The sequence below is a fragment of the Sinorhizobium sp. NG07B genome (assembly GCF_002532005.1).
GTDB classification, from domain to species: domain Bacteria; phylum Pseudomonadota; class Alphaproteobacteria; order Rhizobiales; family Rhizobiaceae; genus Sinorhizobium; species Sinorhizobium fredii_C.
Genome location: NZ_NWTD01000008.1, coordinates 113,669 through 171,339, shown reverse-complemented (window position 1 = coordinate 171,339; position 57,671 = coordinate 113,669). Strand labels below are relative to the sequence as shown.

General features: G+C 60.2%; 48 protein-coding genes and 4 pseudogenes (1 of these 52 cut by a window edge). 27 read left to right on the top strand and 25 right to left on the bottom strand.

The genetic code is table 11. The annotated features are described in order from the left end of the window. Positions 1-302: 302 nt before the first annotated feature. On the top strand, positions 303-743 hold the full coding sequence (locus CO664_RS23060; RefSeq protein WP_097540015.1) for a GreA/GreB family elongation factor: 441 nt from the start codon (positions 303-305) through the stop codon (positions 741-743). A gap of 2,034 nt (positions 744-2,777) precedes the next feature. Continuing rightward, positions 2,778-4,058 carry an MFS transporter gene (locus CO664_RS23045; protein WP_234820313.1) on the top strand — a complete coding sequence of 427 codons (1,281 nt, stop codon included), beginning with the start codon at positions 2,778-2,780 and terminating at the stop codon, positions 4,056-4,058. A gap of 171 nt (positions 4,059-4,229) precedes the next feature. On the opposite strand, the gene hisN is transcribed toward CO664_RS23045, so the two are convergent. The 4 genes from hisN to CO664_RS23025 all read right to left on the bottom strand — a co-directional run bounded on the left by hisN (position 4,230) and on the right by CO664_RS23025 (position 7,473). Beyond that, complete coding sequence (gene hisN, locus CO664_RS23040; protein WP_097540012.1) at positions 4,230-5,012, bottom strand: histidinol-phosphatase; 783 nt, start codon at positions 5,010-5,012, stop codon at positions 4,230-4,232. A gap of 147 nt (positions 5,013-5,159) precedes the next feature. Then, the gene (locus tag CO664_RS23035; RefSeq protein ID WP_234820312.1) at positions 5,160-5,339 is read right to left on the bottom strand and encodes a hypothetical protein; all 180 of its coding nucleotides are present in this window, start codon (positions 5,337-5,339) and stop codon (positions 5,160-5,162) included. A gap of 144 nt (positions 5,340-5,483) precedes the next feature. After that, positions 5,484-6,365 carry a sugar phosphate isomerase/epimerase family protein gene (locus CO664_RS23030; protein ID WP_097540010.1) on the bottom strand — a complete coding sequence of 294 codons (882 nt, stop codon included), beginning with the start codon at positions 6,363-6,365 and terminating at the stop codon, positions 5,484-5,486. Positions 6,366-6,456: 91 nt separating this feature from the next. Continuing rightward, positions 6,457-7,473, bottom strand: a complete 1,017-nt coding sequence (locus CO664_RS23025) for a Gfo/Idh/MocA family oxidoreductase (RefSeq protein ID WP_097540009.1) — start codon at positions 7,471-7,473, stop codon at positions 6,457-6,459. Positions 7,474-7,570: 97 nt separating this feature from the next. Between CO664_RS23025 and CO664_RS23020 the strand changes: the two genes are divergently transcribed. After that, positions 7,571-8,431 (top strand): helix-turn-helix transcriptional regulator, encoded by an 861-nt coding sequence (locus CO664_RS23020; RefSeq protein WP_234820311.1) that lies wholly within the window; start codon positions 7,571-7,573, stop codon positions 8,429-8,431. A 138-nt stretch (positions 8,432-8,569) separates the two neighbouring features. On the opposite strand, the gene CO664_RS23015 is transcribed toward CO664_RS23020, so the two are convergent. Further along, complete coding sequence (locus CO664_RS23015; RefSeq protein WP_037385863.1) at positions 8,570-9,259, bottom strand: hypothetical protein; 690 nt, start codon at positions 9,257-9,259, stop codon at positions 8,570-8,572. 372 nt (positions 9,260-9,631) lie between these two features. On the opposite strand from CO664_RS23015, the gene CO664_RS23010 reads away from it, so the two are divergent. From CO664_RS23010 to CO664_RS22970, 9 genes are all read left to right on the top strand, one after another. Continuing rightward, the gene (locus tag CO664_RS23010; RefSeq protein WP_097540008.1) at positions 9,632-11,434 is read left to right on the top strand and encodes a thiamine pyrophosphate-binding protein; all 1,803 of its coding nucleotides are present in this window, start codon (positions 9,632-9,634) and stop codon (positions 11,432-11,434) included. A 101-nt stretch (positions 11,435-11,535) separates the two neighbouring features. Then, on the top strand, positions 11,536-12,849 hold the full coding sequence (gene hisD / locus CO664_RS23005) for a histidinol dehydrogenase (protein ID WP_097540007.1): 1,314 nt from the start codon (positions 11,536-11,538) through the stop codon (positions 12,847-12,849). 63 nt (positions 12,850-12,912) lie between these two features. Then, the gene (locus CO664_RS23000) at positions 12,913-14,160 is read left to right on the top strand and encodes an ABC transporter substrate-binding protein (RefSeq protein WP_097540006.1); all 1,248 of its coding nucleotides are present in this window, start codon (positions 12,913-12,915) and stop codon (positions 14,158-14,160) included. Between the two features lie 63 nt (positions 14,161-14,223). Beyond that, positions 14,224-15,117 (top strand): sugar ABC transporter permease, encoded by an 894-nt coding sequence (locus CO664_RS22995; protein ID WP_097540005.1) that lies wholly within the window; start codon positions 14,224-14,226, stop codon positions 15,115-15,117. Next, a complete protein-coding gene (locus tag CO664_RS22990; RefSeq protein WP_097527366.1) occupies positions 15,110-16,015 on the top strand; it encodes a carbohydrate ABC transporter permease in 906 nt (301 codons plus the stop codon). The genes CO664_RS22995 and CO664_RS22990 overlap by 8 nt, the downstream gene beginning before the upstream one ends. A gap of 4 nt (positions 16,016-16,019) precedes the next feature. After that, positions 16,020-17,120 (top strand): sn-glycerol-3-phosphate ABC transporter ATP-binding protein UgpC, encoded by a 1,101-nt coding sequence (gene ugpC / locus CO664_RS22985; RefSeq protein WP_097527365.1) that lies wholly within the window; start codon positions 16,020-16,022, stop codon positions 17,118-17,120. A gap of 11 nt (positions 17,121-17,131) precedes the next feature. Continuing rightward, on the top strand, positions 17,132-18,631 hold the full coding sequence (locus CO664_RS22980; protein WP_097540004.1) for a GMC family oxidoreductase: 1,500 nt from the start codon (positions 17,132-17,134) through the stop codon (positions 18,629-18,631). Then, positions 18,631-20,313, top strand: coding sequence for a GMC family oxidoreductase N-terminal domain-containing protein (locus CO664_RS22975; protein ID WP_234820310.1), 1,683 nt, complete (start codon positions 18,631-18,633; stop codon positions 20,311-20,313). Before CO664_RS22980 ends, CO664_RS22975 begins: the two co-directional genes overlap by 1 nt. Continuing rightward, a complete protein-coding gene (locus CO664_RS22970; RefSeq protein ID WP_097540003.1) occupies positions 20,310-21,314 on the top strand; it encodes a glycoside hydrolase family 3 N-terminal domain-containing protein in 1,005 nt (334 codons plus the stop codon). Before CO664_RS22975 ends, CO664_RS22970 begins: the two co-directional genes overlap by 4 nt. A 579-nt stretch (positions 21,315-21,893) precedes the next feature. Here CO664_RS22970 and CO664_RS22965 read toward each other — a convergent pair. The 3 genes and pseudogenes from CO664_RS22965 to CO664_RS22955 form a co-directional block, all read right to left on the bottom strand. Beyond that, a complete protein-coding gene (locus CO664_RS22965; RefSeq protein WP_097540002.1) occupies positions 21,894-22,283 on the bottom strand; it encodes a DUF1330 domain-containing protein in 390 nt (129 codons plus the stop codon). Positions 22,284-22,382: 99 nt separating this feature from the next. After that, positions 22,383-23,082: pseudogene (locus CO664_RS22960) on the bottom strand (SDR family NAD(P)-dependent oxidoreductase); the annotation flags it as partial. Between the two features lie 45 nt (positions 23,083-23,127). Further along, positions 23,128-24,012, bottom strand: coding sequence for a LysR substrate-binding domain-containing protein (locus tag CO664_RS22955; protein ID WP_097540001.1), 885 nt, complete (start codon positions 24,010-24,012; stop codon positions 23,128-23,130). Between the two features lie 142 nt (positions 24,013-24,154). Between CO664_RS22955 and CO664_RS22950 the strand changes: the two genes are divergently transcribed. From CO664_RS22950 to CO664_RS22905, 10 genes are all read left to right on the top strand, one after another. After that, entirely contained in the window at positions 24,155-24,916 is a 762-nt protein-coding gene (locus CO664_RS22950) for an SDR family NAD(P)-dependent oxidoreductase (protein ID WP_097527361.1), read from the top strand. Positions 24,917-24,958: 42 nt separating this feature from the next. Then, positions 24,959-25,798: a transketolase gene (locus CO664_RS22945; protein ID WP_097540000.1), complete on the top strand. Its 840-nt coding sequence runs from the start codon at positions 24,959-24,961 to the stop codon at positions 25,796-25,798. Beyond that, complete coding sequence (locus tag CO664_RS22940) at positions 25,795-26,832, top strand: transketolase family protein (protein WP_097539999.1); 1,038 nt, start codon at positions 25,795-25,797, stop codon at positions 26,830-26,832. Before CO664_RS22945 ends, CO664_RS22940 begins: the two co-directional genes overlap by 4 nt. 61 nt (positions 26,833-26,893) lie before the next feature. After that, on the top strand, positions 26,894-27,898 hold the full coding sequence (locus CO664_RS22935; protein ID WP_097539998.1) for a TRAP transporter substrate-binding protein: 1,005 nt from the start codon (positions 26,894-26,896) through the stop codon (positions 27,896-27,898). Between the two features lie 27 nt (positions 27,899-27,925). Next, positions 27,926-28,453, top strand: a complete 528-nt coding sequence (locus tag CO664_RS22930; protein ID WP_097527357.1) for a TRAP transporter small permease subunit — start codon at positions 27,926-27,928, stop codon at positions 28,451-28,453. Continuing rightward, positions 28,450-29,709 (top strand): TRAP transporter large permease subunit, encoded by a 1,260-nt coding sequence (locus CO664_RS22925; RefSeq protein ID WP_097527356.1) that lies wholly within the window; start codon positions 28,450-28,452, stop codon positions 29,707-29,709. Before CO664_RS22930 ends, CO664_RS22925 begins: the two co-directional genes overlap by 4 nt. A 13-nt stretch (positions 29,710-29,722) precedes the next feature. After that, complete coding sequence (locus CO664_RS22920) at positions 29,723-31,213, top strand: sugar ABC transporter ATP-binding protein (RefSeq protein ID WP_097539997.1); 1,491 nt, start codon at positions 29,723-29,725, stop codon at positions 31,211-31,213. Next, positions 31,210-32,223, top strand: coding sequence for an ABC transporter permease (locus CO664_RS22915; RefSeq protein WP_097539996.1), 1,014 nt, complete (start codon positions 31,210-31,212; stop codon positions 32,221-32,223). Before CO664_RS22920 ends, CO664_RS22915 begins: the two co-directional genes overlap by 4 nt. A gap of 45 nt (positions 32,224-32,268) precedes the next feature. Further along, on the top strand, positions 32,269-33,246 hold the full coding sequence (locus CO664_RS22910; protein WP_064253085.1) for a substrate-binding domain-containing protein: 978 nt from the start codon (positions 32,269-32,271) through the stop codon (positions 33,244-33,246). Between the two features lie 61 nt (positions 33,247-33,307). Then, positions 33,308-34,201: an amidohydrolase gene (locus tag CO664_RS22905; protein WP_097527353.1), complete on the top strand. Its 894-nt coding sequence runs from the start codon at positions 33,308-33,310 to the stop codon at positions 34,199-34,201. A gap of 211 nt (positions 34,202-34,412) precedes the next feature. On the opposite strand, the gene CO664_RS22900 is transcribed toward CO664_RS22905, so the two are convergent. Next, positions 34,413-35,087, bottom strand: coding sequence for a LysR substrate-binding domain-containing protein (locus CO664_RS22900; protein ID WP_337441827.1), 675 nt, complete (start codon positions 35,085-35,087; stop codon positions 34,413-34,415). A gap of 36 nt (positions 35,088-35,123) precedes the next feature. Between CO664_RS22900 and CO664_RS31740 the strand changes: the two are divergent. The 3 genes and pseudogenes from CO664_RS31740 to CO664_RS22890 all read left to right on the top strand — a co-directional run. Continuing rightward, a pseudogene (locus CO664_RS31740) lies at positions 35,124-35,357 on the top strand (EamA family transporter); the annotation flags it as partial. A gap of 107 nt (positions 35,358-35,464) precedes the next feature. Then, entirely contained in the window at positions 35,465-35,902 is a 438-nt protein-coding gene (locus CO664_RS31735) for an EamA family transporter (RefSeq protein ID WP_337441826.1), read from the top strand. Positions 35,903-36,077: 175 nt separating this feature from the next. Beyond that, positions 36,078-36,254: a Beta-galactosidase C-terminal domain gene (locus CO664_RS22890; protein ID WP_337441764.1), complete on the top strand. Its 177-nt coding sequence runs from the start codon at positions 36,078-36,080 to the stop codon at positions 36,252-36,254. A 69-nt stretch (positions 36,255-36,323) separates the two neighbouring features. Here CO664_RS22890 and CO664_RS22885 read toward each other — a convergent pair whose 3' ends face one another. The 7 genes from CO664_RS22885 to CO664_RS22855 form a co-directional block, all read right to left on the bottom strand. Further along, complete coding sequence (locus tag CO664_RS22885) at positions 36,324-37,922, bottom strand: MFS transporter (protein WP_097539995.1); 1,599 nt, start codon at positions 37,920-37,922, stop codon at positions 36,324-36,326. Further along, on the bottom strand, positions 37,919-38,362 hold the full coding sequence (locus tag CO664_RS22880) for a DoxX family protein (RefSeq protein ID WP_097539994.1): 444 nt from the start codon (positions 38,360-38,362) through the stop codon (positions 37,919-37,921). The genes CO664_RS22885 and CO664_RS22880 overlap by 4 nt, the downstream gene beginning before the upstream one ends. Before the next feature lie 174 nt (positions 38,363-38,536). Further along, positions 38,537-40,519, bottom strand: a complete 1,983-nt coding sequence (locus CO664_RS22875; RefSeq protein ID WP_097539993.1) for an amidohydrolase — start codon at positions 40,517-40,519, stop codon at positions 38,537-38,539. Beyond that, entirely contained in the window at positions 40,519-40,806 is a 288-nt protein-coding gene (locus tag CO664_RS22870; protein WP_097527348.1) for a XapX domain-containing protein, read from the bottom strand. The genes CO664_RS22875 and CO664_RS22870 overlap by 1 nt, the downstream gene beginning before the upstream one ends. Before the next feature lie 66 nt (positions 40,807-40,872). Next, a complete protein-coding gene (locus tag CO664_RS22865) occupies positions 40,873-41,562 on the bottom strand; it encodes a hydrolase (RefSeq protein ID WP_097539992.1) in 690 nt (229 codons plus the stop codon). Positions 41,563-42,234: 672 nt separating this feature from the next. Further along, positions 42,235-43,155 (bottom strand): LysR family transcriptional regulator, encoded by a 921-nt coding sequence (locus CO664_RS22860; RefSeq protein WP_097527346.1) that lies wholly within the window; start codon positions 43,153-43,155, stop codon positions 42,235-42,237. 166 nt (positions 43,156-43,321) lie between these two features. Further along, the gene (locus CO664_RS22855; RefSeq protein WP_097539991.1) at positions 43,322-44,254 is read right to left on the bottom strand and encodes a VOC family protein; all 933 of its coding nucleotides are present in this window, start codon (positions 44,252-44,254) and stop codon (positions 43,322-43,324) included. A 118-nt stretch (positions 44,255-44,372) separates the two neighbouring features. Between CO664_RS22855 and CO664_RS22850 the strand changes: the two genes are divergently transcribed. After that, on the top strand, positions 44,373-45,272 hold the full coding sequence (locus CO664_RS22850; RefSeq protein ID WP_097527344.1) for a LysR family transcriptional regulator: 900 nt from the start codon (positions 44,373-44,375) through the stop codon (positions 45,270-45,272). 40 nt (positions 45,273-45,312) lie between these two features. Here the strand turns inward: CO664_RS22850 and CO664_RS22845 are convergent, their stop codons facing one another. The 8 genes and pseudogenes from CO664_RS22845 to CO664_RS22800 all read right to left on the bottom strand — a co-directional run bounded on the left by CO664_RS22845 (position 45,313) and on the right by CO664_RS22800 (position 56,814). Beyond that, positions 45,313-46,041, bottom strand: coding sequence for a gamma-glutamylcyclotransferase (locus tag CO664_RS22845; RefSeq protein WP_097539990.1), 729 nt, complete (start codon positions 46,039-46,041; stop codon positions 45,313-45,315). A gap of 75 nt (positions 46,042-46,116) precedes the next feature. After that, positions 46,117-46,577, bottom strand: a pseudogene (locus CO664_RS22840) (Rid family hydrolase). A gap of 97 nt (positions 46,578-46,674) precedes the next feature. After that, positions 46,675-46,995 carry an alpha/beta hydrolase gene (locus CO664_RS22835; protein ID WP_097539989.1) on the bottom strand — a complete coding sequence of 107 codons (321 nt, stop codon included), beginning with the start codon at positions 46,993-46,995 and terminating at the stop codon, positions 46,675-46,677. 466 nt (positions 46,996-47,461) lie between these two features. After that, a complete protein-coding gene (locus CO664_RS22830) occupies positions 47,462-47,956 on the bottom strand; it encodes a hypothetical protein (protein ID WP_097539988.1) in 495 nt (164 codons plus the stop codon). A 1,369-nt stretch (positions 47,957-49,325) separates the two neighbouring features. Beyond that, entirely contained in the window at positions 49,326-52,703 is a 3,378-nt protein-coding gene (locus CO664_RS22820; protein ID WP_097539986.1) for an adenylate/guanylate cyclase domain-containing protein, read from the bottom strand. A gap of 795 nt (positions 52,704-53,498) precedes the next feature. After that, a complete protein-coding gene (locus CO664_RS22815; RefSeq protein ID WP_097540030.1) occupies positions 53,499-54,320 on the bottom strand; it encodes an alpha/beta hydrolase in 822 nt (273 codons plus the stop codon). Between the two features lie 653 nt (positions 54,321-54,973). Next, positions 54,974-55,471 (bottom strand): hypothetical protein, encoded by a 498-nt coding sequence (locus CO664_RS22805; protein WP_234820307.1) that lies wholly within the window; start codon positions 55,469-55,471, stop codon positions 54,974-54,976. Between the two features lie 470 nt (positions 55,472-55,941). Further along, a pseudogene (locus tag CO664_RS22800) lies at positions 55,942-56,814 on the bottom strand (LysR family transcriptional regulator). A 96-nt stretch (positions 56,815-56,910) separates the two neighbouring features. Here CO664_RS22800 and CO664_RS22795 point away from each other — a divergent pair. Then, on the top strand, positions 56,911-57,537 hold the full coding sequence (locus tag CO664_RS22795; RefSeq protein ID WP_234820306.1) for an SDR family NAD(P)-dependent oxidoreductase: 627 nt from the start codon (positions 56,911-56,913) through the stop codon (positions 57,535-57,537). A gap of 96 nt (positions 57,538-57,633) precedes the next feature. Here CO664_RS22795 and CO664_RS22790 read toward each other — a convergent pair whose 3' ends face one another. Further along, positions 57,634-57,671, bottom strand: partial view of an Rrf2 family transcriptional regulator gene (locus tag CO664_RS22790; protein ID WP_097527336.1) — the final stretch only. It continues 418 nt past the right edge of the window; 38 of the gene's 456 nt are visible here — the last part of the coding sequence; the start codon falls outside the window, past its right edge; it ends in the stop codon at positions 57,634-57,636.

Below are 57,671 nucleotides of genomic sequence, written 5' to 3'. Positions count from 1 at the left end.
AAGCGAGTTGTAGGGAAGTATCCTGGCCTGAGTGGACACGCCACGTTCAGAAGGCCTGCGTTGAGTGTGACTAGCCTTCGTCTAGGGAATCGACGCAGCACTGACCGTGCATCGGCTGTCTATCGTCTGCTAACCGCAGACGACCCGGATTTCATCTGCTTCAACGACTCCGTCGTTTTCGGACTGAAGTCGGTAGCTCCATCTCAGGACTTGGGCCCTGGCGCCATGAGACCAGCGGCCAGGGAGATCGAACTGAGATCAGTTAGTTTTGCCGGAGCAGATCTGCTCCAAGGAGTTCTGACATGAGCAATCGGCTTCAGTGTTATCTAACGTCAAACGACCATGCGGTGCTCAGAGAAATTCTTGATCAGACCACGAGCGACAATGCCTACCGCCGATTGCTCAGAAGAAAGCTGGTGCAGGCTGAAATTTGCTCCCCGCGAAATGTCCCCGATGATGTCGTGACGATAAACAGTCGCGTGACCTTCTGCGTCGATGCAGGTGTACCGAGAACTGCCAATGTAGTCCGCAATGAGAGCCAGAACTTTCCTAAGTATACTGTCTCGGTAGAGTCGCCTTTGGGATTGGGGTTGCTCGGATTGAGAGCGGGTCGGGTAATTGCTGTCGAAACAGAAAAGGATGGCTTACAGAAGATCAACGTGATCCGGATTGATTTTCAAGCTCTTGCGCTTCCAGGCACCCCAATGGTGATCACCTCGACGTTATCGCCAAGGATCCGTTAGATCCCAGTCAGGATGTCGCCCAAGGATAATATCCGGAAATGCAGTACCCGCAGCGGGCCGGCTGAATCCAGGCCACATCATCCTCGCGACCGATTTCAGCGCAAGATGCGATCCAACACAGGAGCACGCAATCCAGCTAGCGATCTAGTGGAACGCCAGCCTGACGGCCGTTCACGCGCTTAACGATAAGGGCCTCAGATATCACCCGTCGCAGGTGAAACGTACCGCACAGCCGCGATGCGCGAAGCGGATCTCCTGCGCCAGGAACTCGCCTCTATCGAAGGGCTCCGCTCCTCAGTGGTAGTGGAGGAGGGGCCGGTGGAGGCCGCGATCCTAGCTGCTGTGGCCAAGGAGCGGGCCGAATTTGATCGTGGCTCGCGTAGAGGGACTGGGCCCCTGGCGCAAGTGCTGATCGGAAGCACCGTCACCGCGCTGTGGAACCGGCGGTGACGAGCCGCCTCCGCCTGCGTCAGAGAGCGACGGCTAGCGCCCATCAAGCAACTCCTGGGCGCAAGCGCCCTGTCGGCTGGAGCTGCGGATTCGCGCGATTTTACAATCGATTAGCCAGCGTCCAAAGGCCGCATCTCGACCGATTGAAGCCTTTGCCTCAAGTGACCATATCGGAGGTATGACTAGTTCACGTCGACACAAGAAATACCTGGTCCTCTCAGCGTCCCTGCTGACGCGACCGTAACCCCGAGCGGCTCGAACGCACGCGTTCGCCGCCTCGGGGATACCCTCTCACATAGACAGTCTGGCACGCGGCTACGCGCGCGCGGCGCTCAAGCGGGCGCCGCCGCGTCTGCAGGCCGCTGATGCCTCCCGAACGCCCGTTCGCCGCGTCGCTTCTGCGGACCACGCGACCGGGCCGATCAATACTGCGAATGGAGGGCAACAATGTCCGCACACGAACACTCACCAACCCAAGTCCGCCAGGATCCGATGCTGCGCAGTCCCAGGGTGACTGTCGCGGGATTTTTTCTACGTGCGCTGCAACGCCGGCAGCGGAGGCGGGCGGCCGCCGCGCTTCACAACCTCGACGACAGGCTGCTCGAGGACATCGGCATAACGAGAAACGACATCCCGCGGATTGTCGAAAGGCTTTTCCGACCGTAGGGGACAGGTATAGGTGGAATCACCGGCAACTGTGTCGCAGCCCAAAGGCAGCCGTGCATCATAGGTGAACAGCGGCTCTCAGGCCAGCGACGACCGCGCGGTCCGCTGGCCCGCTGGAGGTAACGATGGATAGGACATCGAAAACGATCATCGCGGTGGGCATCTTTGGATTGATGATCGTCGCTTTCGCGATGCTCTGATAAGGCTTGCTCGGAAGTTGAAGAAGGGACGGTTGCGGGCGTAGGGCTGCCATTCATGACCCGGCGGGTCAAGGTCGGCTGAGGGTCGAGAGTTCACCTTCACCAGCGTCGTGGGTGGGTGGAAAACAGGCATTCAGCGCGGTTCATCCGAGCGGCTTCACAGGGGTCAACACGGGACATTGGACTCAGGCATGTGCCGTTTCAGCGTAGGTCCGCAGTCTGCGAAAGAAACCACTCAAGGAGAATGTCGAGGTTCTCCTGTTAGGCTCTTCGTCCGTTGGCGACCAGGAAAAATGCTCCTCCCGTCCGCACTGAAACGGCCAGCGGTTTCACGAGAAGCGCCGAAAAGTTCCAGCCCAACTTTCTCGTTCTGGCGACGTCCCCCAGGGCCAGTTTTCGTGCGGTCGTAGCTTGCGACATCGGCGTAGAAGCTGCGGCAAGGGCGCGGACACTGTGAGCGCCATTGGCCCGCTTACATGTCACCGGCGACGTAGCCGCTTCTCCTTGATGGCAAGCAGACTGAATTCACCGCCGAAACCCCGACAATTTCCCACCGGGAGACATGATTGACGCTCACTGATGCAGGCTAGGGAGCCCCGTGATGGCCGTACAGCGGAGTGCGTCAGCTTGCGTCAGGAAAGTGGACAGTGCGAGCTTGCGTCCCTGGAGACACAAACTAGAACTGTCATGACGAGGCTTCCTCGCCGCGCGGCAGACATTGCTGAAGCCTCTGCAATTCCCTCAACATCAAGACTGGGCATTCTTTATGAATAGGCTTCCGTTTTCGGCCGAAACCCTCCGCAGTTCGAAGCGCGTGCGGTGCAGCCTCTTCTTTCTCGCGGGCGGCGTGGGAATTGGGGCATGGGCTTCGAGTCTGCCGTTGCTTGCAGCGAAGCTGGGCTTGGACAAAGGGCAACTTGGGACTTTGCTGTTGTGTTTCGCCCTTGGAGCGATCGTTCTAATGGTGAATGTCGGGCGCATTAGTGATCGCTTTAGCGGGAGCTATGTCTTGAGTCTTGGGGGTAGCCTGGTGTTCGGCCTGGCAATTCTCATGATTCCATTCGTTGACGGCCTGGTCGTGGTCGGAGCGCTGGTGTTGCTGGCGGGCGCCGCCTTTGGAACGCTCGACGTATCGATGAATATCGAGGCATCGGATATCGAACGAGCAACGGAAAGGCACTTAATGTCGTCCTTTCATGCCCTGTTTAGCATCGGGAACATCGTTGGGGCTTCCTTGGTCGGATTCCTTGCTTCCTACGGCGGCGGGCTGCGAGCATGTCTGGGAGGCGCCGGAATTCTCGTGCTTCTTTCAGCGTTGTCGACACGATTTGTTGCTCGTAACGACGCTAAACAACAATCACGCACCACCGATACTGTGGCTACTGATAGCCGAGCTACGCTGAACAGGTCGCAGACACTGCTGGTCCTCCTGTTCGGCGTTGTTGCCTTTCTGGCTTTCCTGGCCGAGGGCGGGATCATGGATTGGTCGGCTGTTTACATGGTCGACACACTCGGTTCTTCGGAAAGTGTGGGGGCTTACGCTTTCGCCATCTTCGCCGCAGCCATGGCAATCGGCCGTCTGCTTGGCGACGGCGTGACGAAACGAATTGGGCATGTGAACGTGCTGAGATTCGGAGGACTCATTTGCGCACTGTCCCTTTCAACGATGTTGATTGGAAACAGCGTTGAAATCAGTATGGCGGTTCTTGCGTTGTGCGGTTTTGGCGTCGCGAACATGATACCTGCGGTCTTCGCGTCGGCGGGAAGAATTGGTTCTCGTGCAGCCGGAAAAGCGATGTCGATTGTGACCACGATGGGATATAGCGGACTGCTACTTGGACCAGCGCTGCTGGGTTTCGTCGCACAGGTTTCGAGCCTCACAATCAGCTTGGGACTGGTGACGCTTGCGTTTGCGTTGATTTCACTCGGCACCCTTTACTTGAAACGCCGCTTATCGCAGTTCCACAAGCAAACTCAAACCAGTGAAAGCTTCGCGTGATTTCGGAAACCAGGAGGCTTTCGGAAAGATGTGAGCCAGAGCCCGGCGAGGCGTGCGCTGTATAAGGGCGCGGAGTGGGTCGCCATCGGAGATTGCGAAAGCCGACCAAACTGTCACGTGTACGAGCCATCGCCTCAATGGCCGACGGAGTTCTCGCATCCCTCTGAAATCTTAAGCGGTCAGCGTTCTAAGCGCACGCTCGTGCAGCACTTCATTGGCAGACGCCAGAACGTGCCCGCCCGCTTCGGGGCGCTCGCCTGTTAATCCCGTCACAACACCGCCCGCCCGCTCGATGATCGGGATCAAGGCGACGATGTCGTATGGCTGCAGGGACAATTCCAGACAAAGATCGATCTGTCCGGCTGCGAGCATGGCGAATGCATAGCATTCGCCCCCATAGCGCGTCATCTGAACGCTGTCTCGCAAACGTTCGAAACGGACTTCCGGGAATTCCCCATATCGTTCGGGAGAGTTCGTATGCAGGATTGCGTGCGTCAAATCTGTCGTCGATCTGGTCCTCATGCGGTGGGTGCCCGACACGTTTTTCGCCCAAGCCGCTTCCTGATCAGCCCAGAAGCGCTCCTGCGTGAAGGGTTGGCTCATCATCCCCATTACACTGCGACCTTCCAGTGTCAGACCGATCAACGTACCCCATACAGGAATGCCGCATATGAAAGGCCTCGTGCCGTCGACCGGGTCGATGACCCACTTCCATGGTCCAGTCCCGGTCTCGCCGAACTCTTCACCGAGGATTGCGTGCTCGGGATACTCAGACGAAATCAGTTCACGCAGGACTCTTTCTGCTTCCTTGTCCGCCAAGGTCACGGGATCAAAACGATAGCCAGGCTTGAACTTCTCTTCGACTTCGAGAGTGGTGCGGAATCGAGGCAACGTCTCCATGGAAGCCGCGTCCGCCAGGCGATGGAGAAATGAAACGGGAGGGAACGTGTCCATGGCCTTATCCAATCTGGTCCATTTATGTGTAAGACCGCGCCTGGCTGCTTCTAAAACACAGGCCGGAAAGAGTGGCGGCGATGGGGAGAACCACCGCCGCCTGCCACCTTTTGCGATGTTGGTAACGTACAGCAGGTGGCGAGCGCGTTAGTTGCCCTGGAATATGGTGATCACCGCATCCCTCTTCAGGGTGGCCTGGAGCTCGTAGAGGGAAGCAATCTGGGCAGAAGAGTTGCCGATGAGAGGGCCGAGCCACCAGAGGCAGAGCGCAGTCAGGATTGCGACAGCAATCGGGGTGCCCGGAACGCCTATTCTGTAAAACCTCAAGATTGCCTCCCGTTGCCAAGTATGCAAGCAGGATAAGTCACAGCGGCCCGCGGGTGGATTTCTCATACCTAAAATACCTGAAGCAAAGTGACGCAAATGCCTGCGTCTGTAGCGAATGGTCACTGCAACCATTGCAAATGGAGATCAGCCAGCGACCAGCGTCGACATCAGCGCGTGCAGACCGCGGGCGACATCGTAGCTGTTCTGCTGTTGTTGTTTCCTGCAGAACAGCTCGCAACTCCACCACCCCTCGTAGCCAGTCGCCTTGAGCGCATCGGCCCACAGCTTCAGGTCGATCACACCTGCGCCCGTTGGCACGTCTCTCAAGACCACTTCATTGGGAACTCCGCTGGAAAATGCCAACGAGTCGCACACATGGACGCCATAAATGAGTTCCTTGTCGAGCCGCGCGATATCGTCGGGGGTGTCTCCGGACGTATAGCAATGCCAGAAATCGATCACCATCCGGACGTTATCGCGCCCGGCGCGATCGATTATCATCAGTTGTTTTTCAATCGTGTTCAGGGGCGTCCAGGAAAGTGCTTCGAGGTATATGAGAAGCCCATGGCTGGCAGCGAGGTCGGCGATCTCCGAAAGGTTCGTTGCGGTAAGGGCGATTTGCTCCTCAATGGCTCGACCGAGCAATCCGCTGTAAAGGTTCGCTGGGAGTCCTTCCTGATGGCGCAGTACCGCCTCCACGTTGACCGGGCCGGTCAGCACCTGAACCCCTTTGGCCCCAGCCACGGAAGCGAGACGAAACAGCTCTTCCGCTTCACGCATGAGCTGTTTCCTCGCCTCGCCCTGGCGCTCGATATCGACCAGGAAGCCCATTCCTGGTACGTTCACATCCCGCAGCAGCGCCGCCAGCTCGGCTTCGGAAAAGCCTGACTCCAGAAATGCTGTCAGCTTGGCTGCGGATGCTTCTATGCCGTCGAACCCGACATCTTCGGCGATGTCGAGATCGATCGCGAGCGTAGAATGTTTGGCGACGAGTGAGTGCAGCAGGAGCTGGTGCTTTTTGGTCAAGAGTTCACCTTTTTTATCTCACGTTACTGCTCGTCGACAGCCTCGTGAGTGCGGCTGAAGACGAGCATCCAATTGGCGGCGCTGCGTGTGTTCAGGCGCTCTCGTCAAATGGCCGGATTCCCGTCGCCCGGCCTCTTTTTGCCGCTGAAGCCACCGCCTCCGTAGCGACCAGCGCCGCAAAACTGTCCCTGCCAGTCGCTAGTGGGGACGCTTGATGTCTCGCTGCTGCCACGAATTCCTCCAGGGTGGCGGTATGCAGATCGCGGTCACGCACTGGAACGAGTTCGTTACGGCCCGCGAGCCTGCGCACCAGGACGCCGGAACCGCGCGAGCTCAAGGTCCCGCTGGCAAGCAGCACGCCATCAGTGCCGGCTGCCACCACCATGCTTTCCATGTCAGCTGTGCCAAAACTCTCATGCGCTTGGAGAAAGCTGCCATCGTCCATGCGGATCGTATATGCCAGATGGTGAGGCGAGCCGTTCGATTCCTTGGCAAAGGCAATCGCCTCAAGGGGCTCGCCACCGGTGAGAAAGCGCGCGAGATCGATGTCCTCGGCGCAGATGTGAAGGAATACGCTGCCACGATCACAGGATATCTCCCCCCTTCGATTTGGAGGAGGTTGAAAGGGGCCTCCGCGCAAGATCGAAACCGACTGGATGGTACCAATTTCCCCATCAAGAATGAGGCGGTGCATAGTTTGGTGAATCGCGGAGGCACGAAGGGGCTGGTTGACCGCGAGCACGACTCCATTGTCTGAGCAGTGCTTGATCAGTCGCCTGGCGGTTTTGCTATCTTCCGACAGCGGTCCATCGCAGAGAATGTGTTTTCCTGCATCCGCCGCTGCGAGGACATAATGCTGTCGGCGCTTGAGAGTGGCGCTGATGTAGACGAACTTGACCGCCGGGTCGGACCAGATCCGCTCCATATCCGTAGTGGCCTGCGGAATGTCCAGGTCATTTGCGAAATGCAGAGCATCGGTCTTGCTTTTGCTCACCACCCAAAGCGGCGAATGCCCGATCGCACGGATAGCCGTAACCATCTGCTCGGTCGCGATTGTCCCGGTGCCCATAACGGCCCAACCTTCGACGGCGCTCTGTCGCAATTCCATGGGTGCCTCGCGGATCGGCTTTCGAGCACAGTGCGGTAGGACCTCGCGTGGAGCAACTTCGCACCCAGTTGATGTCGTTCGCGAAAAGAAGTAGTATATGCTTCTCATTGCTTCAGTTCGAAAGGCTGCAAGATTGGATTATTTCGGGGGAAATGCCGCTGCTCTGGCGGCCAATCTTAGAACCCTGTGCGAGGGCCACGGTTCGATTGCGGCGGTCTGTCGAAAGATCAATGTCAACCGGCAGCAGTTCAACAAGTATCTTTCGGGCGCTCACGTGCCATCTGCATCCAATTTAAGGATGATCGCAAACTATTTCGGACTCAGCGTTCCAATCCTGTTTTCGGATCCAGACGAGTTTCGCACACTTGTCGACGGAAATTTCTTCCACGCCATGTCTACCGCTCGCCAGCTACCGGAGTTCTCGCGCTTCGTGTCAAACATGATCGTAGAGAACAATTCTCTGGATGACGATATCCTCGGTGTCTATGACAGGTATCAATTCTCCTCCATCTACAAAGGTTTCGTGCTGCGTTCCGCCTTTTGCATCTACCGCAACAAGGAGTTCCTTCAGCACTATTATGTCGAACGGTTCCCGAGCTTCGATGACCCAAAGAAAACTGAATATGTTTTCAAGTACTACGGCTTCTGTTTTCCCGTGGCTGACCGCATCTTCACGGCCGACTTTGAGGGAATCCAACGCAACGAATTGACCTTTGGAGTTTATGCTCAGGTAAAGCGTAATGCCAAAAAGTTTATGTTCGGCATAGCCAGCGGTATCGCCGCAAACATGTTCAGACAGCCATACTCCACCAAAGTGGCTCTCCACTACCGCGGACCAGGCCTTTTGAAACGCGAGCACCTCAACAACCTGACCGTGATGGACCGGAACGATCCGTCGATACCCCGCGAAGCCTTGCAATATTTGGGTGACGGGTCTGACATGATCCAGATGGGGTGAAGCCCGACCGCAATGGCCGGGCCTGCTGCATGTTTCTATCCTTAAATCGGAGCCGATTTAAGGATAGAAACATGCAGCACTTCAAAGTGCTACAGCGACTTTGTGCGTCTGAAAAGACGCACGGCACTGTAGTATTCGTCAGGGATGCAATTCCACCGCCAACCAGACGGAGTCGGTGTCCGCATAGTACCGGTGCCAAGGATAGGTCCACTGGTTCTTGCCGGTCACCCTGCAGAATGGATCATGCGAATAGCCGACGGGCATCACCACGTCCTCGTATAAGGTGGATGGGTCGCGTTCCCTGAACTTCTGCATCCTGCCAGAGCCGTGGATCTGCGTGTGCGTCTCCAAAAACGGGTGCTCATGGTGAATGAAGCAGTCCGTGTCGCCGGGTGCCCACCAGAGATTTAGCTTCAGCGTGAAGGCCTGCGGCGCCTCGTGTTCCGAGCGCTCGTTCGTGAAAACGCGGGGGTCAGTCGTAACCGTGCCGACCTCGTCCTGCTTCGAGATAAAGAGGGGCGTGTCCCTCGGGAAACTGCGTATCCGGTTGCCGAGCCAATCCCAGCCCCGGAACATGGCTCCTCCAAGATTGGTCGCACGCTGCACCTTCACCAGCGCGACCCGTTCGGCGCTCTTGATGCGCCCGCCGCGCAGCCAGGTGGATTTCCAGGCGGGAACGATCGCCGGATGCTCTTCCCCGGTTACAAGCGGCCGCGGGCTCAGGTTGACGACGATTGCATCCTCGACGTCGTGGTCAACCACGTTATCGACGAGCTTTGCGTAAATGAACTCGTCGGCAAACGCGAGATCTCTAATTTTGTTCTCCACGGCGAACTCCTCCTGCAAGACTATTTTCTTCACAGGAAGCCACGGCAAGAGCGAAATGCCTATTGCGCGGGATTCTGATTTACCGCGCAAGTATACGCGCCGTGTGCGTCTAGTTGCGAATCCTCTTGAGGCGGCCACCAAGCGGCATGCAGATCGTCTGGGAACAGAGCCGCGCGAAGAGCCCAGCCTCGCGAGCGGAAGGTCCCAAAGGGGCGATGCAAAGCTCAGCAGGTCTTGCGTCAGTCTGCGTCAGCTAATCGTGCCCTGCGAACTTGTAAGGTTTGCACGAAACGCGGACTGTTTATCCCATGATCGAAAGAGCCGGCATCCGAAGGCTCGCTGGCAAGAACACTACGGAGGAGGGTTGATCAGATGAAGCTCACGGGCGGTCAAGTCGTCGCGAAAGCACTAAAGGAATACGGAGTGGAGTATGTCGCCGGTGTTCCGGGCCACGGCATCTGGTCGCTCTTCGACGCATTTCTTGAAGAAGGTTCGCAGCTTCCTTTTATCCAGGTCATGCACGAGCAAAGCGCCGTGCATATGGCCGATGGCTATTTCCGGGCGTCGGGACGCCCGATGGCCTGTTCGACCTCGGTGGGCCCGGGTGCGGCGAACACGATCATCGGTCTGGCAACGGCCTATTGTGACTCCACTTCGCTTTTCTATGTTTCCGGCTCGCCCCAGACCTACATGCATGGTCATGGCACCATGCAGGAACTGGAGCGTCAGCAGGACAATGCGTTCCCGCGCATTACCGAGCAGGTGACGAAGCGCGCCTGGCAAGCGAACTCGGTTCAGGTCCTACCGAGCATCATGCATCGTGCCTTCAGCGCGATGATGACGGGCCGTCCCGGTCCCGTCCATGTCGAAGTGCCGATGGATGTGCAGGTCGAGGCGGCGGACGTCGCAATTCACCCGCTGGAAAAGCGTCTGCCGATCGGCGTGGCCTATCCGGACCCGAAGGCGGTTGAGGCGGCAATCAAGGTTCTGCTGAACGCCGAGCGTCCGGTCATCGTCGCAGGCGGCGGGGCGATCACCGCCAATGCTTCGGCCGAACTGACGCGCCTTGCCGAAAAGCTGGGCGCAGCCGTATCGATCACCTGGAACGGCAAAGGCGCAATCTCGGAAGATCACGCACTGTTCATCGGAGCCGTCGGGCAGACCGGCACGACTTGCGGCAACACCATCACCGCTTCCGCTGACGTCGTCGTCTCGGTCGGTTGCCGTTTCACCGACTGGTCCGCCTCATCCTACGCCAAGGGCGTGTCCTTCTCGATACCGTCGGCCAAGCTGATCCACATCGACCTTGATCCGCGCGAAATCGGCAAGAACTATGAGACCGAAGTCGGTATCGTTTCCGATGCCAAAGTCGCATTGGAAGCGATGCTGGCCATGATCTCCGACGCCGAGTCGACGAAGATGCTGTCGCGTCGCGAGAAGTTTCTGGCCGACGTGCAGAAGGCCAAGGCCGACTGGCGCGCTCAAGTGGAGCCGCGCGAGAACAGCCGCGAAACCCCCTTCACTTCGCAGCGGCCCCTTATGGCTCTGCGCAAGGTTCTGGACCGCAACGGCATCGTTGTCGTCGGATCGGGCAACACACAAGGCTCTGTCAAACAGAGCTTCCCGGTCTATGAGCCGCGCACGCATCTCACCTCGGGTTCCTATTCTCCAATGGGCTGGGCGGTTCCGGCCGCGCTGGGCGCCAAGCTTGCCTGCCCTGATCGCCAGGTCGTGGCGATCGTCGGCGACGGTGACTTCATGATGTCCCTGCCGGAGATGGGTACGGCAGCGATGAACGGCATCAACGTCGTGTTCCTCGTGCTGAACAATTCCGGTTACATGTCGATCCGCGGCGGTCAGCGCAAGTTCATGGGGCGTCACATTGCATCGGAGTTCAACCGTCACGCCGGAAATGGCGAACCCTATTCGGCAGACATCGCGGCCTCGGCGCGTGCCTTCGGTCTGGAGGCCTGGAGGGTCGAAAAGAACGAAGACCTGGAAAGCAGCCTGAAGGCGGCTTTGGAATGCGGTGGTCCGGCCCTGGTTGAAGTCATCGTATCCCGCGACGCGGCAGGTCCGTTCGCCACCGGCTGGTGGGACTTCCCGTCGCCGGCCTACTACGAGAAGGAACAGGCTGCTTACTCTGAGATGCGTGCACGCGAACAGCATCTCTAAGCAGATCTCGCGAGGGTGGCGGTGGGCCGCCCTCGTCACTCACCATCCATCACGTTTGAGAGTGCGGCGCTTGCGGCGACCGTAAACGAAGAGTCTTTGTCATGATACGGCACATCAAATCAGCGCAGGTCTCTATAGAAGAAGGCGGTACCGACAGCGAGGTGACCAAAGCAGTCGACGCGCTTCTCGCAAAGATCAAGAACGGTGGTGACAAGGCAGTTCGCGAACTGTCGATCCAGTTCGACAAGCTCGATCGGGAATCCTATCGTCTTTCGAAGGAAGAAATCGACCGATCCATCAATTCCCTCACGAGGCGCGAGCGCGAAGATCTCGACTTCGCGCAGGACCAAGTCCGAAAGTTTGCCGAAGCTCAGAAGGCAACCCTGACCGACCTCGAGGTGGAGACTCTGCCGGGAGTGATCCTCGGTCATCGCAACGTCCCGATCCAGAATGTCGGCTGCTATGTGCCGGGCGGCAAGTATCCGCTGTTGGCCTCGGCGCATATGACCGTCCTGACCGCCCGCGTTGCCGGCTGCGAGCGTGTCATCACCTGCGCACCGCCTTTCCAGGGCAGGATTTCCGAGAAGATCGTCGCTGCCCAGGCACTTGCAGGCGCGGACGAGATCTATTGCCTGGGTGGCGTTCAGGCGATCGCAGCGATGGCCTACGGGACGGAAACGATTGCACCGGTCGACATGCTGGCGGGCCCCGGCAACGCCTATGTTGCCGAGGCGAAGCGCTTGCTCTTCGGGAAAGTCGGCATCGATCTCTTCGCCGGCCCGACCGAAACACTTGTCATCGCTGACGACAGCGCCGATGGCGAACTGGTGGCGACGGATCTGCTGGGGCAGGCCGAACACGGCGTAAATTCGCCTGCGGTTCTGATCACGAATTCCGAAAAGCTCGTCCGTGATACTCTGACCGAGATCGATCGTCTCCTGAAGATCCTGCCCACCGCCGCGATTGCGGCAAAAGCATGGGAGGACTTCGGGGAAATCATTCTCTGTGACACGGTCGACGAGATGGTCGCCGAAGGTGACCGGCTTGCTTCCGAGCACGTCCAGATCCTGACGCGCGATCCCGACTACTTCCTTAACAACATGAGGAACTACGGCGCGCTGTTCCTGGGCGCCCGCACGAACGTCTCCTTCGGCGACAAGGTCATCGGCACCAATCATACGCTGCCGACGAACAGGGCTGCCCGCTACACAGGCGGTCTCTGGGTCGGCAAGTTCCTCAAGACCTGCACCTATCAGCGCATCGAGACGGACGAGGCATCCGCTCTGATCGGCCAATACGGCTCGCGACTTTGCCTCATGGAAGGATTTGCCGGCCACGCAGAGCAGTCGAACATCCGCGTTCGTCGCTACGGCCGCAAGAACGTCGGCTATGCCATGCCGGCGGACCCCAGCTAACAACTTCGCGCCAAGAGCCCGCCAAGGGCCTGCGATCAACCGCAACCAGAGAGGAATACATAGATGTCAAAGTTTATTGCCAGTCTTGTCGCTGCCACGATGCTGGTGCCGGCGGCCGCGCGTGCGGAAGGCACGATCGAGGTTCTCCACCACTGGGTTTCCCAAAGCGAAGTCGACGCCTTGAACGTCATCCGCAAGGACCTGGAAACAAAGGGCTTCCAGTGGAAGGACTCCGCCGTCGGCGGCATGAGCGGCGCGAACGCGCAGCAGGCCTTGAGGTCACGTCTGACTTCGGGCGACCCTCCGGGCGCAATGCAATTCTTGGGTTGGGAAGGTCCCCAGTGGGCCGAACAGGGTGTCGTTCGCGATCTGAACGACCTTGCCAAGGAAGGCGGGTGGCGTGAGGCGCTTCCCCCGCAACTGCTTACTTTCGTCACCTCCGGCGACGCGTTCATTGCGGCACCGATCAACATGCACCGTCAGAACTGGGTGTGGGCCAACAAGAAGATCTTCGACGAGGCCGGCATCGCGCCTCCCAAGACATGGGAGGAACTTATCGCTGCCGGTAAGAAGCTCAAGGAGAAAGGCGTCACGCCGGTCGCGATGGGCGACGAGGCCTGGCAGATCGGGATCATCTTCGATGCACTGCTGTCGGACTTGAACGGCCCCGAATTCTACAAGAAGGTCGCAATCGACCTCGATCCGGCGGCGCTGAACAGTCCGGAAATGACCAAGGTCTTCGACACGCTGCGCGAGGTCCGTGGCCTCGTCGACGACAATTTCGTCGGCCGAGACTGGGCCGTGGCGACCGGCATGGTCATCAACGGCGAAGCCGCGATGCAGTTCATGGGAGACTGGGCAAAAGGCGAGTTCCTCGCCAAGGGCCTGAAGCCGAACGCAGACTTCTACTGCTTCGCCACGCCAGCCAAGGTTTCCTCGTTCCAGTACGTCATCGACAGCTTCGGCATGTTCACGGTGAAGGACGAGACTGTCCAGAAAGCCCAGGTGGCTCTCGCCGAAACGATCATGGACCCCAAGGTTCAGAAGGGCTTCAACCTGATCAAGGGTTCCATCCCGGCTCGAACCGACGTTTCCGTGGACGATTTCGACGAGTGCGCAAAGCGCGGCTTTAACGAACGTGCCGAAGCCATAAAGGCGGGCAGCATGCTGGGCGCGATGACGCACGGCTTTGCCGCCAAGCCGGAATTCGCATCTGTCTTTGGCGATGTGGCTGCCCAATTCTTTGTCGGCAACATGTCTTCGGAGGACGCAGTGAAGATGCTTGTCGAAGGAATCGACAACGCCCGCTGACGCAGCCGGCCGGGTGCCCAGCACCCGGCCCACCTCGAAGGATTCGGTCATCGGAGCTAGCTCATGAACGCCGCCAAGAGTTTTTCATCACGATTGGCAGGCTGGCTTCCACGCATTGTCGTCGCTCCCAGCCTGCTGATCGTCATCGTCACGGTCTACCTGTTCATCCTTTGGACAGGAGTGATCTCGTTCACCTCCTCGAAGTTCGTACCGGTCTACGACTTCGCGGGTTTCGAGCAATTCGTTCGGTTGTGGGCGACGCCGCGCTGGCACACCGCCGTCGCGAACCTCTTTATCTTCTCCGCGCTGTTCCTGATGCTCTCGACGGGCATTGGCCTGCTCATGGCAATTCTGCTCGACCAGAACATTCGAGCGGAAGGATTCTTTAGGGCGGTCTACCTTTATCCGATGGCGCTATCGTTCATCGTCACCGGGACGGCATGGAAGTGGATCATGAATCCCGGTCTCGGCATCCAGAAGGTCGTCAACGAACTCGGCTGGACGAGCTTCACGTTCGACTGGATCACTGATCCCAACATGGCGATCTACACGGTCGTGATTGCTGGCGTCTGGCAATCCTCGGGTTTCGCCATGGCGATTTTCCTGGCCGGTCTCAGAGGGATCGACAACTCGGTCATTAAGGCCGCGCAGATCGAAGGAGCCAGCCTCCCGCTCATCTATCGGCAGATCATCATCCCGATGCTGCGGCCGGCGATGCTGAGCGTAATTGTCCTTCTGAGCTACATCGCCATCAAGAGCTTCGACCTGGTGCTGGCGCTCACCAACGGTGGCCCCGGTTCAGCGACTGAGCTTCCCTCAACCTTCATGTTCTCGGCGACGTTCCGCAGGAACCAGATGGGCGTCGGGGCGGCGAGCGCTGTCATGATGCTCATGACCGTCGCGGCCATCATCGTCCCCTATCTCTATTCCGAACTTCGGGAGCGCAACAATGGCTAACGCCCTCGCGCAGCAGAAACCAATTGCGGAAACCCTCCAACGACAAAACCGGATGCGTCTGGGTCGCGTGTTCATCTATGGCCCACTCGCTGTCATGGCAGTGCTCTATCTGATGCCTCTTTGGGTTATGGTCGTGACATCGCTCAAGCCGCTCGACGAAATCTACGGCGGCTCCTTTATAGGGCTGCCGCAGACCATCACCCTCGATGCCTGGCGTTCCGCCTGGTCGCAGGCCTGCATCGGTACCGAGTGCACCGGCCTCAGACCCTATTTCGTGAACTCGCTGCTGATGGTCATTCCGGCCGTCGTCCTGTCGACAGGCATCGGCGCCATCAACGGCTACATCCTGACGAAGTGGCGATTTCCGGGCGCGAACTTTGTGTTCGGCTTGCTGCTCTTCGGATGCTTCCTGCCCTATCAGGCGATCCTGATCCCGATGGCGCGAACGCTCGGCCTGCTCGGCCTCGCCGGCAGCATTCCTGGCCTCGTATTCGTCCATGTCGCCTACGGCATCTGCTTCACCACGCTGTTTTTCCGCAACTATTTCGTCTCGTTGCCGGACGAACTCACCAAAGCGGCCATGGTGGATGGAGCAGGCTTCTTCAGAATCTTCTGGAGCGTCATCCTGCCCACGTCGATTCCGATCATCGTGGTCTCCTGTATCTGGCAGTTCACGCAGATCTGGAACGACTTCCTGTTCGGTGTCTCGTTCACATCCGGCGGAAACAGCCCGATAACGGTCGCGCTCAACAACATCGTCAACGTGACCACCGGGCGCAAACAGTACAACGTCGACATGGCCGCCGCCATGATCGCCGCTATCCCCACTCTTTTGGTCTACATCGTCGCAGGACGCTACTTCGTCCGCGGACTGACGGCCGGCGCTGTGAAAGGCTGATCCAATGTCCACTCTTGAAATCGATCGCGTTCGCAAGACTTACGGCAATCTCGAAGTCCTCAAGGAGGTGAGTATCTCCATTGGCACTGGCGATTTCCTCGTCCTTCTTGGTCCTTCCGGGTGTGGAAAGTCTACCCTCCTAAGCATGATAGCCGGGCTGGAAAACATCTCGGGCGGCGAGGTCCGGATTGCCGGAAAGGTTGTTAACGAGCTGTCGCCGAAAGATCGCGACATCGCGATGGTCTTCCAATCCTACGCGCTTTACCCGACGATGACGGTTCGACAGAATATCGAATTCGGCATGAAGATCCGCGGGGTGCCGCCAGCTCAGCGCGACAAGGCCGTTCGATCAGCCGCCGATCTTCTGCAGATAACGCATCTCCTGGATCGCAAGCCGTCGCAATTGTCGGGCGGCCAGCGTCAGCGCGTTGCAATGGGACGCGCCATCGTGCGCCAACCCAAGCTGTTCCTGTTCGACGAGCCGTTGTCGAACCTCGACGCGAAGCTGCGCGTCGATATGCGCACCGAGATCAAGCGCCTGCACGCGCGGCTCGGCACGACGATCGTCTACGTCACGCACGACCAGATCGAAGCGATGACGCTGGCGACCCGCGTGGCCGTCATGAAGGGCGGTGTGGTCCAGCAGCTCGACGATCCCCAGACGGTCTATGACCGGCCGGCGAACGTTTATGTTGCAAAGTTCGTCGGCTCGCCGTCCATGAACATCATTCCCGGCAGGATCGAAGTCGAAGGCACGACCGCGACCGCGATCATCGACGTTGCCAACCGGCGGGCAGCGCGGATACCAGGAATCAGTCTGTCCGGTCAGGCTGCTTCCAAATATGCGAACCGCAAGGTTCTCATCGGCATCCGGCCCGAAATGTTCAGCGTCGGAAATGGGCAGGCGCAAGGTGCAGTTTCGGTGGACGTTGACGTGGTGGAGCCCACCGGCCCGGATACGCTTGCCGTGTTCCATCTCGGCGGCGTGGAAGTCACGGCCCGTCTGCCGCCAAAGCAGGTCAATGCACGCACCTCAGCCACGCTCGCCGTCGATACTTCGAAAATCGTCCTCTTCGATCCGGACAGCGAAGAGCTGATCAATTGACAGGATGTTTAATGGACCAGACAGCGGACATTGTAATAATCGGGTCGGGGATCGGCGGCAGCTCTCTCGCCTATAGTCTTGCGGGCTCGGGAAAGCGCATCGTCATTCTCGAACGCGGGGAGTACCTGAAGGACACCCCCAAGGCTCGGGATGACGTGGCCATTTTCCAGAAGGGCTTCTACCGGTCGACCGAAGAATGGGTGGGTACCGATGGCGAGTCGTTCCTGCCGGGCAACTACTACTATGTCGGTGGCAATTCCAAGTTCTTCGGGGCGGTGATGTACCGTTACCGGGCCGAGGACTTCGAGCCCCGTCCGCATATGGAAGGCCGCTCGCCTGGCTGGCCATTAGGCTATGCCGATATGGAGCCCTGGTATCAGCGGGCAGAGGAAATCTATGGCGTCCGTGGTGCGGCCGGCGAGGATCCGACGGAGCCGCCGCGATCGCATCCGTATCGCTTCCCGGCTGTTCCCGACGAACCGGCCATTGCCGCGGTGCGGGCAAGGTTGCGCAAGGCCGGCGTCCACCCGGCAAGCCTGCCGCTGGCGATCGATATCGAGGAGTGGCTTCGACGCGGGAAGACAGGGTGGGATGCGTTCCCGAATACCGGACGCGGTAAGATCGACGCGGAAGTCGGTCCGCTTGCCAGTGCACTGGCGCACCCGAACGTGAGCGTCATTACGGGCGCAAATGTGGTGCGGCTGGAAACTGATCCGCTCGGCACGAAAGTGACGGCCGCCGTTTATATCAAGGATGGTGTGGAGCAGCGGATCGGCGCCGGAATTTTTGCAGTGGCTGCCGGTGCGGTTCAGTCGGCCGCCCTACTGCTGAGATCTGGCAATAGCACGCATCCCCGAGGCCTCGGCAATAGCTCCGACCAACTTGGCCGCAACTTCATGAATCACAACACGACTGCGATGCTGGCGATCGATCCAAGATCACCCAACACCGCCGTCTATCAGAAGACGTTGGCCTTCAACGATTTCTACAACAAGGACCCCGATACGGGCTTCCCGCTGGGCAATGTTCAACTGCTGGGCCATATCACCGGCAATATCCTCAAGGCGCAAACGCCGTCGGTGCCGGCCTGGATGGCAAGGCTCATGGCGCGTTATGCCTATGGTTGGTTTCTCACAAGCGAGGACCTTCCCAATCCAGACAGCCGAGTAATGGTGAAGGACGGCAGGGTCGTAATGCATTGGGTGCGCTCAAATATGCGTGCCCACGAAGCGCTGATCAAAAGAACCCGCGACGTCATGCGTAGGGCGGGCTTTCCGATAGTCCTGACGCGCACGTTCGGACGGAAGACGACCTCTCACCAATGCGGTACCGCCCAAATGGGAACTGACCCGCAAGCGTCGGTTGTCGATCTCGATTGCCGCAGCCACGACGTGGAGAATCTGTACGTCACCGACGCGTCGGTCTTACCTACTTCGGCTGCCGTCAATCCGGCACTGACGGTCGCTGCGCTCGCTATCAAGGCAGGCAATTCGATCTCAAGGGGGCGTTGATGGCACGCTGGGACATTGGGTCGGCGGTTTTCGGAATTCGCTCGCGGCAGCCGGACGAGGTCAACACGTACGATTACATCGTCGTCGGCGGAGGCTCGACCGGCTGTGTCGTGGCCTCGCGTCTCTCGGAGGACCCCGCTGTTAGCGTATTGCTCATCGAGGAGGGGCCGCGCGACCACAATCCCTACATTCACATTCCCGGCGCCTACTACAAAACGGCGCAGGGTGACTTGTTGAAGCGCATTCACTGGGAACCGATGGCCGATCAGGCACGTGATGAAAAGCCGACCATGGTACAGGCGAGGGTGCTTGGCGGCGGCAGCTCCGTCAACGCGATGATCTACATTCGTGGCGTGCCGTCCGATTATGAGCAGTGGGTCAACCTGGGTGCTGAAGGCTGGGGCTATGCCGATGTCCTGCCGTTCTTCATGCGCGCCGAGGACAACAATCGCTTTTGCAACGGAGTCCATGGCGTCGGGGGGCCCCTCGGAGTTTCGGATATCGACTATATTCATCCCCTGACCCGCGCCTGGTTGCAGGCCTGCCAGCAGGCGGGGCTTCCTTACAACCCCGACTTCAATTCAGGAAATCCGGCCGGTTGCGGCCTGTATCAGATAACGTCCCGCAACGGGCGCCGCAGCTCTGCCGCGGTTGCCTATCTCAACCCGGCCCGCAAACGGAGCAACCTGCGTATCGAGACTGGGACTACGGCTACGCGCGTGATAGTTGAGAAGGGACGCGCAGTCGGTGTCGAATGCGTGAGGGGCAAACGCACCCTGGTCTATAGGGCCGAGCAGGAAGTCGTCCTCTCCGCCGGGGCGATTGGCACGCCCAAGCTCCTGATGCTGTCCGGGATCGGTCCCGAAGACCAGATCAGACGCCAGGGCATAGACCTCCAGGCGGACCTGCCCGGCGTGGGCCAGAACCTGCAGGATCACATCGAAATCTCGTTGGTCTACCAGCTCAACGGACCTCACAGCTATGACAAGTATAAAAAGCCTCTCTGGAAGGCGGCGGCGGGTCTGAACTACGCCCTCTTCCGTGGCGGACCCGCGTCATCGAACCTGATTGAAGGCGGCGCATTCTGGTGGGGCGACAAGGCAGAGATGACCCCTGATATCCAATATTTCATGGTCGTTGGCGCGGGCATCGAGGAGGGGGTCGATGCGGTGCCGGGCGGTAACGGATGCACGGTCAATCTGGGGCAGATCAGACCCCGCTCCAGAGGTGAGGTGACGCTCGCTAGCGCTGACCCGACGGCAAATCCGCGCGTAGCGCCGCGCTACTTCTCGGACCCGTACGATCTCGACGCCATCACCGACGGAACAATGACCGCGCTCTACATCATGGCGCAGCCGGCAATCGCGCGATACGTCGCCGCCCGGCACACGCCGTCGCCGTCTCTCAAGTCGCGCGAGCACATCAGAGCTTTTTGTCTCAAGGACGCCCACGCCGCCTTGCACCCTTCTGGGACATGCCGCATGGGCCAGGACGAGATGGCGGTGGTCGATTCTCAGCTTCGAGTGAGAGGGATCGACGGACTGCGGGTCGCTGATGCCTCGGTCATGCCAACGCTGATCTCGGGCAACCCCAACGCCGTCTGCATCATGATCGGCGAGCGTGCGGCCGATTTCCTGCGCTTAGAAACCGCGCAGAGACATCAAAAGGATCACGGCTTATGACCCTCACACTCGATCAGGACGCCAGGGCAATACTCCTGCCGGCGTTCGATAATCTGGATTTTGCGGACGTCATGGAACCGTTTCTGGAAAAGGGCGGCCGTTCCATTCTGATCGGGGAAACTCGGGCCGAGTACGTGGCTCGAGAGATGTCAAAAGAAAGACTCGCCACGGAGACCCCGGATATCTTTCGAACCGCTGTCGACAGGCTCCGGGCTGGATGTCCCGAGCTCATAGTCGCCGTCGACCAAGAGTTGGGCGGCATCCAGAGGCTGGAAGGGCTTGTCTGTGCGCTCCCCGCCTTGCAAGACGCGGGCGCGTTGTCTGAGAACGTGCTCGCCGAACGTTGCCAACAAGTCGCGGCAGCCGCTTGCGAGCTCGGCGTCACGATGTTCCTGGCGCCGATCGCAGACGTCGTCGACGGCCGAAATCCATGGCTGCACAACCGGACGATGGGCAGGGATGCGCAAACCGTCGCGAGGCTTGCCGCGGCGTACGTCAAGGGCGTCCAGAAGGCGGGGATCATTGCAGTGACGAAGCACTTTCCGGGCTTCAACGATCTCGAAGCTGACCCCGCGCTGGTCGATGTTTCGCTAGGAACGACACTCGACCGTATTCTCGCAAGTGCCCTGCCGTTCAGGGCTGCGATCGAGGCTGGGACGAAAGCGGTGATGACAGGCCCCGCGCCCGTCGCCGCGCTCGACGCACAAAATGCTGCCAGCACGTCAGCGGCCGTGATCGCCCTGTTGCGCGGGCACTTCGGCTTCAAGGGCCTCGTCGTCAGCGACGATCTTGACGCTCCTGCCACGATGCGTGGCGCATCGCTTCTGGACACCGCGATCGCCTCCCTCAATGCAGGGGTCGACCTCCTGCTCGTCGGAGGAGGGCCACACATCCACGCCTTGTCCGACGGCATCGCAGACGCAGTGCGGGCTGGGCGTCTTTCTGCCGAGCGGTTGGCGGACGCGGCGCGCCGCGTGAGGGAAATCGCCGCTGGACATTGAACGAACGGTACCGGATTGCTCGCCGGGCTTCTCCGGCGGGTGCGTAGCAAAAAGCCCTCGAGAACATTCGTGGGTCGACACGCAGTCGATTGCAGTCAACGCGCCTGCGGTAGAGCGGATCGCCAACTGCCGCAAGCTGCCTGTGCGGCTACGTTAGCCGTCCAAAGCGAGCACACGGAACATTGCCAACGAGCTGTCCAGGGTCGTGGTGATTGGGTTCCGCAAGCGTTGCACTGGCCACTCAGCGAGGAGTCCGCATTAAGCCCATGCCAACCAATCCCTCTGCGATCAGACGGGACAGGAGAGAGTTGTCGAGCCGCTCACGACGGTCAGCTATGGGGGCCAAAGCGCCCAAGTCGGGATCATCCTGAAAAACCGCAATGGGTCGGCTCTTCGCGTTCCCGTAGGTCTAGCCAGGGTGAAGAGTTCCGTCTTGCTCATCCGAACGAGCAGGTTGCGCCATATAGCGGACGAACTGCGTTGGCCACATGATGGACCACGACATGGTTTTTCGGCTTCCATAACGGGTGCTACTGCAGCGTAGCAGAGTTCCACTCTACGAAGCTGCAGCCGGCCATGTCATTTCGTTGGAAGACCAGCACCTTCGGTGATGATGCGCCACCCCTCAGTCGAGTCCGTGAAGAACTTCCGATCGGCGGTGTATTCCGGCGAGTTATAGTAGCGCTCGGCATCAGCGAGGCTGGGGAACTCGGCGACGGCAATCACCGACCTGGGCTCGCCTTCGACAATCGACTTGGCACCGGGATTGTAAACAATGACGCGGCCACCATACTGGCTGACAAGCGGCGATGCGGCCTCAATGTATTTTTGAAAGCCCGCCTCGTCGCGGATGTCATAGCTGCCGATCATATAGGCAGGGGTCGGAGCTTTGGCAGCATCTTGGGCGAACGCGGCTGGGCTAACGTTCAGGGCGAGCACGGCAAGGGCAGTGACAAGAAACTTCTTCATTCTGGTTTTCCTCCAGTTGAGATCATCGGACGGTGGAATGGGCTCAGTGAGCGGGTCCGGCTGCCGACGACGTGCCGGGCACCGCTCTCCGGCGGTTGATTAACGGGTTTTCTCGTTGCTGTTTTCGTCGATCGCCAGGGTGTTCGACAGCTCGCGGCAAGCCTCGATCTGCTGCCGCAGGAGGGCAATCTTCTGCTCGGCAACCTGGATGGCGTCAGTACCCGCGATGAAACGTCGTGGGAGTTCGTCCTGGTCCGAGAGCGTGATCAGGGCACGTGCGAGCTTGGCGGGATCACCGCCCTGCTTGCCGTTCTGCGCTTTATAGAACGCAATCTGCTGGCCTCGGCGCTCGGCATAGTCCTGGATGGCCGGAACCGCATAATTGGTGGATGCTTCAGTGAGCAGTTCCGTGCGAAAAAGCCAGGATTGACGATCATTGTCTGGATGCCGAATGGATCGACTTCGGCCTGTAGCGCTTCCATCCAGCCATCGAGGCCGAACTTTGACGCCGAGTAGGCCGAGTTGAACTCGAAACCCATCAATCCGGCTGATGAAGAGATGGAAATGACCTTGCCCGAGCGCAGCTTTCGCACGGCCGGAAGAAAGGCGCGGTCACGTTTATGGGACCACCAAGGCTGGTACTGAGCTGCAGCTCCATCTGTTCGGGAGACAGCTTCTCGAAATACCCGGCGTAGAAGCTCGCCGCGTTGTTGACCAGCACGTCAATCCGTCCGAACCGCTCGAGCGTCGCCTGTGCGGCGGCTTCCGCATCCGCTGCGCTGCTCACATCGAGCTTAACGAGTCCCACCAAGACACCATGTGCTTTGACATCAATAGTGCGCAATCAATCGCCAGATTGCATTATTCTCGTGAGCCAGTCGGCGAAAATCCTCGCCAAGCGCCGTTGGCTGCCAGATTTCGGATAAGCCAGGTAGTGCCCGATGTAGCGCGTGTCGCGACACCTGCCTGCGAAGGGCCGCACCAGTTTTCCGTTGTCCAATTCGCGCCGCGCCAGCACGTCCGATTCAAGTGCGACACCCAACCCGTTAGCGGCGGCGTCTACCGCAAGGAAGCTCCTGTCGAAGCTCATCGTTGGAGCAGGAGGCGGCCCGAGGTTGTTCGCCTCGAACCAGTCGATCCATTGGATGCGCTTCAGATCGCTGCGTATGAGTGGCTGTCGTACGAGGTCACGGGGCGATTTGAGTTCCTTGGCCATCTCCGGCGAACAGAGGGGAGCGACGATCTCCTCTCCGAGGGAAATAACGATGAGGTCCTCGCGATCCAGAGGCTCGCCATAGACAATATCCGCATCGAAAAGATCGTCCACGAAACGGGCATAGTTCGTGCTGGCGGCGAACCTCACTTCGATGCCGGGGTTCTCTTTCAGGAACAGCGGCAGGCGCGGTGACAGAACTTGAGCGGCGAAACTCGGCGCGCAATGGACGCGCAGCAACTGCGCCTTTTTGGATGAAATAAGTTCAACACCACGGCGCAGCTCCTCAAAGGCATTGGAAGCATGGGTGAGCAGCGTCTGGCCCGCCAGCGTCAGCTCGACATTGCGCGTTGTCCGCTCGAAAAGACTGGCGCCGAGGTCACGCTCAAGTCGCACTATCGCATGACTGATCGCGCTCGGCGAAAGCCTGAGCTCCTCGGCTGCCGCTCGAAAGGAGCCGAGGCGGGCGGCCGATTCGAAGATGCGCATGGCGGAAAGCGAAATCATGTTCAGCATCGGATTAGTGAAGCAGAGTCATCTACCGATGTAAACTTGGCGTTTGCAGCAGACCGCTCGTTCATTCAATTCTCTCCCCATCGAAGCGGCGGACCGCCACGCGGACGAAGAGGACCAGAGGCTTCGGGAGGAGGAGACCTGTATGCTACTGCGAGGAAAGACCGCGGTCATTTCGGGAGCGGCAAGCAAGCGCGGTATCGGTCGCGCCACGGCCGAGCTTTTTGCGGAGAATGGTGCCAGAGTCGCCATCCTGGACATCGATGCCGAGGCCGCGAGCGAAGCGGCGTCGACCCTGGCACCGGTTGAGCGCGGCAGTCACATTGGTCTCGGCTGCGACGTCACCGATCGGGCGTCGTGCAAGGATGCGGCGGAGGCGGCAATCGAGGCGTTCGGCGCCATCGACGTGCTCATCAACAACGCCGGTGTCACGCAGCCCGTGAAGACGCTCGAGATTTCCGAAGAGGATTGGCAGCGCATCGTTGCGGTCAACATGACCGGCGTCTTGAACCTCAGCCAGTCCTTTATCCCGAACATGCGCGACAATGGCGGCGGATCAATTGCCTGCATGTCGTCGGTCTCTGCCCAGCGTGGAGGCGGCATTTTCGGCGGTCCGCACTATTCGGCGGCCAAGGCCGGCGTTCTTGGTCTCGCGAAGGCGATGGCGCGCGAATTCGGCCCGGCAGGCATTCGCGTCAATTCTGTAACCCCCGGCCTCATCCAGACTGATATCACCGGCGGCAAGCTGTCCGAGGAGATGCGTTCCGACATCATCAGGGGCATCCCGTTGAACAGGCTCGGCGAGGCACGCGACGTCGCCAGCATCTATCTGTTTCTCGCCTCCGACCTGTCGGCCTATGTCACCGGCGCCGTGATCGACGTCAACGGCGGAATGCTGATCCACTGAGCTCCGACAAGGCCTCCATCATAAATCGGAAGGAAGGTAGGAATGGCCGAGATTGGTCATAATGTGAGCTTGAGCGAGCGCGCAAGGCGCATCCGCCGCAACGCGCTCCGGATGGGAGAGGTCCAAGGCCAGGGCTATATCGCGCAGGCGCTTGGTGTCGCCGATGTACTCGCCGTGTCCTACTTCCACGCCACCAGCTATCGCCCGGAAGATCCGGAGTGGGAAGGCCGCGACCGGTTTCTGCTTTCGATCGGCCACTACGCGATCGCGCTCTATGCCGCCTTGATCGAGGCGAAGATCATTCCCGAAGATGAGCTCGGGACCTACGGCATGGACGACAGCCGGCTGCCGATGTCCGGCATGGCTACCTATACGCCGGGCATGGAGATCACCGGCGGGTCGCTCGGCCACGGGCTTGGCATTGCTGTCGGCATGTCCCTGGCGTTGAAGCGCAAGGGCTCAAAATCGTTTGTCTACAATCTCTTCTCGGACGGCGAACTGGACGAGGGCTCCACCTGGGAAGCGGCGATGTCGGCCGGCTCCTACAAGCTCGACAACCTGATCGGCATCGTCGATGTCAACCAGATGCAAGCCGACGGGCCTTCTCTCGGGGTGATGAACTTCGAACCGCTCGTACCGAAGTTCGAGGCCTTCGGCTGGTTCGTGCAGCGCGTCGACGGAAACGAAATCGACGCACTGGTCAAGGCGTTCGATGCTGCCCGCCACCACGAGGGCGCACAGCCGCGCATGATCATCTGCGACACGAAAATGGCGAAGGGCGTGCCATTCCTGGAGGCGCGCGAGCGCAACCACTTCCTGCGGGTCGAGCCGCATGAATGGGCCGAAGCCCTGAAGATCATCGACGCAGGAGCCGTGGCATGAGGCGTTCCAAATACATTCGGCCGGAGCACTTGCTGAACAACGGCGACAGACCGCGGCTTACGACTTCAGCGATGATCGCGTCCATTGCCGGGCCGGACCAGCCGACGAAGCCGGCACCTTTCGGGCACACGCTGGCAGCGATAGCAGACAGGGACCCTCGTATTGTCGGCCTTTCCGCAGATCTGGCGAAATACACCGATCTGCATATCTTCCGCGCCGCCCACCCGGACCGATTCTACCAGATGGGGATGGCCGAGCAGCTTCTGATGATGGCGGCTGCCGGCATGGCGAGGGAAGGTTTCCAGCCGTGGGTCACCACCTATGCGGTCTTTGCCTCCCGTCGCGCCTACGACTTCATCTGCCTCGCGATCGCCGAGGAGATGCTGGACGTAAAGATCGTCTGCGCGCTTCCCGGCCTCACGACCGGCTACGGGCCGAGCCATCAGGCAACCGAGGACTTAGCGATGTTCCGCGGCATGCCGAACCTGACGATCATCGATCCTTGCGATGCGCACGAAATCGAGCAGGCGGTGCCGGCGATCGCCGCCCACAAGGGCCCGGTCTACATGCGGCTGCTGCGCGGCAACGTACCGCTCGTGCTCGACGAGTACGGCTACGAGTTCGAACTCGGGAAGGCGAAACTGATCCGGGACGGACAGGATACGCTGATCATTTCGTCCGGCCTCATGACGATGCGGGCGCTTGAAGCCGCCAAGGAACTCCAGAAGGACGGTGTGGATGCGGCCGTGCTGCACGTTCCCACCATCAAACCGCTCGACGAGGCGACGATCCTTGCGGAGTGCCGAAGAGGTGGGCGCCTCGTCGTCGTTGCCGAGAACCACACCGTGATCGGCGGGCTTGGCGAGGCCGTGGCCGCTACGCTCATGCGCTCGGACGTCCGCCCCCCAGCCTTCCGCCAAATCGCACTACCGGATCAGTTCCTGGAGGCGGGTGCCCTGCCGACGCTGCACGATCAGTACGGGTTCTCCACGGGCAAGGTGGTGTCAGCGATCAAAGGTTGGCTCGACGAATAGTGGAGATCCGGCTTGGAGGAGCTGGATCGCCTTCAAAATGTAAGCACTTGAGGAGGAGACAATGAGCTTGCAACTTCATAGACGTACGTTTCTCGCATCGGCCGCGGCAGCGCTTGCCGCGCCCGCGCTCGTCAGCACCATCCGACCCGCCAGGGCCGAAACGACGTTGACGCTCGGTCACGGCGCCGCGCCGGGAAATCCACGGACCGTCGCCGCCGCCAAGTTTGCAGAGCTGGTGGCCGAGAAGACGTCGGGACGCGTGAAGATCAATGTCGCGGGAGCCGAGACGCTCGGCAGCGACGCGGCCATGTTGACGAGCCTGCGCACCGGGGCATTGGACTTCACGGCAAACAGCCAGGGCGCCACCTCGGCTCTGGTGCCGGAGCTGGCGGCCCTCGGCTTGCCTTTCCTGTTCGCGAGCACCGAGAAGGCGATGAAGCTTCTCAACGGGGCCGTCGGACAGGAGCTCAACAAGCGTTTCGAGGCGGTCGGCGTCGTTCCGCTCGACTGGTGGGACAACGGCATCCGCCACCTCACCAATTCGAAGCGAAAGGTCGTCGCGCCCGCCGATGTTTCCGGCATGAAGATACGCACGCCGGCGGATCCGATGACCATCGACATTTTTGAGTCGCTCGGCGCGACCACCGAGCAGATCGCCTTTGGAGAGCTCTACATCGCCCTGCAGCAGGGCGTCGTCGACGGACAGGAGAATCCACTCGCCAACATCGAGAGTTCGAAGCTCTACGAGGTCAACCGCTACATCAGCCTGACCGCGCACAAGTGGGAGTCGACACCGTTTCTGATGTCGAAGATCGCCGAGGCGCGGCTTGGAGGTGACCTCGAACCGGTGAGGGTGGCAGCCAAGGAGGCCGGCGACCTGCAGCGAAAACTCTCCGCCGAGAAGGCTTCGGAGGTCCTGGCCGCCTTCAAGAGCAACGCAAATATTGAAGTCGCCGAGGTCGATCGCGAGGCGTTCGTGAAGGCGACGGCTCCCGTTGCCGAAATCTGGAAGAAGAAGCCGTTCGGCGATTTCGTCAGCCAGATCGAAGCGGAGGCGAGGGCGTAACCGTCCTCGCCAAGCCGGAGCCTCGCCATGCTTATGCTGTTGCAGCTCGTCGACGTCGTCGAGAAGGTCATCGTGCGGCTCGCCCGCTTCGTCGTGATAGCGAGCGGGATCGCGCTCACCCTCGTCACCACGGGCAATGTGATCGCCCGCTATACCCTGAGCGGCGGCTTCTCCTTCGCGCAGGAGCTGCCGATGCTGATCTTCCCCTGGTTCATTCTGGCAGGGATCGTGCTGGCCGCACACGTCGGCGGACACATGGCCGTCGAATGGCTCTACGACAAGCTGGGACAGCGGCTTCGTATTGCCGCCTTCGTGCTCGCTAGCGCGGCCAGCGCCTCAGCCTTCCTGGTGCTCAGCTATCAGGCAATGGTCGTCGCGGAGATCGCGGGCGTGGAACACAGTCCCGTGCTGCAACTGCCAAACAGCGTCGGATACTACTCGCTGGCTGTCGGCGCCTTCCTCGTCGCTATCGTCACGGTCTCCGTCGCGGTGAGGGTGCTTCGTTTCGGCTGGGAACAGCGGACCAAGGTCGGGGCAGAGGAGATGCCGCTATGACGCTGATAATGATCATCTCGTTCTGCATTCTCATGGTGCTGGCCGTGCCGGTGGGCTACGCGCTCATTATTGCGGCGGGCGTCGGTGTGCTTTTCAATGGCTACGTGCCGCTTTCCGTGGTTGCACAGCAGGTTTACGACCAGACCCAGTCCTTTCCCATGCTGGCGCTGCCGTTTTTCATGCTGGCTGGGACGCTGATGCTTGGCGGTGAACTCGGCCGGCAGCTCCTGGCGCTTGCGTCGAAGGCGATGCAGCGCTGGCGCGGAGGCCCGTTGTCGACGACGGTCGTCTCCTCGGTCGTCTTTGGCGGCGTATCGGGCTCGGCTGTTGCGAATGCCAGTGCGCTAGGATCGGTGCTCATTCCGTGGCAGAAGAGGCAGGGTTATCCGCCGGCGCTCTGCGCCGCGAACAATGCGACCTCGGCAGTCATTGACGTGCTGATCCCGCCGTCGATCCCGATGATCCTTTATTCGCTCATCAGCGGTGTCAGCGTCGGCAACCTGTTCCTGGCGGGTATTGTTCCAGGACTCTTTATGGCAGCGAGCTTCGTCTTCGTCTGCTGGTTGGTGTCGATTCGGCGTGGCTACAGCACGCAAGCCGTGAAGGTGAAGAAAAGCGAGCTGGCGATGCTCGCGCTCAAGAGCTTTCCTGCAATTCTGCTGCCCATCCTGATCGTTCTGTTCCTGCGCTTCGGTTTCGCGACCCCGACCGAGGTGGCCGTGCTGTCGGTCGTGTACTCCCTTTTGCTGAGCCTGCTGTTTTACCGCGACCTGACCTGGACGAGGTTCTGCGAGAATGTGGTCGAGGCGGGCGTTGCGACCGGCGTGGTCATGCTCGTCATCATGGGAAGCGCTGCTGTCGGCTGGGTCCTCACCTTCGACCAGGCGCCGCAACAGATGGCGGCATGGGTGGCGGACAACATCTCGAGCCCCATCCTCATCATCCTGCTGATGAACATCCTGATGCTGATCGTCGGCATGCCGCTCGACATGCCACCGGCAATCCTCCTGCTCGGCCCGATCTTCGTGCCTCTGGCGGACGCGATTGGCCTCGACCGTGTGCAACTCGGCCTGATGATGGTTATCAACCTGGGGATCGGCCTCTACACGCCGCCCATCGGGACGACTCTATTCATCTCTTCCTCGATCGCAAAGACACCGCTTGGTGCGACGACACGGGAGCTGTGGCCGTTTTTCGGCATGGCGATGCTTCTTCTGCTCGCCGTCAGCTTCATTCCCGGCCTGACGATCTATTGAGGGGAGAAGCGTGATGTCGAACGCACAACAATTCGTCCTATCGGTCAAAGGGCTGACCAAGTCCTACGGCGCTACTTCCGTGCTCAAGGGTGTCGATTTCTCGGTTGCTCGCGGCGAAGTCCACGCGCTCCTCGGAGGAAACGGCGCGGGCAAATCCACTTTGATCCGCGTCATCACGGGTTCGGCCTCTAAAGGTGAGGGCGAAATCATCTTTCGGGATCCTGCCGGTGCCGCTCGCACCGAAGCGGAGGGGCGGCGAAAGGTGGCGGTCGTTCATCAGGAGCTGGCGCTGTTGCCGCATCTGACGGTCGCCGAAAACATCGCCCTGCCGCATTTTCGAAAGGGTTTTGCACCGTTCAGCCGCAAGGGCGCGCTGCGGCACGCCCACGAGGCGCTGTCCATGATCGACCGCGATTTCGCGTCGGCCTCCGTTCATCGGCTTGTTGGCGACCTCAGCCTCCACGAAGGCCAAATGGTCGAGATCGCCCGCGCACTTTCTTCAGGCGCCGATTTGCTTCTGCTTGATGAACCCACGGCAAACCTGACCGCCGCCGAAACGGAGCGCCTGTTCTCGGTCCTGAGGCGGCTCACCCGCAATGCGGGGCTCTCGGTCGTCTTCGTGTCGCACCGAATGAGGGAGATCAGAGAGATTGCAGATGTCTGCACCATCATCCGCGACGGTCGTACGGTCGTGGACCGGGTGCCGACGGCAAGTCTCAGCGACGCGGCGATTGTCGAGAAGATGGGTCAGCTCGCCGCTTTCCATTCCGCCGAGCACGCGCCCCTCGCACGAGCGAGGGTCAGCGGCGAAGGCCTGACGGTCCGGGAAGACGGGAACGAGCTGGAATTCGCGCCGGGCACCATAGTGGGGATTGCCGGTGCTCCCGTCGGACCACAAGCGCTAATCGATGCTCTCGTGGGCGCTGCCCGGTCGAAGCGCTGGACCGTCTCTCGTGCCAAATGGCCGACCCGGTTTTCTTCGCCGCGGGAGGCGGCCAGGCTCGGGGCCGGATTCGTCACCGGCGACAGGTCGCAGAAGGGCATACTTCACAGCCTGCCCATTCTCGACAATGTGCTGGCGTCTCGGCGCGTCGTTCGCGGCAGCCTGTTCGCGGGCGCCAGCGAGCGGATCGAATGTCTGGATCTGTTGCAGGCACTGAAGGTTAAAGCCGATTCGATCTGGGACCTGCCGAGCACGCTCAGCGGCGGGACGCAGCAGAAGCTCCTCGTGGCGCGCTGGCTGGGCGTTCCCTCGCATCTCCTCGTTCTCGAGGAGGCAACACGCGGCGTCGACATCGGGACAAAAAAAGAAATCTATCAACTCATCCGGCAAATGGCGTCGACCGGCACGATCATCGTCTGGTGGTCCACGGAGAATGTTGAGCTTCTGGAGGTATGCGACAGGGTCATCGCCTTCGATACCGAGGGACGTTGTTCCGGCCTGATAGAGCATGGCGATTTGAGCGAGGACAGGCTCGCTGAACTGACGGGATTGGCGGCATGACACATACGACCACACAAGGCACGCAAGCGGCTGGTCAGACGCCTTCCGCAATCAGGCACCGTGAGAGCATCATCGGGACGTATCGCACCGAAGTTGCAATCGCCGTTGCAATCGCGCTTCTAGCGCTTGCCGTAGGCTCGCAGGTGCCGCAGGCGCTGAGCTGGGGCAACTTCGCCAACGTTACCCAAGCTGGAGCGCCGCTGATCATCATGTCACTCGGCGTGCTTCTCGTCGTCATCACTGGGGGCATCGATCTGTCCGTTGGCTCAGTCTTTTCGCTGACCGGCATGGTAACTGCGCAGGCCATGGCGTACGGCTATGGCGGCGTCGCGGCAAGCATGTTCGGCTTGGGCGTGGGCCTTGTGTTCGGCTCCATCAACGGCTTTCTAGTGACGATCGTAGGGCTCGCGCCCTTTGTGGTGACGCTGATCACATTCGCGGTTGCCGGCTCCCTTGCCTTTATCGTGACCAATGGTCGCTCTATGCCGATCCCAGATCCGGATTTCTGGCTCTTGAACAGTGGCAGCCTCATTCCAGGCCTGCCTAACTACATTCTGTTCTGCCTGGTCCTTCTGATAGCGATCGAAATCTTCCTGAAGAAGATGGTGGCCGGCCGGTGGTTCTACGCCGCAGGCAGCAGCGCCGCGGCAGCCTATCTGCTCGGAATTCCAGTCAAGCGCACCAAGTTCTTCGCCTATGTGGCCTCGTCGCTTCTGGCGTCTTTCTCCGGCCTGCTGACGATCTCCTATATTTTGAATGCCGAATCCACCGCCGGCTCGAGCCTCATGTTGCAAGCCATCGCAGCGGTGGTGATCGGCGGCGCGAGCCTCCTCGGGGGCACGGGGACCGCAGTGGGAGCCGTGCTCGGCGCTCTGATGATCACTGTCATTCAGAACGGCGTCAACCTGATGGGCATCAACAGTTTCTGGCAAGGCTCGGTGACGGGTCTCGCAATCCTGATCGCGGTCGTGATCGACCGCTTCAGCAAATCCCGGCGCGGGGCCGGCTGAGAGTGACATCGGCGTCCGCGCCGGTTCTTTTGGAGGAGAAAAAGCATGAAGAACAAACTTACGACAGCGCTTATCTTGACTGCTGCCATTGTGGGAGCAGGAGTTGGCCTTACAGGCGTACAGGCGGAGGAGAAAAAGACGGTCGCCTACCTCGCGCCCTCGCTCGACATTTCCTACTGGCAATGGGTTGGCTACGGGGTAAAGAAAAAGGCCGAGGAACTCGGCATGGACTATGTCGAGTACACGTCCGAAAACTCGCCCGCCAAGCAGATGGACAACGCCAGGACGGCGGTAACGAAGGGCGTGGATGCGATCGTGATCGGTCCGGTGAGTTCCACCAGCACGCCGCCACTGCTTGCCTACCTGAAGTCACAGAACATTCCGATCGCTTTCGCCGGCATTGGCCCCCAGCCCGGACAGACGGACTATACGTCGTCGGTTACCGCGAACAACTACGAGACCGGAAAGGCTCAAGGCAGTTTTGTCTGCAAGCTCGCCAAGGATCGCGGCGGAAGCAAGGTTGGCATGTTGTCGCTGCCGCAGGATCGGGAAAACGCCCAAAAGTACCTCAAGGGTGCCAAGGAAGCATTCGCGACCGACGGATGCGAGTTGGCGCAGATGCTCGAAACCCGCGGTCTGACGGTTAACGAGGCCGTCACGCAGGCGAACGACATGTTGACGGCGCATCCCGACATCAAGGCAATCTACGGCATGTATGACGAAGCCGGAACGGGCGCGGCCAAGATACTCGAGACGCGTGGCCTCACCGGCAAGGTGGGCATTGCCGTTGCAGACGGCAGCCCGACCACCATCGGTCTCCTGAAGGCGAACGCCATCCAGGGCATCTTCTTCCAGGAGGCAGTCGGACAGGGGCTCGATGGAACGCAACAGGTGTTCAATGCACTCACCGATGCGCCTGTTACGAAAGACCTGGCCTTGGTCATGCCGCTCGTCACCGCCGACAAGGTAGACTCGCCCGAAGCCAAGGCTGTCGTCGCTCGCGTCTTCCCGCCCAGCAACTGATATCGATAGGGTGTCGGGACTTGTCCGGGCACCCCCTGCCTCCCAATCGGAAACGTCAAACATGGATGACCTTCCTATCGTCGACCCCCATTTCCATCTCTGGGACTTGGACCACAACTACTATCCTTGGCTCTCCGACGGCGTGAAGCCGTCGGCTTTCGGCGACTATACCGTCATCAACAAGACCTACCTTATCGGTGATTTCCTTGCCGACGCGAAGAACCAGAACCTCGTCAAGGCGGTTCACCTCGACGTCGGTTATGATCCGAAGGATCCGGCCGGCGAGACGCGTTGGCTGCAAGGCGTGGCGGACAAGCATGGATTTCCGCATGGGATCGTCGGTTACGCTGACTTGCGGAAGCCGGATGTGGGCGAACTTCTCGACGAGCACATGCAATATGCGAACTTCCGCGGCATCCGCCAATCCATGAACTTCCACAAGGACCCGGCCAAGACCTACCTAACCCAGGCGGGGGTAAGCAGGACACCCGAATGGCGGCGGGGATTTCGTGAAATGGCCAAACGCAGACTGAGCTTCGATCTCCAGCTCTACTACTGGCAGATGGAGGAGTTCCTTGACCTCGCGCGCGATTTTCCGGACGTTCAGATCATTCTCAACCACACCGGCATGCAGGTCGACGGACCCGATCATTTCGAAGGTTGGTGTAAGGGAATGCGGTTGCTGTCGCAGGCGCCGAACGTCGCCTGCAAGATTTCCGGCCTTGGCATGGGTGACTGGACCTGGACGACGGCATCGATCCGGCCCTACGTCGAGGAAGCGATCGCCGCCTTTGGGTTGGAACGCTGCATGTTTGCTTCCAACTTCCCGGTGGACAAGCTGTTTTCCAGCTACGATGCAATCTTCAACGCCTTCAAGGACATCACGAAAGGCTACTCAGGCGATGAACGCGCCGGTCTCTTCCACGATAATGCGGTGCGGTTCTACCGTCTTTGATTCTGACGCAAAGACCCAGCGCTGCCAGGGCCAGGGATCGGGGCGGTCTGAAGCGAGGCACTGCTGCGCAAGCTGCACCCGTCGGCGAAGGTCTGCAATGACTCCAAAATTGAGACGATCATCGCCTTCACCGCAGGTGTCTGCTTCGGGTCGATCGTTCCGTTTCAGATTACGTCTCAGTCGGAACAGCAGTCATACTCAACATGCACTTTTAGAAATTTGCGGCCATGAATTCCCGTACTTCGTCGGCAATCCAATGCCTGAATGCGCGAACCTTCGGGTGATCTTGATCGCCTATCTGGTAAACAAGATCGTATCCCCATTCGACCTCCAGCATGGCTTGCGGGAATATCGACACAAGGCGGCCTGCCACAAGGTCTTCTGCGACCAGAACGCTCCGCCCCAGGGCCACGCCTTCACCCCGGATCGCCGCCTCGATGGACATGCTGCCGTGACTGTATCCGTGGGTCCTTGGATATGGCAAGTCCATCATCGCGAACCACCTTTCCCATGTCGTGGTCATGCCGATCTCGTGGATGAGCTGGCATTTGGCAAGCTCGCTGGGAGATCGAAGCCCACCGATTCGGTCGAGATAGTCCGGCGCACAGACCGGGGACACTGTCTCGTTCATGATGCGCTCGGCGGTCGCGAAGGGATATTGGCCGGCCCCATAACGCAGGGCCACATCGACGTGACCTGCCGCGAAATCGATCGAAGCGTCGGTCACTTCGAGATGGACGTCGAAATCCGGATACCGAGCCATCAACCTGTGCAGTCGCGGTGTCAGCCATTTGCTTGCGAAGGAAACGCCCGAGCTGACGACGAGGCGCGTGGTGTCGTTCTTGCGGCGAACGTTTTCCGCCTCGCGTGCGAGTTCGGAGAGCAGACGGGTGACGGCACTGAAGAACGAGATGCCGGCGCAATGCTGTTGCTCGCAATCATGTGGGGCCTTTCAATTCCGATCACGAAGCGGGGCCTTGAATCGATCCCGCCTTTGACGCTCACCGCCATGCGTTTCCTCGTGGCGGTCCCATTGTTTCTGGTCTTGGCGGCAGGTCGGCTTCGTGTGCCGTGGCAAGCTGTCCCCAGCATCATAGCGCTCGGCGTGATGGGCATTACGCTGGGCAATGTCGCCCAGTCGTTCGGTGTACAAGGCACATCCGCGTCGGTCGGAACGATCATGTCCGCGACAATTCCGATCATTATCGTGATCTTGCGGCGCTGCGTCTCAAGCAACCCGTGGCGGGTCGGCAGTGGATTGGATTGCTCGCAGCCTTCGGCGGCATTGCCCTGGTGGCGGTGGGAAGCGGATCGGAAGTTGACGACCTGTCCAGGACCACGGTCGCTGGCGTGGCTTGGATGCTCGTCTCGGCGGTTGCCATCGCCTTCTACTACATCTGGAGCGCCGAACTCACCGAGAAGTACGGCACCTTGCCCGTGGCGGCATGGAACGCTGTGGCCGGCCTGGTCGCGATCCTGCCTCTGGCCGGTTGGGAGATGACGCACGAACCCATGCAGATCACGATGCAAGCGCTATGGGCGACAGTGTATCTCGGTGTCATGGTGACGGTCGCGGGCCTGCTGTTGTGGTTGTATTTTTTGCGGGCTGTTTCGGCCCGGGCGCGGCGAGCGTCCAGTATCTTCAGCCGGTCTTCGGGATTGCCGCTGCGTCGTTTCTGTTCGGCGATCGGCTCGGCCTGATGTTCGCGGCGGGCGTGGTCCTGATCTTGGGCGGTCTGGCGTTGGCGGTGGCCAACAAGCGGCCAGCCCCCGAGGAAGCTGTAGCGCATGAGGCGCCTCCTCGAGGTCGAGCGGCCTCACATCACCAGCCGTCGCGAAAGCCTAGCAGCCTCTGGTACCGGACTTGCCGCCTGCGGTGGAGGTGGTCCTGAGGGAGGCGGAAAACAGAAAGCTGCTCTTCCTGCTGAATTGCGATGCGGAGCCGGTGGAGGTCACGTCCCTGCCTGCCGGGATCGAACTTTTGTCCGGCGATCCGGTGAACGAAGCGCTGAGGCTTCAGCCATATGGCTGTACTGTCATTCGCCTCAGATGAGGATCGTCACGCCAGAATTTCAAGATCACTTGGCAGCGGCGGCCGCAGCCGCCACCCTTCGCTACCCCGCTACGCGGCCCCCGGTTGGTTGATCGTTAGGAAGTGACGGACGACGGGCTTGCCTGGGCCAACATGGTAGGCGAGAACCTTCCCCTGTAGGTCGGCGTCGGCGTTGGACACCCTTTTGTGCTGGCGAAGATGCTCGGCCCAGGATTCCACCATGAACCATTCGACGATCTTCTGAGGGTCGGCCGAATCCTCGGTGACACCCCATCCGTAGGCACCATCGCGGCGACGTTCCTTGGAAAGGTGATCGATGGCATGTAGGAATGCACTCCGATGCTGCTTCTCGACCTTGTACTCGATCAGGATCAGAACCGGGCCACGATCATGGGCGACGGGTTCGGCGACAAGAGGCTCGGGCCAGTGGTTCGACGGCACCATGTCGGCATCGCCGGCTGGAAGCTTCACGCGGTGCATGATGAACCCGGCGATGAGCAGGCCGATGGCTCCGATGATCAAGGTGGACTGGATGCCGACAGCCTCGCCGACCGCGCCCCACCCCAGGCTTCCAGCAGTCATCGCACCGTTGAACACGGTCAGGTACACAGCAAGACCACGACCGCGCACCCAGTTGGGCAGGACAGACTGCGCCGTGCCATTGAGCGTTGTCAGAGCGGTGATCCATGCACCACCGAGGAAGAGGAGGACGACAATGGCGACCCACTTCGGTGGAGCGAGAGCAAGGACTCCCATGACGGCTGCAGTGATCAGCGCAGCGCCGAGAAGCAGGCCGTCAGAACTCAGGCGTTCGCGCACCTTCGGCATGACCAAGGCTCCACCGATCGCACCAGCTCCGACCGCACCAAGGAGAATACCGTAGAAGCTGGCATCGCCTCCAAGCAGTTGCCGGGCAACGAGCGGGAGGAGCGCCCAGACGGCGCTGGCGAAGGCGAAGAAGATCGCGGCGCGCAGGAGGACGACGTGCAGTGGCGTGCTTGAGCGGGTGTAGCGAAGTCCGGCCCGAAACGCACCGAAGAAGTTCTCCTGGAGCGCGTCGTTTGCGTTCTTAGCCCGCGGCCACCAGACGAGAGCTGCGATCACCACGATGTAGCTGGCAACGTCCGCGCCATAGGTGATCCCGGCTCCAAGGGCTGCGAGAAGCAGGCCGCCCGCAGCAGGCCCGATGGAGCGAGCGATGTTGATGCCGAGCGAGTTCAGGGCTACCGCGCTCTTCACGTCCTCGCGTTTGACCAGTTCGGGAACAATGGCCTGCCATGTCGGCCCCATCAGAGCAGCGCCAATGCCGCCCAGGAAGGTCAGACCGATCAGCGCGCTGACCGACAGCATGCCCGTCTGGGACAGGACCATAAGCGAGATGCTGACGGATGCCAGCAGGAGCTGGACGGCGATCAGGAACCTGCGGCGATCGAGGATGTCGGTGAGAACACCCGCAGGAATTGCAAGCAGGAAGATCGGCAGGGTTCCGGCCGCCTGGACCATGGCGACCGCAGCCGGCGATGCCGAAAGATCCGTCATCAGCCAGGAGCTTGCGACGTCGCGCATGAAGCTTCCGGTATTGCCAAGGACGGTGGCGATCCAGAGAACCGCAAACACAGGCTGTGCGAGTGGCGCGAAGGTTCCGCCGGATGATTTTGTAGCGCTCATTTGCCTGCTCCCTTGGCGAGATCGGATGCGGCGACCAAGAGGAATGCGCCAGCGAGGCCAACATGTTCAAAGAAGGCGTTGGTCGCCATCATGCGGTCCATGCCGGGAGCCATCTCCCAGAAACGGAGGGCGATGAACGTTGCCATGAGCGTGAAGGCCGCGAGGGCCAATGCTCCAGCCCAACGGAAGAAGCCCGAGACCACCATGGCAGAAGCCGTCAGCTCGAACACGATGACGGCGACCGCTAAGAAGGCGGCTGGGTGGAGATCGAAGTGGTCCATTTCGGCCAGTGCGCCGTTGAAATCGAAGATCTTGGTAAGCGGGCCCTGGATGTAGGCGGTGCAGAGCGCAAGGAGCGACACGGTTCGCGTGACCGGAGAAGCGACGATGCGTGCAAGACTGCTCCGGACCGGATTCGACAAATGGGATTGGTGGGTCATATCTGCTCCTGCATGTTTGCCGATCTGATTGAGCGGCTGCGTTTGATGGAGCGATATTGGCGGGTTACCGTCTTGCCAACAATTGCAGCAGTCGTTTCGATTTAATTGCGGTTTCTGAAATTATCGGGACGGTCGCTCGGGCGGCGGCGTGGCCGCCCCAGCGCAAAGCTGAGTTTAGACCGCCCAGCAGGAGCAGCCGAGTGCGCCGAAGAATCCCTTGACGTCGGCGATCGGAAGTTTGGATGTCCAAGCCCCGGCATGGTCATGGCCGTGCACGCCGCAATCGCTGGCGCATCCGCATGTGGAGATCGCCGTGCGGCGCAAGGAGCGAGCGCCTGCGCCTTCCGGTTCACCCCAGGCTGCATAACCGCCGAACTTGCGGACAGGAGACCAGTCGGGCATCGCAGGCGGGATGTCGTTCTCGTCGAGCGTCTTGAAGTCGCCCGCGCCGTAGACGATCTTGCCACCGACCATGGTCAGTTCCGACACGAGGAAGGAGATCTCATCCTCTGCGCAGGAGAAGAAGTCCTTGTTGGGAACCACGAGGTCCGCGAACTGGCCCTTCTCGATACGGCCCTTCTTGCCCTCTTCGTTCGAGAACCATGTGACCTTTTCGGTCCACATGCGCAGCGCCGTCTCGCGATCGAGGCAGTTTGCACGCGGGTAGATCTGCATTCCGCCGACTGTCTTGCCGGTCACCATCCAGGAGAGCGAGACCCACGGATTGTAGGAAGCAACGCGCGTCGCATCCGTACCTGCCGAGACATTTACGCCCTTGTCGAGCATGCGCTTGATCGGCGGAGTGGCTTCCGCCACTCCATGGCCGTAACGCTCGACGAAGTATTCGCCCTGATAGGCCATGCGGTGCTGCGTGGCGATGCCGCCACCGAGTGCGGCGATGCGGTCGATCGAGCGATCCGAGATGGTTTCGGCATGGTCAAAGAACCAGTTCAGTCCTTCGAGCGGAATGTCCTTGTTGACCTTCTCGAACACATCGAGGGCGCGGGAGATGGTCTCGTCATAGGTGGCGTGGAGACGCCAGGGCCAGCGGTTCTCGACCAGAACCCGGACGACCTCTTCCAGTTCGCCTTCCATTTCCGGAGCCATTTCCGGACGGGGCTGGCGGAAGTCCTCGAAGTCGGCAGCCGAGAAGACCAGCATCTCGCCGGCACCGTTGTGACGGAAGTAGTCGTTGCCCTGCTTGTATTTGACCGACTGCGTCCAGTTCAGGAAGTCCTGTTTCTCTTCCTTGGGCTTCTGGGTGAAGAGGTTGTAGGCCAGACGCACCGTCATCTGGTTCTCATCGGAGAGCTTCTGGATGACCTCGTAGTCATCCGGATAGTTCTGGAAGCCCCCGCCCGCATCGATCACGCCTGTCACGCCGAGGCGGTTCAGTTCGCGCATGAAGTGACGGGTCGAGTTGACCTGGTAGTCCAGAGGAAGCTTCGGCCCCTTGGCGAGCGTCGAGTACAGAATGCCCGCATTCGGCTTAGCGAGCAGCATGCCAGTCGGGTTGCCGTTGGCATCGCGCGTGATTTCGCCGCCGGGCGGGTTCGGCGTATCCCGGGTGTAGCCGACTGCGCGGAGAGCGGCACCGTTGAGCAGCGCACGATCATAGAGGTGCAGAAGGAACACGGGCGTGTCGGGCGCGATCGCATTGATCTCCTCGATAGTCGGGAGGCGCTTCTCGGCGAACTGGTGCTCGGTGAAGCCGCCGACGACGCGCACCCATTGCGGCGCGGGCGTGATCGCCACCTGGCGCTTCAGCATGTCCATCGCATCGGCGAGCGACCGAACGCCGTCCCAGCGCAGCTCCATGTTGTAGTTCAGGCCACCGCGAACGACGTGGGTGTGGTTGTCGATCAGACCCGGAAGGACGCGCTTGCCCCTGAGGTCGACAATCTTCGTGTTGGCACCAGCCAGCGCCATAATCTCGCTGTCGGATCCGACTTCGAGAAACAGGCCATCCTTGATGGCGATCGCCGTGGCGTTCGGGTTGGTCCGGTCGAGGGTCGTCACGCGGCCGTTGTGGAGGATCAGGTCGGGATGCATGGTGTCTACTCCGGTCTGGTTGGGATCGGCGGCTTTCGCCGGGGAGAAGAGGTTCGAGAACGCCAGGCTCGACGCGCCCCCAAGAAAGGATCGACGAGTCGTCATCAGCTCCGCTCCTCCGCTGTCGCCTCCGCCTGATGGGCGAGGTCGATCCGATCGCCGCCCTTCGGCAGGTGGCCGAACATGTGCGGCTTGACTTGATGAAGCCATGAAACGGCCGCCGGCTCCCTGCTCCACAAGGTCTTTGCGAAAGGGATGATCTGTTCGCCGACGAGAATGCCGAGCAGACCGACCAAGGCGATGACAGGCGGAGCCGGCGAGCGCACGTTCAGGAGGCTGTAGACGATGCCCACAAGCAGACCTGCACCGAGAGAAAGAAGATAGATTTTCACGGGATGTCCTCCACGCTTAGAGAAAGGCCGCTCCGACGGGGTTATCGGAGCGGCCTGATCAGGCCGTTACTTGGCGGGGTTCGGGCCGATGCGCTTGCCGTGCTTGACGCGTTCCTCTGCGCCGTGAACCATAGTGTAGGCGTAGTCGATGCCCATGCCGTATGCGCCGGAATGCTCCTTCACCAGAGTGGTGACAGCATCGTAGGTTTCCTTGCGAGCCCAGTCGCGCTGCCACTCGAGCAGGACCTGCTGCCAAGTGACCGGGATCACGCCTGCCTGAACCATCCGGTCCATCGCGTGTTTGTGTGCGTCGGAGGACGTGCCGCCGGAAGCATCCGCGACCATGTAGATCTCATAATCGGGAACATCATGCAGGGCCGAGAGTGCGAAGGTGGTGTTGCAGACCTCGGTCCAGAGACCGGAGACGACGATCTTCTTACGGCCCTCGGCGGCGTTCTTCGCCAGCGCGTCACGGACGTTCTGGTCGTCCCAGGAGTTCATCGAGGTGCGCTCGAGAATATCGTTCTCCGGGTAGACGGCAAGCAATTCCGGAAAGGTGTTGCCCGAGAAGGATTGCGTCTCGACCGTGGTGATCGTGGTGGGGACATTGAAGATCTTGGCGGCCTTCGCCAGACCGACGACGTTGTTCTTGAGCGTCTGGCGGTCGATCGACTGGACGCCGAACGCCATCTGCGGCTGCTGGTCGATGAAGATGAGCTGGCTGTTCGCGGGGGTCAGGACTTCGAGCTTGGACATGAGATTTTCCTCTTCGGTTGTTTGGACCGCGAATGCGGCGGGTTATAAACTGGGCAGGGCCTGTTGGTCGGACACCATGTCCTGGAACACGGCTCGTAAAGCCCTGAGTGGGTCGAAACCAATGCTTCCATGCAGGTTGCCTCGGCTGCTGAAAGGAAACGTAGTGTGGTTTGGGCTTGTGCGAAATTGCAATATTAATTGAGAATGAATTGCCTTTATCGCAATAATTACTCTGACGTTCGGTTGACCCGCGGACGTCGCACGAGGCTGCGCTACGCGACCGTTCGGTCCGAACTTTGCTCAAGAAAATTTCATTCGGACAGGCGGCCCTGAGGTAGTTTTGCAGTGTCACTGTTCACGCTATTCGGCGTGGAGCGATTTGGCTGAATTCGCTTGGGGCGAAACAGCCCGCTGACATCAGGGGAGCAGCGTGTGAGCCGCGAAGTGCTTGGCAGTCTGCCATTGAGCATTGACGCGACTAGATGGTGACTACGCTGTACGCGCAGGGGTTCCATATCGCGGCTACTTTGTCTTCTGCTTACCCTCAACAGCGTTGCCCTCCGCGCCGTCTGTCCGACGATGGATCAAATCAGCCGGGGGAAATATCTTTAAAGGAGAGATGGGAGAAGCCCGTGATTGTGGAGTAACCATCCATGGATATGGACAAAGCCACTAGGGTGTGCCGGTATCATGGTCGTAGGCAGAAAACACGCCCGCAACCCAGTCTGCAAAGACCTGATACTTAGCGCTAGGAAACCGGCCCGCTGGCCTTACTATGTGAACGGGATAACGTGGTGGCGCCCAATCGGTCATGATTGGGACCAGGGCGCCACGAGCGATATGGGGCCGTGCCAAGAATTCAAATGTCTGCCCAATACCCAGTCCTGCTAATATTCCATGTAAATGCGCCGTCGCATCACTGGTGGAGAGCTTGATGGGGCTGTAGATCTCGATTTTCTCATCGCCTTTAATCAGTCGAACGGGTGCGGCTTTCAGACTACGTGCATAAAAGTACTGCACGAAAATATGATCACGCTGCAGATCCGATGGCGAAGCTGGCACGCCGTGTTTTTCGAGGTACCCCGGGGTTGCGCAGGTCACTATCTCAACGCTGCATAACTTCCTCGCAACAAGAGATGCGTCGCTGGGCAGATCGCCGGCACGAATGACGCAGTCTATGCCCTCTTCGACGATGTCGGCCTGACGCTCTGTTACACCAAGATGCAACTCGATCTCTGGATAGAGCGCGTAAAACTCTGGCAACCGAGGGATCAGAATCGCATTCGCGAAGGTCCCTCCTACGTCAACCCGAAGTTTTCCCCTGGTGGCGAGGCGCCCACGGGTCGCCTCATTGTTCATCTCGTCGAAATGGGCGATCAGACGAATGGCGCGCTCGTAATATGCGACTCCCTCAGGTGTCACGGTGACTGAACGTGTCGTGCGTTCGAGCAGTTTGAGGCTCAAGCTTGCCTCGAGATCCTGAACAAGCTTACTCACGGTCGACCGCGGCGCCCCCATCGTGTCTGCAGCCTTTGCAAAGGATCCGGCCTCGACGACGCGAACAAACGCTCTGATCGCTCCCAATTGATCCATTGTCATCTCTCCATCGAATGTGTGCGAATGCCTTGGGGCTCAGTTATCGATCAGTTGCAAAGGGCGTCAGGCGTAGTCGGATGTTTGAAGATCTTCCCTGCAAAAACCCAGGGCGCCGCCGGGCAGATGCGGCGTCCAAAATTCGAAATGCCATCAGTTGGTATTCTCAGACAGCCAATGGCTCGAGATTTGCCTGGATCTGATCGCGGAATGCTTCATATCGGCTCGGGAGCTTAAGAGCCTCCCCGAGATGCGCGGTGTCCTCGTCACGGTTGAAGCCAGGCTCGTTGGTGGCGACCTCGAACAGGATACCGCCCGGGGTGCGAAAGTAGATGGCCCAGAAGTAGTCGCGGTCGATGACGGGTGTGACTTGATAGCCCGTGTCCATCAGGGCCTTGCGCACCTCGAGCTGCTTCTCGCGGTTGTCGACGGCAAACGCGATGTGGTGAACCGATCCCGCCCCCTGTCGCGCGAAAGGTGTCTTCGGCAAAGCTGCCAGATCGATCGTGTCCGCTCCGTTCCCGTTTGGAATGATGAAGCGAGTCACGTCGCCCTCCTTTTCGGCGCGCTGGTAGCCCATGAAGCCGAGCAGCTCTTCCGTGGCAGCCGTATCATGCAGGCTGAAGCGGGCGCCGGCGAAACCGCGGATGGCCGCATCGTCGGGAATTCCATCCGCCAGCCATGGCGCGCGGTTGTCGTCGGCGGATTCGATCAGCGCAAGACCGTCGCCATCCGGGCCCATGAAGCGAAGACGGTTGGCACCGAAGACAGTATCCGCTTCCAGACCGTCGAGACCTTGAACCGCGAAGCGATCCTGCCAGAACTTCAGCGATCCCCGTGGAACCGAGAACTGCGTCTCACCGACCTCGCCTACGCCCGGACGCCCCAGCATCATGTTCGGGAATGGGAAATAGGTCATCACCGTGCCTGCGGAACCATTCTCGTCACCGTAGTACAGGTGGTAAACGCTCGGATCGTCGAAGTTGACCGTCTGCTTGACGCGGCGCAGGCCCAGCGTGTCGGTGAAGAAGTGATTGTTCTGCCGCGCGTCCGATGCCATCGAAGTCACGTGGTGAAGTCCCTTGATGTCCTTGATCATGTCGGTGCCTTTCAAATCAGCGTCGGTGTTCAGGTGTTGATATGAATGTAAGCCCGTTGATCGTCGTGCGGAATTGCAATATTCCTTTTGATTGAATTGCAATTTATGAAACAATGAGATGAACGACTACAAAGCTCTCCGAACCTTTCTGCTCGCTGCCGAAAAACGAAATTTTGCCCAGGTCGCCCGCGAGCTGGACATGACGCCAGCAGCCGTGACACGGGCGATCGCCGCCCTTGAGGCGGAACTTGGCGTGCAGCTCTTTGTGCGCACGACCAGGCAGGTATCGCTGACAACCGACGGCGCGATCTTTGCTGCGCAGATCCAGCCAGCGGTCAAGACTCTGGAGGACGCGCGGCGCGAAGTAATGAACGCACACAAGGCGGACGAGGGTCGGCTGCGTATCAGTGCGCCGACATGGTTCGGCAAGACGGTACTGCCGCCGATCCTGTCCGGGTTCAAGGAACGCTATCCGAAGATGAGCTTCGAGATCTCGCTGTCCGATGGATTGGTGAACATCGTCGACGACGACTACGATCTGGCGATCCGCATCTCGTCGCAGCCTTCGGACAAGTTCACGATCTGGAGGAAGATCCGGATGGTGCCGCGCATCCTGGTCGCCGCCCCCGGAAGCAGATTCGCCGACATGCAGCACCCCAACGAACTGAAGCCCGATGACTGCCTCGCGTACAGCGGCGAAAGCCGGCGTGAGAACTGGGTGCTGTCGGACGGGGGGTCAAGCATCACGATTTCGGCAGGTCGAGCCTTCAGCGCGAACAGCGGAGAGGTTCTGGCGGACATGGCCGCCGACGGCGCGGGTGTCGCGCTGCTTCCAGGATTCAACATCGCCGATCACATCAGTAGCGGTCGCCTTGTCCACGTCTTCAAGGGATGGGCACCGCCGGACCTGTGGCTGACGCTGTTCTATCCGCCCTACCAAGCCCTACCGCCAAGGATTGCGTCATTCTCCAAGTTCTTCGAGGAGCAGGTCGCGGCAAAGATGGTCATGCTGGACTGACGCACGCAAATGCCCGTCACCATGATCTGGCACACCCGTTTCAGATTCGATCATGCTGTTGGCGTGCTCGAAGCCTAGCTGCGACTATTTGCTGTAGCTGCCACAGGTTTCGATCATAGATTTTGCGATCCGCCAGATCGGAAACCGTCCGATGCAGGTATTCCGCGCAAGATCCGGCAGGTCCACATGCTTGCGCGATCAACCCTGCCGCCTCTTCGAGGGGAATCTTCTCCGTGAGCTTAGATTGCCTGCCGCTCGCCCAGAACGTGAGCGCCCGCCGCACACCCTTCGGTGTCTTGACCGCAACCCAACGCACCATGTCGCACACTTCGGCATACCGAATCTCTCGGGCCAGAAGAGTACGCAGATTCTCCCTCTTGGTAGTGCACGGAAGCTTGAGGACAAGACCCGAACAGCTTCCTCCTGGCCGAAGCGCGAGCATGAGACCGGGCGCGTCGGAGGTGGCCCTGAGCCGCTCGATCCTCAACGAGAACGCACGGTGCCAGCCGTAAGCGACCGCCTCTTCGCTGGCGGCCACCTCGAAGCCCGGGTTCCACATCAAGGATCCGTACGCGAACACCCATATCTCCCCGTCACCAGCCTCTTCCTCAACCCTGCTGACGAGGTCGTCGAGCTGCTCGGGCGAGATCGGATTCCAATTGGGTTCCGGTCCCTCGTCTTCAACAATTCTAATGGTCGTGGCGACTAGGTCGGGGGTAAGTTCCATGGTGGCAGGTGCGGGCGCCCCGGCGATCGGTGTCTTTGGCATCGTGTGAACCGTTTCAACGAGTTTGCCGCCGGAGGCCAATAGCTTCCGGCGGTTGATGGAGTAGCTGCCGCCGAATTAGACAGCGGGATGGTTGATAATTGCCCGGAAGGTGATTTCGACGAGCTGCTCGGGGAAAGCCAGCGCCGAAATGCCGATTAGGTTGCTGGCGCACTGAGGCACATCCGTGCCGTACATTTCTTTGCGGACCTTGGATCCGGCCGCAAACGCGCTAGGAACATCAAGCACATACAGTGTCTCTTCAACGACATCGTCGAGGGTCGCACCATATCTGGCGAGCAGAGTTTTTGCGTTGACGTAGGTCTGGCGGATCTGGCTCTCCATCTGGGAGAAATTCGCAGGCCGCTTATCCTCATCGAGTTCCGCCGGAGCGAAACAAGATTGCCGTTGTCATCGTGGCTCAACTGGCCCGAGACATAGATCGTGTCCTTGACCTGCACGGCCTGAACGTATCCGAAGGCGCGCTCCCAGGCGACGCCATGGTTCTCTACTTTCTTGGACGGGTTGCTGTTCGTCATGATAGGTTCCTTGCATTGATGATTGGTGCGCCGAGTAGGCACTCGTGGTTCATGGAGGTGACGGATGCGTGGATGGCCGCACCCGTCGCCGGACCGATCAGGCCTTCACGAAGGCCAGGAGATCGGCATTCAGGACATCGGCGTTGACGGTCAGCATGCCGTGCGAGAAGCCGGGATAGGTCTTGAGTGTGCCATTCTTCAGGAGCTTGGAAGACTTCAGTGCGGAGTCTGCGATCGGCACGATCTGGTCGTCTTCGCCGTGTAGCACCAGTGTCGGCACGGTGATGGCCAGCATCTGGGCATCCCAGTCATCCGACGACAGCGGCCAACCGTGGTGGAAGACGATCGGCTGAGCGTCCTTCAGACCCCAGTCCTTGTAGAATATTTCGACGTCATCCTTGGTGGTTGCATAGGCCATTGTCTTGATTCCTTCGGTTGAGCTCGATGCTTGATGCAGCCTCGGCTGCTAGATCGAGAGATGGTGAAATCGCCATGGCTGCGACGGCGGCACTTGCGGAAGGAGGTGCGCTCCTGCGTGTCATGGAAGAAAAGGTCTGGTCATTTTCGTCTGCCTGCGGCTTCTTCGTTGGGGCTTCAGGCGACACTGAGTTCGTCTGACGGGCTAATAGTGCCGCAAGCGCAGGGCGCTCACAATTGCGCCAATAGTTTCGATTTTATTGCGGAATTTGAAATGGTGGCGGCGGGGTCAGATAGCATGTCGTCACCCTACGGCCCTACCAGCCCAGTTTGCTAGTACTGAAGCTGAGGCAACCGCTCTCCCCTTCACCTCAGCTTCAGTGGAAGCTCCGCCTTTGGACCTTGAGGTTGTCGATATGGAGATCCGCAAGATTGTCGCGCACCTAACTTCGACGGCCTTTTCACGGCTAGCCCGACCCACCGGAGAGCCTGTTCTGATCTTGGCGAGCCAGCGCATCCAGAACCTCCTGTCCTGACAGCTCGAGCCGAGAAGCAAGTTCGTCGGCAAGAACCGTGCAAGCTTCTCGATGCCTCGCACGGTCGAACTGCTTCTGCAGAATGCCGTCGACCCGCGGGAGAAGCATCGGATCGAAGTGGCCGTTGCCCCCGGGGCGATTGAGATCACCGTACGCAGCGAGCTTCGTTCCCATGCCGAACGAACGCTCCAGGGCCATAGCGGTCTTCGTTGCTTCGAAGGGGCCGGATCCCGCATTGCCTGCGGCGCCGTCGTCATGTCCACCGAGGAACACTTGCTCCGCAGCCATGCCGGCCAACGACATGGCAATCAGATCGAGATAGTGCTGCTTCGTTCTTCGGATCCATGGATCGCGCCTGAAACGCGCGTGACCCACGTACTGTAGGTTCTCGTCGATCCGGATGCGGCCAACAATAGCAACCTTCACTAGCCCATCCCGAGCACTGCGCCGACGACCGCATGGCCGATCTCATGAACAACGTTCGCCCGCAGGATCCTTGGTGGGATGTCTGCCATGAGGGGCAAATGCAGGATCAAGTCCGCCCTTGTGATCGCGCCGCGCCGCCTTCGCGCTGTCCTGCGGGCGTTTCGGATAATCTTCTCGATCTCGGCACGACACTCCTTCTGTGACTTGTGCAAATGTCTGCGGTCGTCCACTTGGCATACGAGGTGGCGATCAGCTCACCTGGCATGAGGCGCGCGCTCCGTCAAAAAGCGATCGAGTACCGATGGACCAGAGATAGCATTCTCGACAGGCCGGCTGACTACCTCACCCGCGGAAAGAGCTGTCGATACTGCGGTGGGTACAATTGTCGAGGTCGGGGCGACCGTAGTCGCCGACTGGTCGGGCTGCGGACTTATGCTAGCTGAATGACCTGCTTCAGGCGGGTGCGTGGGATCTTGTGGAGGTGTTTTGACGAGATGGCGGTCGTCGGACGGGATCTCAATGGCGCGAGTAGATTCCAAAAATTCACTGCTGGCCTCCATAACGTCGCGACCTATCGGTCAGCGCCATGAAAGCCACCAGATTCCAGGTCAATACCGGCTGATAACATTCTCGCTCCAGCTAGCCATGGGCAGCTTTCACGACCTTGTGCGACGAGCGAGACTTCTGGTAGGCGGCCGGCCACGCGCAATGTTGATCAGGATCATCTGCAGGCGATCAGGATTCGTCGCCAAATCTGGCAGAAATCTGCGGTGTACGCTTGTGCCCAGCAGGAGCATTTCGGTGTACGCGGATGCCGAGAACGGTGTACGCGAGAACAACGTACCATTCCGAAAAGCTCAATGAATTCTAAGGAGAGCGGTGTGCGCTGATGCCAAGCGCTACAACCCGCTCGACAGTGGCGGTTCCGACGCCCGCGTGACGGGCGATGTTCCCATAGTTCGTCTTGCTCAATTTCCAGGCCCTCTGGTGGCTGACGCTACCATGTCGATTTTCGGGCGTGAGACGTGTTCGTTGCTGATGTATGTAGGCCCGCAAGCCTCACAGAGGAGTTGAGCGAAGTCAAAAGCGGCGGGTGATGAGGCAAAAGGTAGACCGGTAGCCGAAAATCCGGTCAAGCTACACGTCTGCTTCACACCGTGAACCGGGAATTCCGGGCATTAGCGGCGAATGCCTGGTTAGGGTCGAGAGTTCACCTTCACCAGCGTCGTAGGTGGGTGGGAAACCGAAGTTCGACGCTCCCTCGGCTGACGTCTGGTTCGCCGCGGTTCCAGTCGTCCCAATACCCCTGTCGAAATTCAGAACCATCGCGCCAGTCGGGAGTTAAATCAAAGTCGTTTTCAGCGGAGCATCAGGTGCTCAATTTGCCACCTCCGCAGCTCTCAACGACCGCTTGAGCATCCAGAAGATCGAGCGTCCCCTGGCCGTTTGAGAAATAGCCGAGAAGGGGCTCGAGCAGCTCGCAAGCCAGGGCTCCATGACCCTGTGCTCGCCAAAGCCGCGCCAGACTCACCGCCGAGCGCAGTTCCCACATCTTGGCCTCCTGCATGCGGGCGACATTCAGCGCACGGCGGAAGCACTCCTCGATTTCGGCGGGATCGCGCTCTGAACTCGAGTATATGAGTTCGCCCTTGAGCCGATGCAGCTCCGCCTCGCACCAGCGGTTGCCGGTGCGCGCGACAATGGTGAGCGCCTCGTCGATCAAGGTGCTGCCCTCGGCAAAACGATCCTCCTTTCCATGCGCCTCCGCGAGCAGGCCCATCGCCCAAGGCGCCGTCATTCCCGACCCGATCGCCTGCATCCCAGCCAACCCCTCTCGCAGCCGCTCGATGCCTTGCCCGACGTGGCCCTCTTCGGCCAGCACCCACCCCTGCAGAAAGACCCCTTGGGTGTGCCAAAATGGAAATTCGTGCTCGGCCGCGAACTTCAATGCCAGCTCCGCCGCCTCTTGCGCCTTGGCGATGTCGCGTCGATGCACGTGCAAAATCGCCGCCCATGTCAGTACATAGGCACGGCTGAACAGATGTCCGAGTCTCGCGGTCATGGCGAGCGCCTCGTCCATCAGCTCCAGCGCCCGGTCATCGTGGCCGAGATACCACAGCGCCATGCCGCCACGGCACAGGCAGATCGGTCCTCCATCCTGTCCATAGAGCGCGAGATGGGCCCGGTGCTGGGCGATGTCGTACTGGCTGATCCCGTGCTCGAAGTGCTTCCATGCCGAGGCGAATTCGCCGCGCCAGGAGCAGGTAATGCCCAAAGCATAGGACGCTTCCACTACGAGCACAGGATCCGAGATCTGCTGGGCCAACCTCAGAAGCCGTTCGCCAAGGTCCCGCGCCGCGGAAAGCTCGGACCGCACCGCATGATGAATGGTGAGACCGAGGAGCACCGGGAATAGCCTGGGCGTTTCCTGAATCCGCTCCGCCAGGTTGAGAGCACGGTTGTAGACATGCTCGACCTCCGGGTGGCCATAGCCCTTCGCGGCGGTAAGCACTCGTCCCATGGTGATCAACAATGTTAGCTCAAGCTCGAGGCGCTCCGGGTTCTCGGGCATCCGGGCGAGCAGGTCGAGTGCCTTGGCCAGGTGGCCGACGGCCTCGGCATTCGCCGCCCGCTCGTTGGCGTGCTCGGCTGCCCGGTGCCAGAACACGATCGCTTGCGGCAACTCTCCTGCCTCCGTCAGATGATGGGCCAGGAGCTCCGGCTGAGCGGACACCTCATGCGGGGCGAGTTCTTCTAAAACCTGGCCGATGCGGCGATGCAGTTCCCGGCGGCGGCTCTTGAGCAGCGACTGATATGCGGTATCTCGGACGAGTGCGTGCTTGAAGCTGTAGACCGCATCGGGCGGACTTCCGCGCCGGAAAACCAGCTCGGTAGCAACCAGTTGATCAAGTCCCCTCTGCAGCTCAGGCTTGTCGAGCACTGCTAGCGCCGCAATCATCTCATAGGAGAACTCGCGCCCGATGCAGGCGCCGATTTGGGCCACCGCCTTGGCCCTGCCGAGACGGTCGAGGCGGGCCATCAGCGAGTCGTGTAGCGTCACCGGGATCGCCCGTGGCGGCAAATGTGCACCCGGTCCAAACTGATCGCCGCACTGATCGCCGCCCACTTCCAGGAGACCGGATTCGAGCATGGTCTTGGTCAACTCCTCAAGGTACAGCGGGATGCCAGCGGTGTTGGCCAGGATGTAGTCGAGCACGACGGCAGGCAGGCGCTTTCCGCCGGCCAGCCGTTCGACCAGCGATTGAGCCTCCATCCGATCGAGACGGTTCAGGATCACCTTTGTCACGTGCGGGCAACTACCCCAGCGCGGGACGAACTCGGGCCTGTGGGTGATGACCAGCAGCACCGGGAGCCGCCGGATCGTGCCCACGAACAAGCCGAACAACTCGAGGCTGCTCGCGTCAAGCCAGTGAGCGTCCTCGAGCACCATGAGCACCGGCTGCTGCGCAGCCAGTCCGGCAAGCTGCGCGATGAGCACTTCGAAGGTTCGTTTCTTACGCTGTTGGGGCGCAAGATCCAGGGTTGGACAGCGGTCGGTCCCCGGAATGCCGAGAAGCTCTGCCAACAATGGCAGCATTTCGCTCACCTCGCCCATCTGTTTTTCGAGCAGTTCCTGGAGTTTGGCGAGCTTCTCGGCCGATGAGTCCTCGCGTTCAAATCCCGCCTCCTGTTCGAGTTGGGCAATCACCGGACGAAGCGCGCTGTTGACGTGGTAGGGCGAGGCGAAGTAGCGGCGCAATCTGTGTGGTTGTCGAAAGAGACGCTCGCGAAGGGCGAGGGCGAGGCGCGACTTGCCGATCCCAGCCTCACCTTCGAGCAGGACGACCTGGCCTTCGGCGGTCTTGGCCAAATTCCACCGATCGACCAACAGCGCGAGTTCCTGGTCGCGCCCGACCAACGGCAGCACGGTCGCGTGACCGACCTCGAAGCGGTCGTCGCTGCGCACTTCGCAGAGCACCCGAAACGCTTCAGCCGCCCCGGAAAACCCCCTGATCGGCCGCAGCCCGATGCTTTCGAGCTTGAACTGCCCACGCAGCAATGCGCGGGTCGCTTCGGCAATGACTACTGTGCCGGGCCCGGCTAGCGCCTGTAGCCGGGCGGCCAGGTTCGGAGTTTCCCCTACGACGCTGCATTCCTCGGCCTCGCCGGTACCGATGATGTCGCCCACCACCACCAGGCCGGTGGCGATTCCGATCCGAACAGCCAGATGTTCGCCTGCCGCATCCAGCCGGTCGACCGCCTCGACGACCGCGAGACCGGCCCTCACCGCCCGCTCGGCATCCTCCTCGTGAGCCTGCGGATAGCCGAAGTACACAAGGACGCCGTCGCCCATGTACTTGGCGACAAAGCCGTCGTACCGGCCGACGATCTCGGTGGCGCAGGCACGGTACGCTACGATCGACTGCCGTAGGTCTTCTGGATCTAGGCGGGCGGAGAGTGCTGTCGATCCAACGAGATCGCAGAACATCACCGTGAGCTGTCGCCGTTCCGCTTCGGTGTGGATCAGTGACACGGGGGGCTTGGTCCCCCCGCGGACGGGCGGCGGCTGAGGCAGGGTCGCGGCCGCCCTGAGAAAACGCTTGCGGTCACCAAGGGACAGCCCGAGCTCCTTGAGGTCGGCGTCGGTGAGATCGTCGACGACATCGAGATCGATGCCGTTCTTCAAAAAGGTTTGGCGATACCGCTCAAGCCTGATGCTGGCGAGCCAGTCTCCGATGTCGGGCATGACTAGCATCCTCTGACATGGTCGAATTTGGCTTGTTCTGATGCGCTTTCCCACGAGCCTCGAATATAAAAAGCTTACACCTGTGACCCTGATCAGTCCTCGTCAATTCAGTCCCACGAGCAATAAGCGGTCGACCACCACCGCCTTTCCTGAAAGCTCGTCCGGGTTCGCGATTTGCCCGCGTGAAGCGAAATTACCGAAGCGGGAGGAAAGCATCGGAAATCGCGTTCATACCTGCCGCCTGATCCGTGCCGATTAGCTACTTTATTATAAGAATGCGGCCGTTTCAGTTACATTGGGAACTTATATTACAAGAATCTAGCTGCAGCATCGGTTCTGCCGTGCTCGACCGGCTGATGTAGTGGGCGAGAAGGAGCGTGACGTCTCGAGGTCGTTGGCAGCGCGATCGCCTCGTGCGACGACTGCGACAGCTCGCCCTGTTGCTCCCGAGGAAATCTTCGGAACATCCGGCGAGCTGGCGCAGCCGAAGTCGTCGTTCCGATCAAGGTTCGGCCTGGAAGCGCGAAGTTGCATTCGTGACCAATTCCGACATCTTGGCATCCTGAGCCAACAGGTGGAGGCATCCGCCTCTTCGCTGTCATTGGCGATGTGTCTGGCATCGAGTTCCTCAACAAGGATGCCTTGAAGTGGCGGCTGCGCCCGGCACGAAGCGCATCCAAGCTCCGGTTACGAAGTCTGCTTCGCGCCCCAGCAACGGACATTCCATGTGTGATCGGCGACCGACTGCTTCGCGTTGTCGCCATCGATCTGAACGCCAAATAAGCGTCAAACCGGTCACGGACTTTCCAGAAATGTCCAAATCAAGCCGGCCACTTTTTCAGGGTCTTCCCAATGGAAGTTATGGCCGCGGCCGGGAAGAGAAATGAGCTGCGCGCCGACGATCGCATCTTTCATTTGGGCCTGATGCTCCTCAGTTGCGATGATGTCCTCCTCGCCCCGCAGGATGAGCGTCGCCGCGGAAATATCCTGCAAAAGCGGCGACGGATCATAGGCAAGCTGCTCGTAATAAATAGAACGCCAGATTCGTGACGGCAGGGCGGCGCTTTCGCGTCGCGCATGGGCAAGGAAATTCTCGTCGACCGGACCTACGCCAGAACACCATTCCCGGATGAATGCGCTTTCTGGATCGATCGGATCGCCGAGCATTTGGATGTTGTCCCACAACCACCCTCGACGCTCGCGTAGTGCGGCCGAGGTCGACATAAGAACGATTTTCCGGACGAGGTGGGGCCACCGTTCAGCGATCGCTTGTGCAAGCCGACCACCGAGCGAATGGCCGACCACGTGCGTCGGCGAAACGGCCAAAATCTCTATTAGACACCGAACATCATTCGCCAGCTCGGGAATCGTGTAGCAGCCCTCAGGTTGGTCCGAATTCCCGTGGCCCCGCAGATCTGGCGCTACAATGCGAAAGCCCGACGCGAGATAAGGCGCGGTGAGGCTCCAGCTTCGGGAGCTGTCCGTAAACCCGTGGAGCAGGAGGATGGGCACACCGCTAGGGTCGCCCATCTCGATGTACGCGAGCCGGAGACCGTTCGGCAACACGACGGTTCGCTTCAACCCTGAAAAATGATCTTGGGAAATCGTTTCAACCACACAGTTCACCTTCAATGTTGAATTCATATTGTTTCCCGTGACTGTGGCGATTATAGCGCCCGCTTCCGGGGGCAACCGGTACATTCCGTTTGCCCTCATCGGCGACCGCTTAGGGTCGATTATTCGGGTTCAGATCCGTCGCCGAAGGGTGAAAGCGGACTACCGCTCGCCGCCCCAGATTACCCGACCGCCATAGCGATCAGCCAATCGCTGCGCCCGACGGCAGCTTGTCGGCGGGGGCTGGTGGCCAGCCGGGCGATCATAGAACCACACGCGGCAGCTTCCCGGCGGTGGTAAATGCCCACGGGGTATGCCGAAGGAATAGCGCCTGTAATCATCACCGTGGTCCCACGCGCGAAAGGAGCCATTGCCGCTCTCGTCCTTATAGGGATCGGCAAGCGTGGGCGAGGCGATCAGGGCGACGGCACCAGCAAGGAAAAGACACTTCAGCATTGATTGAGCATATCTCACCAGCAGTTTGCCAGAGCAACCGTTTCATATTTGGCCTGAACCGGGGCTGAACGGTTCTGTGCAGCTTTCAACCGCTGTCCGCTTTGGGTCGATCATTCCCGTTCCCCATTGTCGTAGTAGGGCGGAACGGTGGACCAGCGGGTCTTAGTCTGAATTATTCTCAGCACAATTATCCCGCATTCTCATGCATAACCGTTCGGCGTTCCTCTGCCGCAAGTCGGCTGCGCTATGGCTGACGAGTCGCTCGACCAGGCGAGCTGCCTCCTCTGCAACAGCCGGAATGGTGCCTGATTTTCGCGTCGATCCGAAATCGAGGCCGGCAAAAAACAGCCCTGGAATGGTGGCGACTCCATCCTCGTGTACGGGCTGGCCGGCTGCGTCGAGAGCGCCGGGGAACCGGACCCAGGAGAAATCGCGGTGAAGCCCGTGCACCACACCACCGATCTGACGCCGCTAGCATTCCAATCGATGGACCGGATCGGCGGATCGGGCAGACGCGGCTGAACCGTCTCGGCCGGATCGTCCTCGGCTGGGGGCGCATCGAGCCCGGCACGCTCGATGTATTCGTCAATCAGCCGCTTGGCATTCGCGGAAATCTCGTCGGCAAATCGCATATTGCCGTCGAGCTCGTCGCCGAAGGTCAGGCTACCATTCTCCACACCGCTGAAGCGACCGAGCAACACCACCCCTTGCGCGCTCAGCGATTGCAGGCTGATCGTGTGGGTCGCACCGACCAGCGCGCGGGCCGGAAGCTTACCGGAGGGGAGGACGAGTTCCCTGCAAGCTCATCCGCCTCTTCGCTGTCATTGGCGATGTGTCTGGCATCGAGTTCCTCAACAAGGACGCCTTGAAGTGCGGCTGGGCCCGGCACGAACCGCATCCAAGCTCCGGCAACGAAGTCTGCTTCGCGCCCCAGCAACGGACATTCCATGTGTGATCGGCGACCGACCGCTTCGGGTCGTTTCTCCGCATTCACCGCGGTCGCAGAAGAGTGTAAGACCGTTGTTCGTCCTATAACGAGCAGGTTGCGTCAAGACGTTGCGACTGTCGCGAAAGTCCCTACTCTACGGCGTCGTTCGGTTGGGGCAAAGCATCACGACTGGCAGCGGGGGTGGACGCCCGAGTCTCGGGCGCAGGCAAGAACATCAAACTACAAATCTGTCGCATCGAAAACCGCCGCCACCCAATCGAGGAAAACCCGCACACGTGGCGATAGCTGACGGTTCTGCGGATAATAGGCAGCGAGCGGCAGTGGCGGCGGCGGCTGGGCCGGCAGGACCTCTACAAGGTCGCCTCGCGCCAGATCCTCCCGGAAGCGATAGCGGGGCCCATCCGTGCGAGATGATGCGCTGTCTCCGCCTCGTTGGCGGTCACGCGGCAGGGAAGTGTCACCTCCCTGATTCCCTCGGCGGTCTGGAACTCCATCGGCATCACACGGCCCGTGCGTGACGACACGAAGCCGATCATCTGGTGTCGGTCGAGATCATCGACCGAAGCGGGTATCCGTGATGCTCGAGATATTGCGGGCTGGCGCAGGTCTGCTCCGGAATATCGGGGAGCCTGCGCATGATCAGACCGCTGTCATCCGGTTCGCCCGCCCGGATGACGCAATCCACCCCCTCGCGCACCAGATCGACCAGCCTGTCGCCCTGGCCGATCTGCAACCTGATCTGTGGGTACGCTTCCAGGAAGTCCGGCAGACGCGGCAGTAGGAAAGCCCGCGTCAGTGCGCCGTGCGCATCGATGCGGAGCACCCCGAGGGTTCACCGCCCCGCAAGGCGCCCTCCGCTTCGTCGATATCCGCGAGGATCGACAGGCACCGCCGGTAATAGGCTTCGCCATCCGGCGTGGGCGCCACATGCCGGGTGGTGCGTTCCAGCAGCCGGCTGCCGAGATGGCGCTCGAGCCGCCTGATCGCTTCGGTGGCCGTCGAACGCGGAATGCCAAGATCGGCCGCCGCGGCCGTGAAGCTGCGACGGTCGATGACCCGCACGAAAAGACGCATTCCATCGAGGCGATCCATGTTTGTTCGGGGTAGCCGAGTTTTATTGCCCGCGAAAGGGGGATTATCCCGCCTCCAAGTTTCGCTACTTCCTTGCCTAGCAACGGAGGTCAAGAAATGAGGCTGAAAGACAAAACCGCAATCGTGACCGGCGCCGGCAAGGGCATCGGCGCGGCAATCGCACGACGGTTTGCCCATGAGGGTTGTGCTGTTGCGGTGAACTATGCGCGCGATGAGGCTGCTGCCCGTCAGGTCGTGCACGACATCGAGCAGGCGGGCGGCAAGGCGGTTGCGGTGCAGGCTGACGTCGGCGATCCGGCCGGCATGCCCGCGCTGTTCGATGCGGCTGAAGCCGCGTTCGGTCCGGTCGATCTACTGGTCAACAATGCAGGCATGATGCGGCTCTCACCTGTAGCCGACGCAACGGACGCGGACATCGAAGACCACTGCAGCATCAATCTCGCCGGCACTTTCCGCGGCATGCGCGAAGGCGCCAAGCGGCTGCGCGATGGCGGGCGGATCATCAGCGTGTCCTCAAGCGTGGTGGGCTTCTACCAGCCCGGTTACGGATTGTATGCCGCGACGACTTGTCGATACCGGGCACCTCGAGCACCGTACAGCTGCGCGAGAGCCTGGCCGCGCCCGGCCTTTCACTGCCGCGGGATAGGCTATCGCGGATCGGTGAAGCGATTGAGCAGGAGGTGGGTTAGGCGAAGGACCTATACGGGCTCACCTGCGGAATGAATGACCGCTATCAGGCGGCGATACCCAGCATTCGAACTTCCGAAATGAAGGCGCATTGCGGAGACGCCTAAAAGTGTATCCCGCCTGCTAGTATGCTTAGGTTTGCTTCGGCGCCCGCGCCTCAATCGCCCCAG

Excerpts from the sequence above, each read along its gene's own strand:
- CO664_RS22990 (WP_097527366.1), top strand. The coding sequence starts at position 15,110 with ATGGCTAACGCCCTCGCGCAGCAGAAACCAATTGCGGAAACCCTCCAA.
- CO664_RS22930 (WP_097527357.1), top strand. The coding sequence starts at position 27,926 with ATGCTTATGCTGTTGCAGCTCGTCGACGTCGTCGAGAAGGTCATCGTG.
- CO664_RS22925 (WP_097527356.1), top strand. The coding sequence starts at position 28,450 with ATGACGCTGATAATGATCATCTCGTTCTGCATTCTCATGGTGCTGGCC.
- CO664_RS23010 (WP_097540008.1), top strand. The coding sequence starts at position 9,632 with ATGAAGCTCACGGGCGGTCAAGTCGTCGCGAAAGCACTAAAGGAATAC.
- CO664_RS22915 (WP_097539996.1), top strand. The coding sequence starts at position 31,210 with ATGACACATACGACCACACAAGGCACGCAAGCGGCTGGTCAGACGCCT.
- CO664_RS22855 (WP_097539991.1), bottom strand. The coding sequence starts at position 44,254 with ATGATCAAGGACATCAAGGGACTTCACCACGTGACTTCGATGGCATCG.
- CO664_RS23020 (WP_234820311.1), top strand. The coding sequence starts at position 7,571 with ATGCTTCTCATTGCTTCAGTTCGAAAGGCTGCAAGATTGGATTATTTC.
- CO664_RS23060 (WP_097540015.1), top strand. The coding sequence starts at position 303 with ATGAGCAATCGGCTTCAGTGTTATCTAACGTCAAACGACCATGCGGTG.
- CO664_RS22795 (WP_234820306.1), top strand. The coding sequence starts at position 56,911 with ATGAGGCTGAAAGACAAAACCGCAATCGTGACCGGCGCCGGCAAGGGC.
- CO664_RS22860 (WP_097527346.1), bottom strand. The coding sequence starts at position 43,155 with ATGGATCAATTGGGAGCGATCAGAGCGTTTGTTCGCGTCGTCGAGGCC.
- CO664_RS22850 (WP_097527344.1), top strand. The coding sequence starts at position 44,373 with ATGAACGACTACAAAGCTCTCCGAACCTTTCTGCTCGCTGCCGAAAAA.
- CO664_RS22945 (WP_097540000.1), top strand. The coding sequence starts at position 24,959 with ATGGCCGAGATTGGTCATAATGTGAGCTTGAGCGAGCGCGCAAGGCGC.
- CO664_RS22905 (WP_097527353.1), top strand. The coding sequence starts at position 33,308 with ATGGATGACCTTCCTATCGTCGACCCCCATTTCCATCTCTGGGACTTG.
- CO664_RS22940 (WP_097539999.1), top strand. The coding sequence starts at position 25,795 with ATGAGGCGTTCCAAATACATTCGGCCGGAGCACTTGCTGAACAACGGC.
- CO664_RS22875 (WP_097539993.1), bottom strand. The coding sequence starts at position 40,519 with ATGACGACTCGTCGATCCTTTCTTGGGGGCGCGTCGAGCCTGGCGTTC.
- CO664_RS22835 (WP_097539989.1), bottom strand. The coding sequence starts at position 46,995 with ATGGCCTATGCAACCACCAAGGATGACGTCGAAATATTCTACAAGGAC.
- CO664_RS22955 (WP_097540001.1), bottom strand. The coding sequence starts at position 24,012 with ATGCTGAACATGATTTCGCTTTCCGCCATGCGCATCTTCGAATCGGCC.
- CO664_RS22995 (WP_097540005.1), top strand. The coding sequence starts at position 14,224 with ATGAACGCCGCCAAGAGTTTTTCATCACGATTGGCAGGCTGGCTTCCA.
- CO664_RS22880 (WP_097539994.1), bottom strand. The coding sequence starts at position 38,362 with ATGACCCACCAATCCCATTTGTCGAATCCGGTCCGGAGCAGTCTTGCA.
- CO664_RS22845 (WP_097539990.1), bottom strand. The coding sequence starts at position 46,041 with ATGCCAAAGACACCGATCGCCGGGGCGCCCGCACCTGCCACCATGGAA.
- hisN (WP_097540012.1), bottom strand. The coding sequence starts at position 5,012 with ATGGACACGTTCCCTCCCGTTTCATTTCTCCATCGCCTGGCGGACGCG.
- CO664_RS22920 (WP_097539997.1), top strand. The coding sequence starts at position 29,723 with ATGTCGAACGCACAACAATTCGTCCTATCGGTCAAAGGGCTGACCAAG.
- CO664_RS22970 (WP_097540003.1), top strand. The coding sequence starts at position 20,310 with ATGACCCTCACACTCGATCAGGACGCCAGGGCAATACTCCTGCCGGCG.
- CO664_RS22980 (WP_097540004.1), top strand. The coding sequence starts at position 17,132 with ATGGACCAGACAGCGGACATTGTAATAATCGGGTCGGGGATCGGCGGC.
- hisD (WP_097540007.1), top strand. The coding sequence starts at position 11,536 with ATGATACGGCACATCAAATCAGCGCAGGTCTCTATAGAAGAAGGCGGT.
- CO664_RS22885 (WP_097539995.1), bottom strand. The coding sequence starts at position 37,922 with ATGAGCGCTACAAAATCATCCGGCGGAACCTTCGCGCCACTCGCACAG.
- CO664_RS22865 (WP_097539992.1), bottom strand. The coding sequence starts at position 41,562 with ATGTCCAAGCTCGAAGTCCTGACCCCCGCGAACAGCCAGCTCATCTTC.
- CO664_RS23025 (WP_097540009.1), bottom strand. The coding sequence starts at position 7,473 with ATGGAATTGCGACAGAGCGCCGTCGAAGGTTGGGCCGTTATGGGCACC.
- CO664_RS23000 (WP_097540006.1), top strand. The coding sequence starts at position 12,913 with ATGTCAAAGTTTATTGCCAGTCTTGTCGCTGCCACGATGCTGGTGCCG.
- CO664_RS22965 (WP_097540002.1), bottom strand. The coding sequence starts at position 22,283 with ATGAAGAAGTTTCTTGTCACTGCCCTTGCCGTGCTCGCCCTGAACGTT.
- CO664_RS22820 (WP_097539986.1), bottom strand. The coding sequence starts at position 52,703 with ATGCCCGACATCGGAGACTGGCTCGCCAGCATCAGGCTTGAGCGGTAT.
- CO664_RS22935 (WP_097539998.1), top strand. The coding sequence starts at position 26,894 with ATGAGCTTGCAACTTCATAGACGTACGTTTCTCGCATCGGCCGCGGCA.
- CO664_RS22910 (WP_064253085.1), top strand. The coding sequence starts at position 32,269 with ATGAAGAACAAACTTACGACAGCGCTTATCTTGACTGCTGCCATTGTG.
- CO664_RS22975 (WP_234820310.1), top strand. The coding sequence starts at position 18,631 with ATGGCACGCTGGGACATTGGGTCGGCGGTTTTCGGAATTCGCTCGCGG.
- CO664_RS22950 (WP_097527361.1), top strand. The coding sequence starts at position 24,155 with ATGCTACTGCGAGGAAAGACCGCGGTCATTTCGGGAGCGGCAAGCAAG.
- ugpC (WP_097527365.1), top strand. The coding sequence starts at position 16,020 with ATGTCCACTCTTGAAATCGATCGCGTTCGCAAGACTTACGGCAATCTC.